This is a genomic window from Pseudomonas sp. GW821-FHT09H03 (genome assembly GCF_059415945.1).
Window position 1 is genome coordinate 1 of record NZ_JBWKOF010000006.1, and the last position, 57,671, is coordinate 57,671.

Annotated in this window: 47 protein-coding genes and 7 tRNA genes (1 of these 54 running past the window's edge); 16 read left to right on the plus strand and 38 right to left on the minus strand. The window is 60.5% G+C overall.

The genetic code is table 11. The annotated features are described in order from the left end of the window. The 18 genes from AC07OG_RS09880 to leuC all read right to left on the minus strand — a co-directional run bounded on the left by AC07OG_RS09880 (nucleotide 1) and on the right by leuC (nucleotide 18,967). Nucleotides 1-73 (minus strand) — tRNA-Asp (locus AC07OG_RS09880). A 53-nt stretch (nucleotides 74-126) separates the two neighbouring features. Further along, nucleotides 127-202: transfer RNA gene (locus tag AC07OG_RS09885), tRNA-Val, on the minus strand. Nucleotides 203-420: 218 nt separating this feature from the next. Next, nucleotides 421-1,197 carry an SDR family oxidoreductase gene (locus tag AC07OG_RS09890; protein WP_495066923.1) on the minus strand — a complete coding sequence of 259 codons (777 nt, stop codon included), beginning with the start codon at nucleotides 1,195-1,197 and terminating at the stop codon, nucleotides 421-423. Further along, nucleotides 1,194-2,405 (minus strand): O-succinylhomoserine sulfhydrylase, encoded by a 1,212-nt coding sequence (locus tag AC07OG_RS09895; RefSeq protein ID WP_060540046.1) that lies wholly within the window; start codon nucleotides 2,403-2,405, stop codon nucleotides 1,194-1,196. The genes AC07OG_RS09890 and AC07OG_RS09895 overlap by 4 nt, the downstream gene beginning before the upstream one ends. A gap of 79 nt (nucleotides 2,406-2,484) precedes the next feature. After that, nucleotides 2,485-3,990: an amidophosphoribosyltransferase gene (gene purF / locus AC07OG_RS09900; RefSeq protein WP_060540047.1), complete on the minus strand. Its 1,506-nt coding sequence runs from the start codon at nucleotides 3,988-3,990 to the stop codon at nucleotides 2,485-2,487. A 41-nt stretch (nucleotides 3,991-4,031) separates the two neighbouring features. Next, a complete protein-coding gene (locus AC07OG_RS09905; RefSeq protein WP_060540048.1) occupies nucleotides 4,032-4,592 on the minus strand; it encodes a CvpA family protein in 561 nt (186 codons plus the stop codon). Between the two features lie 98 nt (nucleotides 4,593-4,690). Next, the gene (locus AC07OG_RS09910) at nucleotides 4,691-5,353 is read right to left on the minus strand and encodes an SPOR domain-containing protein (protein ID WP_495066924.1); all 663 of its coding nucleotides are present in this window, start codon (nucleotides 5,351-5,353) and stop codon (nucleotides 4,691-4,693) included. Further along, the gene (gene folC / locus AC07OG_RS09915; RefSeq protein WP_495066925.1) at nucleotides 5,337-6,644 is read right to left on the minus strand and encodes a bifunctional tetrahydrofolate synthase/dihydrofolate synthase; all 1,308 of its coding nucleotides are present in this window, start codon (nucleotides 6,642-6,644) and stop codon (nucleotides 5,337-5,339) included. The genes AC07OG_RS09910 and folC overlap by 17 nt, the downstream gene beginning before the upstream one ends. After that, nucleotides 6,641-7,561 (minus strand): acetyl-CoA carboxylase, carboxyltransferase subunit beta, encoded by a 921-nt coding sequence (gene accD, locus AC07OG_RS09920; protein ID WP_060540051.1) that lies wholly within the window; start codon nucleotides 7,559-7,561, stop codon nucleotides 6,641-6,643. The genes folC and accD overlap by 4 nt, the downstream gene beginning before the upstream one ends. Nucleotides 7,562-7,751: 190 nt before the next feature. Continuing rightward, nucleotides 7,752-8,366, minus strand: a complete 615-nt coding sequence (locus AC07OG_RS09925; protein WP_218424425.1) for a phosphoribosylanthranilate isomerase — start codon at nucleotides 8,364-8,366, stop codon at nucleotides 7,752-7,754. A 63-nt stretch (nucleotides 8,367-8,429) separates the two neighbouring features. Then, nucleotides 8,430-9,254, minus strand: a complete 825-nt coding sequence (gene truA / locus AC07OG_RS09930) for a tRNA pseudouridine(38-40) synthase TruA (RefSeq protein ID WP_495067063.1) — start codon at nucleotides 9,252-9,254, stop codon at nucleotides 8,430-8,432. A gap of 307 nt (nucleotides 9,255-9,561) precedes the next feature. Further along, nucleotides 9,562-12,177 carry a FimV/HubP family polar landmark protein gene (locus tag AC07OG_RS09935; protein WP_495066926.1) on the minus strand — a complete coding sequence of 872 codons (2,616 nt, stop codon included), beginning with the start codon at nucleotides 12,175-12,177 and terminating at the stop codon, nucleotides 9,562-9,564. 205 nt (nucleotides 12,178-12,382) lie between these two features. Then, entirely contained in the window at nucleotides 12,383-13,393 is a 1,011-nt protein-coding gene (locus AC07OG_RS09940) for an aspartate-semialdehyde dehydrogenase (RefSeq protein ID WP_495066927.1), read from the minus strand. 247 nt (nucleotides 13,394-13,640) lie between these two features. Further along, nucleotides 13,641-14,753, minus strand: coding sequence for an aspartate-semialdehyde dehydrogenase (asd, locus tag AC07OG_RS09945; protein WP_046026895.1), 1,113 nt, complete (start codon nucleotides 14,751-14,753; stop codon nucleotides 13,641-13,643). A gap of 68 nt (nucleotides 14,754-14,821) precedes the next feature. Continuing rightward, nucleotides 14,822-15,904, minus strand: coding sequence for a 3-isopropylmalate dehydrogenase (leuB, locus tag AC07OG_RS09950; protein WP_060540056.1), 1,083 nt, complete (start codon nucleotides 15,902-15,904; stop codon nucleotides 14,822-14,824). 66 nt (nucleotides 15,905-15,970) lie between these two features. Then, the gene (locus AC07OG_RS09955) at nucleotides 15,971-16,738 is read right to left on the minus strand and encodes a class I SAM-dependent methyltransferase (protein WP_060540057.1); all 768 of its coding nucleotides are present in this window, start codon (nucleotides 16,736-16,738) and stop codon (nucleotides 15,971-15,973) included. A 155-nt stretch (nucleotides 16,739-16,893) separates the two neighbouring features. Then, nucleotides 16,894-17,538 (minus strand): 3-isopropylmalate dehydratase small subunit, encoded by a 645-nt coding sequence (gene leuD, locus AC07OG_RS09960; protein WP_060540058.1) that lies wholly within the window; start codon nucleotides 17,536-17,538, stop codon nucleotides 16,894-16,896. A 10-nt stretch (nucleotides 17,539-17,548) separates the two neighbouring features. Next, nucleotides 17,549-18,967, minus strand: coding sequence for a 3-isopropylmalate dehydratase large subunit (gene leuC / locus AC07OG_RS09965; protein ID WP_060540059.1), 1,419 nt, complete (start codon nucleotides 18,965-18,967; stop codon nucleotides 17,549-17,551). Between the two features lie 147 nt (nucleotides 18,968-19,114). Between leuC and AC07OG_RS09970 the strand changes: the two genes are divergently transcribed. The 5 genes from AC07OG_RS09970 (at nucleotide 19,115) to AC07OG_RS09990 (ending at nucleotide 26,208) form a co-directional block, all read left to right on the plus strand. After that, nucleotides 19,115-20,005, plus strand: a complete 891-nt coding sequence (locus tag AC07OG_RS09970; RefSeq protein ID WP_218424429.1) for a LysR family transcriptional regulator — start codon at nucleotides 19,115-19,117, stop codon at nucleotides 20,003-20,005. 65 nt (nucleotides 20,006-20,070) lie between these two features. Continuing rightward, complete coding sequence (locus tag AC07OG_RS09975; protein WP_495066928.1) at nucleotides 20,071-23,349, plus strand: sensor domain-containing protein; 3,279 nt, start codon at nucleotides 20,071-20,073, stop codon at nucleotides 23,347-23,349. A gap of 161 nt (nucleotides 23,350-23,510) precedes the next feature. Next, nucleotides 23,511-24,992 (plus strand): PAAR domain-containing protein, encoded by a 1,482-nt coding sequence (locus AC07OG_RS09980; protein ID WP_495066929.1) that lies wholly within the window; start codon nucleotides 23,511-23,513, stop codon nucleotides 24,990-24,992. After that, a complete protein-coding gene (locus AC07OG_RS09985) occupies nucleotides 24,989-25,600 on the plus strand; it encodes a hypothetical protein (protein ID WP_218424434.1) in 612 nt (203 codons plus the stop codon). The genes AC07OG_RS09980 and AC07OG_RS09985 overlap by 4 nt, the downstream gene beginning before the upstream one ends. Further along, nucleotides 25,597-26,208: a hypothetical protein gene (locus AC07OG_RS09990; RefSeq protein ID WP_495066930.1), complete on the plus strand. Its 612-nt coding sequence runs from the start codon at nucleotides 25,597-25,599 to the stop codon at nucleotides 26,206-26,208. Before AC07OG_RS09985 ends, AC07OG_RS09990 begins: the two co-directional genes overlap by 4 nt. A gap of 198 nt (nucleotides 26,209-26,406) precedes the next feature. Here AC07OG_RS09990 and AC07OG_RS09995 read toward each other — a convergent pair whose 3' ends face one another. From AC07OG_RS09995 to gltX, 10 genes are all read right to left on the minus strand, one after another. Beyond that, nucleotides 26,407-26,853 carry an Hsp20 family protein gene (locus AC07OG_RS09995; protein WP_218424436.1) on the minus strand — a complete coding sequence of 149 codons (447 nt, stop codon included), beginning with the start codon at nucleotides 26,851-26,853 and terminating at the stop codon, nucleotides 26,407-26,409. 121 nt (nucleotides 26,854-26,974) lie between these two features. Beyond that, on the minus strand, nucleotides 26,975-27,934 hold the full coding sequence (locus tag AC07OG_RS10000) for a tRNA dihydrouridine synthase (RefSeq protein ID WP_495066931.1): 960 nt from the start codon (nucleotides 27,932-27,934) through the stop codon (nucleotides 26,975-26,977). A gap of 173 nt (nucleotides 27,935-28,107) precedes the next feature. Continuing rightward, nucleotides 28,108-28,551 carry an acyl-CoA thioesterase gene (locus tag AC07OG_RS10005; RefSeq protein WP_060540079.1) on the minus strand — a complete coding sequence of 148 codons (444 nt, stop codon included), beginning with the start codon at nucleotides 28,549-28,551 and terminating at the stop codon, nucleotides 28,108-28,110. 48 nt (nucleotides 28,552-28,599) lie between these two features. Beyond that, nucleotides 28,600-29,433, minus strand: a complete 834-nt coding sequence (locus AC07OG_RS10010; protein WP_060540080.1) for an alpha/beta fold hydrolase — start codon at nucleotides 29,431-29,433, stop codon at nucleotides 28,600-28,602. 29 nt (nucleotides 29,434-29,462) lie between these two features. Beyond that, nucleotides 29,463-30,002 carry a TetR/AcrR family transcriptional regulator gene (locus tag AC07OG_RS10015; protein WP_060540081.1) on the minus strand — a complete coding sequence of 180 codons (540 nt, stop codon included), beginning with the start codon at nucleotides 30,000-30,002 and terminating at the stop codon, nucleotides 29,463-29,465. 184 nt (nucleotides 30,003-30,186) lie between these two features. Further along, nucleotides 30,187-30,262, minus strand: a tRNA-Glu gene (locus tag AC07OG_RS10020). 81 nt (nucleotides 30,263-30,343) lie between these two features. Continuing rightward, a tRNA-Ala gene (locus AC07OG_RS10025) sits at nucleotides 30,344-30,419 on the minus strand. Between the two features lie 53 nt (nucleotides 30,420-30,472). Beyond that, nucleotides 30,473-30,548, minus strand: a tRNA-Glu gene (locus AC07OG_RS10030). A 79-nt stretch (nucleotides 30,549-30,627) separates the two neighbouring features. Then, nucleotides 30,628-30,703, minus strand: a tRNA-Ala gene (locus AC07OG_RS10035). 203 nt (nucleotides 30,704-30,906) lie between these two features. Next, the gene (gene gltX, locus AC07OG_RS10040) at nucleotides 30,907-32,388 is read right to left on the minus strand and encodes a glutamate--tRNA ligase (protein ID WP_495066932.1); all 1,482 of its coding nucleotides are present in this window, start codon (nucleotides 32,386-32,388) and stop codon (nucleotides 30,907-30,909) included. A gap of 230 nt (nucleotides 32,389-32,618) precedes the next feature. Here gltX and AC07OG_RS10045 point away from each other — a divergent pair, with 230 nt between their 5' ends. Both AC07OG_RS10045 and AC07OG_RS10050 read left to right on the plus strand, forming a co-directional pair. Continuing rightward, on the plus strand, nucleotides 32,619-33,668 hold the full coding sequence (locus AC07OG_RS10045) for an HlyD family secretion protein (RefSeq protein WP_495066933.1): 1,050 nt from the start codon (nucleotides 32,619-32,621) through the stop codon (nucleotides 33,666-33,668). Continuing rightward, nucleotides 33,658-35,208, plus strand: a complete 1,551-nt coding sequence (locus AC07OG_RS10050) for an MDR family MFS transporter (protein WP_060540084.1) — start codon at nucleotides 33,658-33,660, stop codon at nucleotides 35,206-35,208. The genes AC07OG_RS10045 and AC07OG_RS10050 overlap by 11 nt, the downstream gene beginning before the upstream one ends. 133 nt (nucleotides 35,209-35,341) lie before the next feature. On the opposite strand, the gene uvrB is transcribed toward AC07OG_RS10050, so the two are convergent. Beyond that, nucleotides 35,342-37,357, minus strand: coding sequence for an excinuclease ABC subunit UvrB (gene uvrB, locus AC07OG_RS10055; RefSeq protein WP_060540085.1), 2,016 nt, complete (start codon nucleotides 37,355-37,357; stop codon nucleotides 35,342-35,344). On the opposite strand from uvrB, the gene AC07OG_RS10060 reads away from it, so the two are divergent. The 3 genes from AC07OG_RS10060 (at nucleotide 37,356) to AC07OG_RS10070 (ending at nucleotide 39,423) form a co-directional block, all read left to right on the plus strand. Further along, the gene (locus AC07OG_RS10060; protein ID WP_495066934.1) at nucleotides 37,356-37,505 is read left to right on the plus strand and encodes a hypothetical protein; all 150 of its coding nucleotides are present in this window, start codon (nucleotides 37,356-37,358) and stop codon (nucleotides 37,503-37,505) included. The two genes, uvrB and AC07OG_RS10060, sit on opposite strands and share 2 nt — an antisense overlap. A gap of 187 nt (nucleotides 37,506-37,692) precedes the next feature. Next, nucleotides 37,693-38,889 carry an amino acid aminotransferase gene (locus AC07OG_RS10065; protein ID WP_060540086.1) on the plus strand — a complete coding sequence of 399 codons (1,197 nt, stop codon included), beginning with the start codon at nucleotides 37,693-37,695 and terminating at the stop codon, nucleotides 38,887-38,889. Nucleotides 38,890-39,213: 324 nt separating this feature from the next. Then, a complete protein-coding gene (locus tag AC07OG_RS10070; protein WP_495066935.1) occupies nucleotides 39,214-39,423 on the plus strand; it encodes a hypothetical protein in 210 nt (69 codons plus the stop codon). Here the strand turns inward: AC07OG_RS10070 and AC07OG_RS10075 are convergent. After that, complete coding sequence (locus AC07OG_RS10075; RefSeq protein WP_218424439.1) at nucleotides 39,420-39,650, minus strand: hypothetical protein; 231 nt, start codon at nucleotides 39,648-39,650, stop codon at nucleotides 39,420-39,422. The genes AC07OG_RS10070 and AC07OG_RS10075 overlap by 4 nt on opposite strands. Nucleotides 39,651-39,876: 226 nt before the next feature. Here AC07OG_RS10075 and AC07OG_RS10080 point away from each other — a divergent pair. Then, nucleotides 39,877-39,952: transfer RNA gene (locus AC07OG_RS10080), tRNA-Asn, on the plus strand. 210 nt (nucleotides 39,953-40,162) lie between these two features. On the opposite strand, the gene sorB is transcribed toward AC07OG_RS10080, so the two are convergent. The 3 genes from sorB to AC07OG_RS10095 all read right to left on the minus strand — a co-directional run bounded on the left by sorB (nucleotide 40,163) and on the right by AC07OG_RS10095 (nucleotide 43,850). Next, complete coding sequence (gene sorB, locus AC07OG_RS10085) at nucleotides 40,163-40,810, minus strand: SorB family sulfite dehydrogenase c-type cytochrome subunit (protein WP_060540089.1); 648 nt, start codon at nucleotides 40,808-40,810, stop codon at nucleotides 40,163-40,165. A 10-nt stretch (nucleotides 40,811-40,820) separates the two neighbouring features. After that, nucleotides 40,821-42,080 carry a SorA family sulfite dehydrogenase catalytic subunit gene (gene sorA, locus AC07OG_RS10090; RefSeq protein WP_495066936.1) on the minus strand — a complete coding sequence of 420 codons (1,260 nt, stop codon included), beginning with the start codon at nucleotides 42,078-42,080 and terminating at the stop codon, nucleotides 40,821-40,823. Between the two features lie 252 nt (nucleotides 42,081-42,332). Then, entirely contained in the window at nucleotides 42,333-43,850 is a 1,518-nt protein-coding gene (locus AC07OG_RS10095) for a nucleobase:cation symporter-2 family protein (RefSeq protein ID WP_060540091.1), read from the minus strand. Between the two features lie 258 nt (nucleotides 43,851-44,108). On the opposite strand from AC07OG_RS10095, the gene AC07OG_RS10100 reads away from it, so the two are divergent. Together AC07OG_RS10100 and AC07OG_RS10105 are read left to right on the plus strand one after the other, a co-directional pair. Continuing rightward, complete coding sequence (locus AC07OG_RS10100; protein WP_060540092.1) at nucleotides 44,109-44,390, plus strand: BrnT family toxin; 282 nt, start codon at nucleotides 44,109-44,111, stop codon at nucleotides 44,388-44,390. 3 nt (nucleotides 44,391-44,393) lie between these two features. Continuing rightward, a complete protein-coding gene (locus tag AC07OG_RS10105; RefSeq protein WP_495066937.1) occupies nucleotides 44,394-44,699 on the plus strand; it encodes a BrnA antitoxin family protein in 306 nt (101 codons plus the stop codon). Between the two features lie 53 nt (nucleotides 44,700-44,752). On the opposite strand, the gene AC07OG_RS10110 is transcribed toward AC07OG_RS10105, so the two are convergent. The 4 genes from AC07OG_RS10110 to AC07OG_RS10125 all read right to left on the minus strand — a co-directional run bounded on the left by AC07OG_RS10110 (nucleotide 44,753) and on the right by AC07OG_RS10125 (nucleotide 48,683). Continuing rightward, entirely contained in the window at nucleotides 44,753-45,586 is an 834-nt protein-coding gene (locus AC07OG_RS10110; protein WP_495066938.1) for an arylamine N-acetyltransferase family protein, read from the minus strand. Nucleotides 45,587-45,698: 112 nt separating this feature from the next. Continuing rightward, entirely contained in the window at nucleotides 45,699-46,493 is a 795-nt protein-coding gene (locus AC07OG_RS10115) for an exodeoxyribonuclease III (protein WP_495066939.1), read from the minus strand. Between the two features lie 136 nt (nucleotides 46,494-46,629). Continuing rightward, a complete protein-coding gene (locus tag AC07OG_RS10120) occupies nucleotides 46,630-46,752 on the minus strand; it encodes a hypothetical protein (RefSeq protein ID WP_495067071.1) in 123 nt (40 codons plus the stop codon). Between the two features lie 176 nt (nucleotides 46,753-46,928). Next, the gene (locus AC07OG_RS10125) at nucleotides 46,929-48,683 is read right to left on the minus strand and encodes a L,D-transpeptidase family protein (RefSeq protein ID WP_495066940.1); all 1,755 of its coding nucleotides are present in this window, start codon (nucleotides 48,681-48,683) and stop codon (nucleotides 46,929-46,931) included. Nucleotides 48,684-48,764: 81 nt separating this feature from the next. On the opposite strand from AC07OG_RS10125, the gene AC07OG_RS10130 reads away from it, so the two are divergent. From AC07OG_RS10130 to AC07OG_RS10140, 3 genes are all read left to right on the plus strand, one after another. Beyond that, nucleotides 48,765-49,466, plus strand: coding sequence for a murein L,D-transpeptidase catalytic domain family protein (locus AC07OG_RS10130; protein ID WP_218424447.1), 702 nt, complete (start codon nucleotides 48,765-48,767; stop codon nucleotides 49,464-49,466). A gap of 237 nt (nucleotides 49,467-49,703) precedes the next feature. Further along, nucleotides 49,704-50,147 (plus strand): hypothetical protein, encoded by a 444-nt coding sequence (locus AC07OG_RS10135; RefSeq protein WP_495066941.1) that lies wholly within the window; start codon nucleotides 49,704-49,706, stop codon nucleotides 50,145-50,147. Nucleotides 50,148-50,184: 37 nt separating this feature from the next. Further along, entirely contained in the window at nucleotides 50,185-50,610 is a 426-nt protein-coding gene (locus AC07OG_RS10140) for a PaaI family thioesterase (protein ID WP_495066942.1), read from the plus strand. 133 nt (nucleotides 50,611-50,743) lie between these two features. Here the strand turns inward: AC07OG_RS10140 and AC07OG_RS10145 are convergent, their stop codons facing one another. After that, nucleotides 50,744-57,671, minus strand: partial view of an autotransporter-associated beta strand repeat-containing protein gene (locus AC07OG_RS10145; protein ID WP_495066943.1) — the 3' portion only. 4,127 nt of this gene lie beyond the right edge of the window; the window shows 6,928 of its 11,055 coding nt (coding positions 4,128-11,055); its start codon lies beyond the right edge, outside the window; its stop codon occupies nucleotides 50,744-50,746.

A 57,671-nucleotide genomic window follows, 5' to 3' on the forward strand; every position in this document is an offset into this window, starting at 1 on the left:
GCAGCGGACGGGACTCGAACCCGCGACCCCCGGCGTGACAGGCCGGTATTCTAACCGACTGAACTACCGCTGCGCGTCGGTGGAGGCATTTCAGCCTACCTCTTGCTTTCGCAAGTATCTCGGAAGTGGTGGGTGATGACGGGATCGAACCGCCGACATTCTGCTTGTAAGGCAGACGCTCTCCCAGCTGAGCTAATCACCCGTTTGCATCTCCGAGGCCGCGAAATTTACGCAGGTAGCGAACCTAAGTCAATAGCAGGATTGAAGTTTTTCTAAAAAAGACAAAATTATGTATGTGCAGTGAGACTGCTTTCGCGAGCAAGCCCGCTCCCACAGGGGAAATGCATTCCAAATGTGGGAGCGGGCTTGCTCGCGAAGAGGCCAGCCAATTCAACATCCATCTGAACTGATCGATGTGGTTTATTCGCTATAGATCATCTTCTTGGTCATCCCACCATCGACCACAAATTCCTGCCCCGTGACGAAACCGGCATTCCTCGACAACAGCCAGGCCACCATCGCCGCCACATCCTCGACCGTCCCCACCCTGCCCGCCGGATGCTGCGCATGGTCGGCCTCGGTCAACGGCTCGGCACGCCGCACCGAAGGATCCCGGGTATCGATCCAGCCAGGGCTGACGGCATTGACCCGGATCTCCGGTCCCAGACTGATGGCCAGGGCATGCGTCAGGGCCAACAGGCCGCCCTTGCTCGCCGCATAAGCCTCGGTGTCGGGTTCCGATTGCCCGGCGCGGGTCGAGGCCAGATTGACGATGGCCCCGCTGTGCGCGCGCAGATAAGGCGCACAATGCTTGGCCAGCAGCATCGGCCCACTGAGATTCACCGCCAGCACACGATTCCAGTACGCCAGATCGAGGCTTTCCAGAGTGATGTTGTGCGGGTCGGCCACCGCGGCGTTGCACACCAGTGCATCGAGGCGGCCGAACTGCCCCAGCACCTCGGCAACGCCCAGCGCGACCTGCCCTTCACTGGACACATCCATGGCAATGAACCAGGCATTGTCGCCCAGCACCTTCGCCACTTTCGAACCGCGCTCCCGATCCAGGTCCGTCAGCACCACTTGCCAGCCCTCGCTGATCAGCCAGGCGGCGATCCCCAGCCCGATGCCGCGCGCAGCACCGGTCACCAGCGCTACGCGGCCATGGGAGCCGGTGGACGGCGTGGACAACTCGATCACAGCGCAGCCAGGCCGCGCGCCAGATCGGCTTGCAGGTCTGCCACGTCTTCCAGGCCGACCGCAACGCGGATCAGACTGTCGCGAATACCTGCCGCTTCACGCTCCTGCGGCGCCAGACGGCCGTGGGAGGTGGTGCTCGGGTGCGTAATGGTGGTTTTGCTGTCGCCCAGGTTGGCAGTGATCGAAATCAGGCGCGTCGCATCGATAAAGCGCCAGGCGCCCTCTTTGCCGCCCTTGACCTCGAAACTGACAACCGCGCCGAAACCCTTCTGCTGACGCAGGGCCAGTTCATGCTGCGGATGGCTCTTGAGGCCGGCGTAATGGACTTTCTCGATGCCGTCCTGCTGCTCCAGCCATTCAGCCAGTTGCTGGGCGTTGGCGCAATGCGCCTTCATCCGCAGGTTCAGGGTTTCCAGGCCCTTGAGGAAGATCCAGGCGTTGAACGGGCTCAGGGTTGGCCCGGCGGTACGCAGGAAACCCACCACCTCTTTCATCTGCTCGCCGCGACCGGCCACGACACCACCCATGCAACGGCCCTGGCCGTCGATGAACTTGGTCGCCGAGTGCACGACGATGTCTGCGCCCATTTTCAGCGGCTGCTGCAAGGCCGGGGTACAGAAACAGTTGTCGACTACCAGCATCGCACCTTTGGCGTGAGCGATTTTCGCCAGCTCAGCGATGTCCACCAGCTCCGCCAGCGGGTTGGATGGCGACTCGACGAAAAGCAGCTTGGTGTTGGCCTTGATCGCTGCATCCCAACCGGACAAGTTGGCCAGGGGCACGTAATCGACTTCGATGCCAAAGCGCTTGAAGTACTTCTCGAACAGGCTGATGGTCGAACCAAATACGCTTTGCGACACCAGCACGTGATCGCCGGCGCTGCACAGGCTCATCACCACCGCCATGATCGCGGCCATGCCGGTCGCCGTGGCCACCGCCTGCTCGGCGCTTTCCAGTGCGGCGATGCGCTCCTCGAAGGCGCGAACGGTCGGGTTGGTGTAGCGCGAATAGACGTTGCCCGGCACTTCCCCGGCGAAGCGTGCAGCCGCATCGGCGGCGGTACGGAACACATAGCTGGAGGTGAAGAACATCGGGTCACCGTGTTCGCCTTCCGGCGTACGGTGCTGACCGGCGCGTACGGCCAGGGTATCGAACGCTACACCTTCGAGGTCGCTGTCCAGCCGACCGGCATCCCATTCCTGACTCATGCTGTCACTCCTTGCCCTGCTCTCGATAAATAAAATTTTTCAGTAGATACAGAACCGGCCCCTAGGGGCCGGTAGAAACTCAGTTGTTGTACAGATCGATGATCGCACTGACTGCCTGCGTCTTGACCTTGGAGGCATCGTTACGTGCCTGCTCGATCTTGTTCAGGTAAGCCTCGTCGACGTCACCGGTGACGTACTGGCCGTCGAACACCGCACAATCGAACTTGTCGATCTTGATCTTGCCGCCACCGACCGCTTCGATCAAGTCAGGCAGATCCTGATAGATCAGCCAGTCGGCGCCGATCAGCTCGGCCACGTCCTGGGTCGAACGGTTGTGGGCGATCAGTTCGTGGGCGCTCGGCATGTCGATACCGTAGACGTTCGGATAACGAACGGCCGGGGCCGCGGAGCAGAAGTAGACGTTCTTGGCGCCGGCTTCACGGGCCATCTGAATGATCTGCTTGCAGGTGGTACCGCGAACGATGGAGTCGTCCACCAGCATCACGTTCTTGCCGCGGAACTCCAGCTCGATGGCGTTGAGTTTCTGGCGTACGGATTTTTTCCGCGCGGCCTGGCCCGGCATGATGAAGGTCCGGCCGATGTAGCGGTTCTTCACGAAGCCTTCGCGGAATTTCACGCCCAGGTGGTTGGCCAGCTCCAGGGCGGCAGTGCGGCTGGTGTCCGGGATCGGGATGACCACGTCGATATCGTGCTCGGGACGCTCGCGCAGGATCTTCTCGGCGAGCTTCTCACCCATGCGCAGACGGGCCTTGTACACCGACACGCCGTCGATGATCGAGTCCGGACGCGCCAGGTACACGTGTTCGAAGATGCACGGGGTCAGGGACGGGTTGGTCGCGCACTGACGGGTGTGCAGCTTGCCCTCTTCGGTGATGTAGACCGCTTCGCCCGGCGCCAGATCGCGGATCAGGGTGAAGCCGAGCACGTCCAGGGACACGCTTTCGGAAGCGATCATGTACTCCACGCCCTCGTCGGTGTGACGCTGGCCGAAGACGATCGGGCGGATACCGTGCGGATCGCGGAAACCGACGATGCCGTAGCCGGTGATCATCGCCACCACCGCGTAACCACCGACGCAACGGTTGTGCACGTCGGTAACGGCGGCGAACACGTCTTCTTCGGTCGGCTGCAGCTTGCCGCGCTGGGCCAGCTCGTGAGCAAACACGTTGAGCAGCACTTCCGAATCGGAACTGGTGTTGACGTGGCGCAGGTCAGATTCGTAAATCTCCTTGGCCAGTTGTTCAACGTTGGTCAGGTTACCGTTATGCGCCAGGGTGATGCCGTAAGGCGAGTTGACGTAAAACGGCTGGGCCTCGGCCGAAGTCGAGCTGCCCGCGGTCGGATAACGGACGTGGCCGATACCCATGTGGCCGACCAGACGCTGCATGTGACGCTGCTGGAACACGTCACGCACCAGGCCATTGTCCTTGCGCAGGAACAACCGGCCATCATGGCTGGTCACGATACCGGCAGCGTCCTGGCCGCGGTGCTGGAGGACGGTTAGCGCGTCATACAGCGCCTGATTGACGTTCGACTTACCGACGATACCGACGATGCCACACATGCGACGCAACCCCTACTTAATGGATCTGAACTGAGCACTACTCACTGAGGCGTTTTGGCCGTCGGCAAGAGTTGCTCCTTGAACGGTATATCAGCGGGTACGCTGATTCCGCTGGCAAGCCACTGACTGCTCCACCCGAGAATCAGGTTTTTGGACCAGTCTGCGACCAATAGAAATCTTGGTACGAGCTGTGATTCTTTCCACCACCCGTCCTGCTGTACCGGCCCCAGGCTCAACAGCCCGACGGCAATGACCACCAGCAACCCGCCACGGGCGGCGCCGAAGGCCATGCCGAGGAATCGGTCGGTCCCGGACAACCCGGTGACACGAACCAACTCGCCGATAAGATAATTGATCATTGCGCCTACGATTAAAGTGGCGACAAACATGATGGCACAACCCGCGATCACGCGAGCCGATGGCGTTTCGATGTATCCGGCGAGGTACTCGGACAATGAACCACCGAACATCCAGGCAACGACTCCTGCGATGATCCAGGTCAGCAGCGACAGTGCTTCTTTGACGAAGCCGCGGCTCAGACTGATCAATGCGGAGATGGCGACGATTGCAACGATCGCCCAGTCAACCCAGGTAAATGGCACAGTGCAGCCTACAGACGGATAAGGCGGCGCATTTTAGCAGAGCCCGTGCCTGTCGGTAAGCTGCGATTGCCTGTGCATTTCAAATCGGGGCGATAGTTTTAACCGCGCTCTGGCTGAAAGCGCACGACAAAACCCTTGAGGTTCTGCTGGCGGCTGAGCAAGTCACGCAAGCGATCGGCTTCGGCGCGTTCGATCAACGGCCCGACAAACACGCGATTCTTGCCGTCGGCGGTACGGATATAGGCGTTGTAACCCTGGCTGCGCAGGGATTTCTGCAGTTTTTCGGCACTGTCACGACTCGCCAGACTGGCCAGTTGCACCGACCAGCTGACCGACAGCCCATTGGCGTCGACGCGGCTCTGAGTGGTATCGGGCTTGCCCGGCGCAGCGGTGATTGGCTGTACCGGCGCTGTTGCCGGCTTGGCCGCCAATGCCGGCGCAGGAGCAGGCGGCGGGGTCACTGCCTTGGCCGTCGGCGCTGGAGCGACAGGAGTAGCGGGAACCACCGGCGCTTCCTGCTGTGCAATTTCTTCATCGCTCGGCACCGGCTCCTGCGGCAAGGCTTGAGGTTCGGGAACCACCACCGGCTCGACCTGCACCTGAGGCATGGCCGGCGCCTGCGGTGCGGCCGGGGCCTCGACGATCACCTGGCGCTGCTCATCCTGACGGGAAAACAGCATCGGCAGAAAAATAACCGCCAGTGCGACCAGCACCAGGGCGCCGACCATGCGCTGTTTGTATGCCTTATCCAGCAATGCCATTTGCCGCTTCCTCCGTGGAGCGCCGGGCCAACCATTCCAGGGCCTCGGCAACACAATAAAATGATCCGAACAACAGGATTTCGTCGTTGCTCGAAGCGTTGGCGCACTGCCCTTCCAGGGCTGCAGCCACACTGTCATAAGACGCTACCGAAGCGCCAAGGTTCTGCAATGCCTGGTGCAAATCGGCAACCGGTCGTGCCCGTGGCGAATCCAGGGGGGCGACGGCCCAATGCTGGACACTAGCATTCAATTCGCCGACAACACCATCAAGATCCTTGTCCACGAGCAACCCGAACACCGCCAGGCGCTTGCCAGCCAGCGGTCGGCTCGCCAGGCGACGGGCCAGATACTCCGCCGCATGGGGGTTATGCCCCACATCCAGCAACAGATTCAAACGCTTGCCTTGCCAGTCGAACTGACGGCGATCCAGGCGGCCTACAACTCGCGTCGCCTGCAGCGCCTGAACAATCTGCGCCTCTACCCAGGGCAAGCCCAGCAGCAGGTACGCCTGCAAGGCCAGCGCGGCGTTTTCCATCGGCAGATCGAGCAACGGCAGGTCACGCAGTTCGACCGCTCGCCCTTGAGCGTCAAGGCCGCGCCATTGCCAGTTGTGATCAGTGACACCGAGGTCAAAATCGCGCCCGCGCAGGAAAAACGGGCAATCGAGCTCGCGCGCCTTGTCCAGCAGGGGTTGCGGAGGATTCAGGTCGCCGCACAGCGCGGGTGCGCCCGGGCGGAAGATGCCGGCCTTTTCGAAGGCCACGGACTCGCGGGTATCGCCCAGGTAATCCGCGTGATCGACGCCAATGCTGGTGACCAGCGCCATATCCGCGTCCACCACGTTGACCGTGTCCAGACGACCGCCCAGCCCTACTTCCAGCACCACGGCATCAAGAGCTGAACGCTGAAACAGCCAGAACGCTGCCAGCGTGCCCATTTCGAAATAGGTCAGGGACGTGTCACCACGCCCCGCCTCTACCGCAGCAAAGGCCTCACACAGCTCGGCATCACTGGCTTCGACGCCATTGACCTGCACCCGCTCGTTGTAACGCAGCAGGTGCGGAGAATTGTAGACGCCGACTTTCAAGCCCTGGGCGCGCAGCAACGAAGCCACGAACGCACAGGTGGAACCCTTGCCGTTGGTGCCGGTGACCGTGATCACCCGAGGCGCCGGCTTGCCCAGCCCCATGCGGGACGCTACCTGCTGCGAACGCTCCAGGCCCATGTCGATGGCCGAAGGGTGCAACTGTTCAAGGTAGGCGAGCCATTCGCCAAGGGTACGTTGGGTCATATGTTGGCAGGTGCCGGTGGAACCACGATCGGCTCGATTGGTGCAGCGACGAATTTAGGCGTCGGCAGGCCCATCATTTGTGCCAGCAGGTTACCCAGGCGCGGACGCAGTTCCTGACGGTGAACAATCATGTCGATGGCGCCGTGTTCCAGCAGGAATTCGCTGCGCTGGAAACCTTCCGGCAGCTTTTCGCGCACGGTCTGCTCGATAACGCGCGGACCGGCAAAACCGATCAGGGCTTTCGGCTCGCCGACGATCACGTCGCCCAGCATTGCCAGACTGGCGGAAACACCGCCGTAGACCGGGTCGGTCAGCACGGAGATGAACGGGATACCCTCTTCACGCAGACGCGCCAGCACCGCGGAGGTCTTGGCCATTTGCATCAGGGAGATCAGCGCTTCCTGCATCCGCGCACCGCCGGAAGCGGCGAAGCAGATCATAGGGCAGCGTTTTTCCAGGGCGTAGTTGGCGGCACGAACGAAACGCTCGCCGACGATGGCACCCATCGAACCACCCATGAAGGAAAACTCGAACGCCGAGACCACAACCGGCATACCCAGCAGGGTACCGCTCATGGACACCAGTGCGTCTTTTTCGCCGGTCTGCTTCTGTGCAGCGGTCAGGCGGTCTTTGTACTTCTTGCCGTCGCGGAATTTCAGACGGTCAACCGGCTCCAGGTCAGCGCCCAGCTCGGTACGCCCTTCAGCGTCGAGGAAAATGTCGATGCGCGCGCGCGCGCCAATACGCATGTGGTGATTGCACTTGGGGCAAACGTCCAGGGTCTTTTCCAGCTCCGGACGATACAGCACCGCCTCGCAAGACGGGCATTTGTGCCAAAGACCTTCAGGCACCGAGCTCTTCTTGACCTCGGAACGCATGATCGAAGGGATCAGTTTGTCTACTAACCAGTTGCTCATGCTTTCTTTCTCCAGTACCGGCGGCCCGAACGCTCTGGTTCGCAGCCCCGCGTATGCCCTTGAGCTAAATTCATGTGTGCGGCGATGTCTGGTGGGGGCCGGGTCAGTCAAGCGTGACCTGCGTACCACCCATCAATCCTCAGCCGTTTTGTACAGTGCAGTGGACGGCGGCAGTCTGCCAGCCGTCACATCAACGTAGAGCCTTGATGAACGCTTGAATCTTCGCGTGATCCTTGATGCCCTTGCTCGCTTCGACCCCGCCACTGACATCCACGGCATAGGGCCGGACCCGCGCCACCGCGCCGGCGACATTATCCGGGGTCAGGCCCCCGGCCAGGATGATCGGCTTGCTCAGGCCTTGCGGTATCAAAGACCAGTCGAATGCTTCGCCGGTTCCGCCGGGAATGCCTTCGACATAGGCGTCGAGCAGTATGCCGCTGGCGCTTGGGTAAGCATCGCAGGCGGCGGCGATGTCATCACCGGCCTTGACCCGCAGCGCCTTGATGTAGGGACGGTGCCAGCCTTCGCAATCGGCGACGCCTTCATCGCCATGGAACTGCAACAGGTCCAGCGGCACCGCATCGAGGATTTCCCCCAGCTCGCAACGACTGGCGTTGACAAACAGCCCCACGGTGGTCACGAACGGCGGCAGCGCCTGGATGATTGCGCGCGCCTGCTGGAACGTCACCGCCCGGGGGCTTTTAGCGTAGAACACGAACCCGATGGCATCAGCCCCGGCCTCGACCGCTGCCAACGCATCTTCTATGCGGGTAATCCCACAAATCTTGCTGCGAACGGCTGACATGTCGACACAACTCCAAGACAAATCCGGGAAAGTCCCGGATGGTAACAAAAGCGTTCGAGGGCGTCAGCCGTCAAGTTCCGAGAAGCCGGTGAGGAAGTGTGGGCCGATGTAACGCTCCGGTAATTGGAACTCGTCACGGTACTCGACCTGCACCAGGTACAGGCCGAACGGATGCGCGGTGACCCCGCCCGTACGGCGCACGCGACTCTCCAGCACTTCCTTCATCCATTCAACCGGACGCTCACCGGCACCGATGGTCATCAGCACGCCGGCGATGTTGCGCACCATATGGTGCAGGAAAGCACTGGCGCGAATATCCAGCACGATCATCTTGCCATGACGGGTGACGCGCAGGTGGTGCAGCTCCTTGATCGGCGATTTGGCCTGGCACTGTCCGGCGCGGAAAGCGCTGAAGTCGTGAGTGCCGAGCAGGTAGCGGGCAGCCTCGGCCATGCGATCGACGTCCAGCGGACGGTGATTCCAGGTGATTTCTTCGTTCAGGTGCGCCGGGCGGATCTGATCGTTGTAGATCACGTAGCGGTAGCGCCGGGCAATGGCCTTGAACCGCGCATGGAAATGCGCCGGCATGACCTTGGCCCAGCTGACACTGACGTCATGGGGCAAGTTGATGTTGGCGCCCATGACCCAGGCCTTCATCGAGCGCTCGACCTGGGTGTCGAAATGCACCACTTGGCCACATGCGTGCACCCCGGCGTCGGTGCGCCCGGCGCAGAGCAGCGACACGGGCGAGTCAGCCACTTTCGACAAGGCGTTTTCCAGGGTTTCCTGCACGGTGAGTACGCCCGATGCCTGGCGCTGCCAGCCGCGATAGCGCGAGCCTTTGTATTCAACGCCCAAGGCGATGCGGAAAAAGCCGTCGGCTGCCATTTCGGCGGCCGGGTTATCTATATTTGCCAAGGAGTGACAGCCTGCTGATGTGCGCAAAGGCGGGCATTATAAGGCCGACTGTAGGGGATGCCAGTACAACCGTCGCAGCTGCGGTGAATGTGCGGGCCCCTTCGCGGGCAAGCCCGCTCCCACAGGTTTCAGCTGTGTGCACAAAATTTATGCGCGATGCCGATCACTGTGGGAGCGGGTTTGCCCGCGATGGGGCCAGTATTGCCACATCATTTTCCGATAAAACAAAAACGGCAGCCTCACCAGGCTGCCGCTTCGTTTACACCCAAAACTCCACTCAAGCCAAACGCGACAGCATCTCCTTCGCTTCGCTCTTCTGCTCATCACTGCCTTCGGTCACCACCTCGTTGAGGATGTCACGAGCGCCGTCGCTGTCTCCCATGTCGATATAGGCCTGGGCCAGATCGAGCTTGGTGGCGGCTTCGTCGGTTCCTGAGAGGAAGTCGAAGTCCTCATCATCACCCAAGGCCGCATCGGCTTCGGTGAAGGTCGGCTCGCCGATGCTGTGGGACAGGTTTTCCAGCTCGGCGTTGACGTCCTCCAGTTCTGCCGCGAACGCATCCGGAGCCTCTTGCGCGTCCATTTCATCGGCCAGTGACAGGTCGAAATCCGCCGGCAACTCCAGGTCGTCCAGCGCAACCTCGGGAGCGGACGGCACTTCGACAGGCGGCAAGTCCTTCACGCCTTCATCCAGGTCCAGATCCAGCAGGAAGTCATCTTCGGCGAGCATCGCCGGTGATGGCTCGGCACCCAGATCCAGGTCCAGATCGAAATCCGACAGGTCGTCGAGGTTTTCCTTGATCTCGGTCTGCTGCTGCAACACCGAGCCAAAGCTCAGGTCGTCGTCCAGCGGGAAGTCGTCCAGATCAGCCAGGGTAGTGACTTCTCGTTCCGGCGCCGCTTGCGTAACAGGCGTAACAGTGTCCAGATCATCCAGGCTCAGGTCGAATGCACTGTCGAGATCGTCCTCGGCAACTTCAGGTAACTGCGGCTCATCCAGCAGCAGCTCCTTCACGTATTGTGCATCCAGCTCGGCAGCGACGGCCGCCGCGGCGATACCGCCGGCAGCCACCAGCGCCATGGCCGGGAAGCGGCTTTTCAGCTGCTCGACCTGGGCGAAGTTATCGCCGTTGGCCACCAGCTGACGCTCCTGGGCGACGAACGCATCACGATCGCCTTGCTGGGCGTAGACCTCCATCAGCTTCAGGCGCAAGGCGCTGCGTTGAGGCTCGCGTTTGACGCCGTCTTCGAGCAACGCCGCCGCCTGGTTCAGGCGCCCGGCATTGATATGGGACTGCGCCTGCCCCAATACATCATCGGAGCGATCGGCCGCCGGAGACACCAGCGGTGCGGCGATTGGCGTGGTCATTACGGCAGAAGCGACCACCGGAGCCGGGGTTGGTACCGGAGCAGGTTGTGGCGTCGGCGTCGGCGTGGCTGCCAGCTTCACACTCGGAGGTGGAACATCGAGCTCCTCGAAGCTGCTGTGCGGCAAGTCGAGATCGGCCGGGAACTGCTGTTCTTCGGCGAGCGCCCGGGCCATGCGCATATGCTTTTCGGCTTCCTGCTGGGCTTTGCGGCGACGGGCCAGCAACAGCAACAGGAGCAGCAGCACCACTGCGCCACCACCCACCAGCCCGAGCAGCGCAGGATTGGTCAGCAGCTCATTGAACTTCTGATCGCCGGTCGCCACTGGCGCTGGCTCAACAGGCTTCTCGGCCGGCGCTGGAGTCGCCTCGGTTGCCGCCGGCGCAGTTGCAGCCGCACCAGGCGCCGGATTGGCCACCAGTTCGGCAGGCATTGTCTTCGAAGGCTGAGCAGCAGCCCCCGCTACCCCTTCAACCTGCAACTTGGCCAGTTGATTATTCTTCAGTTCGATCAGCCGCTGTAGCTTGTCCATCTGGCTTTGCAGATCGGCCATTCGGCTTTTCAGTTCGGCGTTGTCCCGACGACTGGTGTCGAGGCTTTCCTGCGTCAGCGCCAGCTTGTCGTTCAGCGCCTTGGCATCGCCAGCGGCGCCTTTGCCCCGACTGCTGCCGGATTCGGCAGACACCAGGCTCAACTTGTCCGCCGCGCTTTGTGCGGGCGCAGGCTGGGTGCCAGGACGATTGGTCGCGTCGAGCTGCTGCTGCCCTGCCGCCGGCCTGGCCACGTAACGTCGACCCTGGCGCCACGCGTTGTTTTGCGCGGCCACTTCAGCGATAGCCTTGGGTTGCGCCAGGTTGGTGCTTTGTACCTGATCAGGCAAACGCAGTACCTGACCGGTTTTCAAGCGGTTGATGTTGCCATCGATGAAGGCATCCGGGTTCAGCGCCTGAATAGCCAGCATGGTTTGCTGGATCGACCCGCCGTTACGCGCCTTGGCGGCGATTTCCCAGAGGGTATCGCGCGGCGTGGTGATGTGCTGGGGCGGCTTGCTTGCACCGGTAACCGGCGCGGCGACGGCTGGCGTCGTTGCAGGCTGCGCAGCCGCCTCGGCGGTTTGCGGCGAAAACTTGGAGGGATCGAGCAGCAGGCTGTAATCGCGCAACAAACGGCCGTTCGGCCACATCACCTGAACGAGGAATTTAATCATTGGTTCGGAAAGTGGCTTGCTGGAGGTCACACGCAGGATGCTTTTGCCGCCGGCATTGAGAACCGGGGTGAAGGTCAAGTCGTTGAGAAACGCCTGGCGGTCGACACCGGCCTTGGCGAAATCTTCAGGTGAAGCCAGGCTCGGCACCACTTCCGCAGCGGTGAGTTCCTTGACATCGAGCAGCTCGATTTCCGCAACCAATGGCTGGTTGAGCGTCGATTTCAGGGTCAGCTCCCCGAGCCCGAGGGCATGCGCCATACCGGAGGACAGCGCCGAGGCGGCCGCTATTGCTAACACCAGTTTGCGAACTTGAACCATGGTTCATCCTTAGTTTGAACATTCCTCGGCCAGCGAGAAGGTATTGATAGCCGCTGCCGCAAGGCATTGCGCACGACGGCGAGGGGGCGTCGCGCGCGATCGTTTCATTGATGCCACGCAAAGCCCCGAAGAGCGGCTCGCCTTCGGCATTCCGGCAAGCATAGGCCTGCCCGGAATCATTAGACAAATAGTTGCCAAGTATCTTTTACAGCAGGTCTTTTATCAACAATTCAGCCAGTTGCACAGCATTGAGCGCGGCGCCTTTGCGTACGTTATCTGACGTCATCCACAGATTAAGTTCCGCCGGGTCATCTATACCGCCGCGCACCCGACCAACGTAGACCACATCCTGCCCTACCGCATCACCCACCGGGGTCGGATAATCGCCGGCTTCCACCAGTTCGATACCGGGCGCATCGTCCAGGGCCGCGTTGACTTTTGTCAGGTCAATATCGCTCGCCGACTGAAGGGTCACGTTAAAGCTATCGCCAAAAAACACCGGGGCTTGAATGCAAGTGACGGAAATTTTCAACAAAGGCATCGCGATGACCTGCCGCAGTTCGCGTACCAGGCGTTTTTCCAGCAGTGTATGACCGTGCTCATCCGGCTTGCCAACCTGTGCCAGCAGGTTAAACGCCATCTGCCGGTCGAAGAAGCTTGGCTCCAGCGGGCGGACATTCAACAACTCGGCGGTCTGTCGCGCCAGTTCGGTCACGGCTTCGCGGCCTTGCGCCGAAACGGCCAGGCTGGCGGTCAGGCTGACGCGCTGCAAGTCGAGCAAACCGAGCAATGGCGCCAACACCACGGCCAATGTCGTGGCCGAAGGGCTCGGGCTGCTGACCTGGAAAGGTTTTTTCAAACCGGCCAACCGTTCTGCGTTGGCTTCCGGCACGACCTGCGGCGCCTGATCGGCTGGCAAGGCGCCAGACAAATCGATCAGCGAGCAGCCGGCCGCCGTGGCGCGCGAGGCGAAACTCAGGGTCACTGCCGGGCCGGCGGCGAAGAACACCAGTTGCACTTTGCTGAAGTCGAACTCGTCGACTTCACGCACCCGCACGTTCTTGCCACGAAACGGCACCGAATGCCCGGCCGATTCGCTACTGGCCAGCAGGTGCAGGTTGCCGACCGGAAAATCGCGTTCCTCGAGGATCTGCACGAGGGTTTCGCCGACAGTACCGGTGGCGCCGATCACGGCGATATCTATGGGCTGGCTCATGGTTTGACCTCTGGCGAAACGGGGGGAGCGGCACTTTACCGGGTGACTGGCATGCAGGCAATTTCTGACGGGGATTTGTAGTGCCTGTAACGGCCCCTTCGCGAGCAAGCCCGCAAACAGGGGTACATATTCCATTGTGGGAGCGGGCTTGCTCGCGAAGGCGGCTTATCAGGCAACCGCCCCTCTGCCAGGTATTAAAAAACCCGCGCCTCTTGCAAGGCGCGGGTTCTTTCATAACGTCAGTCGATCAACGCTCGAGCAGGATCCGCAGCATGCGACGCAGCGGCTCGGCCGCGCCCCACAGCAGCTGGTCGCCGACGGTGAATGCGCCAACGAACTGAGAACCCATGTTCAGCTTGCGCAGACGGCCAACCGGAACATTCAGGGTGCCAGTGACCTTCGTCGGGCTCAGCTCCTGCATGCTGATATCGCGGTTGTTCGGTACCAGCTTGACCCACGGGTTGTGCTGGCTGATCAGCCCTTCGATATCGGCGATCGGCACGTCTTTGTTCAGCTTGATGGTCAGCGCCTGGCTGTGGCAACGCATGGCACCGATGCGCACACAGATGCCATCGACCGGGATCGGGCTCTTGAAACGACCGAGGATCTTGTTGGTCTCGGCCTGGGCCTTCCACTCTTCGCGGCTCTGACCGTTCGGCAGTTCCTTGTCGATCCACGGGATCAGGCTGCCGGCCAGCGGCACGCCGAAGTTTTCGGTCGGGTACGCGTCACTGCGCATGGCTTCGGCCACACGACGGTCGATGTCGAGGATCGCGCTGGCCGGATCGGCCAGTTGATCGGCGACAGCGGCGTGGGTCGCACCCATCTGCTTGATCAGTTCACGCATGTTCTGCGCGCCGGCGCCGCTAGCCGCCTGATAGGTCATGGCGCTCATCCACTCCACGAGGCCGGCTTCAAACAGACCACCCAGGCCCATCAGCATAAGGCTGACGGTGCAGTTGCCGCCGATGTAGTTCTTGGTGCCCGCGTCCAGTTGCTGGTCGATGACCTTGCGGTTCACCGGGTCCAGGACGATGACCGCGTCATCCTGCATGCGCAGGCTGGAAGCGGCGTCGATCCAGTAACCCTGCCAGCCGGCTTCGCGCAGTTTCGGGAAGACTTCACTGGTGTAGTCGCCACCCTGGCAGGTCAGAATCACGTCGAGGGTTTTCAGCTCTTCAATGCTGTAAGCGTCCTTGAGCGGAGCAATATCCTTGCCCACGGACGGGCCTTGGCCACCGACATTCGAAGTGGTGAAAAACACCGGCTCGATGAGATCGAAATCCTGCTCTTCCAGCATCCGCTGCATGAGCACGGAACCGACCATACCGCGCCAACCGATCAGACCTACACGTTTCATCGCAACTACACCTTCTTAAAAAGTGGGCCGCTGCTTTCGAAGTTGAAAGTGGCAGCGGGCCCGAGAGATTACAGATTCCGGAGCGCGGCGACTACTGCGTCGCCCATTTCCTGGGTACCGACTTTAGTGCAACCTGCCGACCAGATGTCGCCTGTGCGCAAGCCCTGATCCAGCACCAGGCTGACGGCTTGTTCGATGGCATCGGCCGCGGCCTGCTGGTTGAAGCTGTAACGCAGCATCATCGATACCGACAAAATGGTCGCCAACGGGTTGGCGATGCCCTTGCCCGCGATGTCCGGCGCGGAACCGTGGCAAGGCTCATACATGCCCTTGTTGTTGGTATCCAGGGACGCCGATGGCAGCATGCCGATGGAGCCGGTGAGCATCGACGCCTGGTCGGACAGGATGTCACCGAACATGTTGTCGGTAACGATCACGTCAAACTGCTTAGGCGCACGCACCAGTTGCATGGCAGCGTTGTCGACGTACATGTGGCTCAGCTCGACTTGCGGGTAATCCTTGGCCACTTCCTCGACGATTTCACGCCACAGCTGGCTGGATGCCAATACGTTGGCCTTGTCCACCGAGCACAGCTTCTTGCCGCGGACCATGGCCATGTCGAAGCCGACACGGGCGATGCGGCGGATTTCGCTTTCGCTGTACGGCAGGGTGTCGTAGGACTGACGCTCGCCATTTTCCAGGGTACGGGTGCCGCGTGGCGCGCCGAAGTAGATGCCGCCGGTCAGTTCGCGAACGATGAGGATGTCCAGGCCGGCGACGATTTCCGGCTTCAGGCTCGAAGCTTCGGCCAGTTGCGGGTACAGGATCGCCGGACGCAGGTTGCCGAACAGGCCCAGTTGCGCACGGATTTTCAGCAGGCCGCGCTCAGGGCGGATGTCACGCTCGATGGTGTCCCATTTCGGGCCGCCAACCGCGCCCAGCAGCACGGCATCGGCAGCGCGGGCACGTTCCAGGGTCTCGTCGGCCAGGGGCACGCCGTGCTTGTCGATGGCTGCGCCGCCGATCACGTCGTGGCTCAGCTCGAAGCCGAGGCCGAACCTGTCGCTCGCCAGCTCCAGCACCTTGACCGCTTCGGCCATGATTTCCGGGCCAATACCGTCACCTGGGAGAATCAGAATCTGCTTGCTCATGCTTTCCTCATGTCATCAGTCGGTGCGCCCCTGGGGCACACCCGGAAAAATTCTATCGATCGGTGGCTATCTTTCTACAAACAGCACCAGCACATCGGTACTGAACGAACCATCAGCCTCAATCTCGAAATATTCGCGCACTTCATTGCCCATCGACTGCTGCAACTGGCGGATCGCGGCGCGCATCACCTCGGGTGTGCGCATGCGCTCGACCCAGGAGGTGTATTCCAGACGCAGACGTTGCCGTGTGGTGCTGCGGGTGTGCAACCCCGCTTCGCTCACCTGGCGCAACCACTCGCCCGCAGAGTAATCGCGCACATGGCTGGTGTCGCGCAGCACTTCGACGCTTTGCAGGTAAGTGTCGAACAATGGGCTACCCGGTGACAACACGTCGATGAACGCTGCCACGCCACCAGGCTTGAGCACCCGACGCACTTCCCGCAGGGCCAGGCCGAGATCGCTCCAGTGGTGCGCAGAGTAACGGCTGAAGACGAAATCGAACTCGCCATCGGCGAACGGCAGGCGCTCGGCGGCACCGTTGACCGTGGACACGTTGCTCAAGCCACGGTCTTTAGCAGCGGCAGCGACCACATCGAGCATCTGTTGCGACAGGTCGTAGGCCACCACTTCTTTCGCCAATGAGGCTACGTGAAAACTCACATGACCGGCACCGCAACCCAGATCCAGAACCCTGGCATCGCCCTGCCCCGCCAGCTCGGCCTGCAGCAGCGCGAATTCAGTGCCTTGAGCGTGTACGGCGCTGCTCAGGTAGGCCGAGGCCTGTTCACCGAATTGCTTCTGGACTACCTGACTGTGCTGGGCGGTGCTGGTCATGGGGACTTCCTTTTGGCGTGAATCTTGTGTCGTCTGAGCTGCCGTCTTCGCGAGCAAGCCCGCTCCCACAGAGGTTTTGTTTACGCCGCAAATCCAATGTGGGAGCGGGCTTGCTCGCGAAGGGGCCGGCCCTGCTTACATCAATTTCAAATCAATCAAGCATCGCGAAACAACCAAGGCTGGCTCGCCCGATGCTTGCCTTCAAACGCCGCAATCGCCTCATGGTCCTGCAACGTCAAGCCGATATCGTCCAGGCCATTCAACAGGCAATGCTTGCGGAAGGCGTCGATTTCAAAGTTCAACACCTTGCCATCCGGACGGGTCACCGTCTGGGCTTGCAGGTCAACCTGCAACTGGTAACCAGGGTTCGCTTCAACCTGCTGGAACAGTTCGTCGACTTCGGCATCGCTCAAGATGATCGGCAGCAAGCCATTCTTGAAGCTGTTGTTGAAGAAGATGTCGGCATAGCTCGGCGCGATGATGCTGCGAAAACCGTATTCTTCCAGTGCCCATGGCGCGTGCTCACGACTGGAGCCACAACCGAAGTTTTCGCGGGCCAGCAACACGCTGGCGCCCTGATAACGCTCGGCATTGAGGACGAAGTCCTTGTTCAGCGGGCGCTTGGAGTTGTCCTGATACGGCTGCCCCACATCCAGGTAGCGCCATTCATCGAACAGGTTCGGGCCAAAGCCGGTGCGCTTGATCGATTTCAAGAATTGCTTGGGGATGATCTGGTCGGTGTCGACGTTGGCACGGTCCAAAGGCGCGACAAGTCCAGTGTGCTGGGTAAAAGCTTTCATGCTGCGCTCCTTAGATCAATTCACGGACGTCGACGAAACGACCGTTTACAGCGGCGGCCGCGGCCATGGCCGGGCTGACGAGGTGGGTGCGGCCACCGGCGCCCTGACGGCCTTCGAAGTTGCGGTTGGAGGTCGAGGCGCAATGCTCGCCGGACTCCAAACGGTCCGGATTCATCGCCAGGCACATCGAGCACCCCGGCTCACGCCATTCGAAACCGGCTTCGAGGAAGATCTTGTCCAGGCCTTCCGATTCGGCCTGGGCTTTCACCAGGCCCGAGCCCGGCACCACGATGGCCTGCTTGATGGTCGAAGCCACTTTACGACCCTTGGCGATCACGGCCGCAGCGCGCAAATCTTCGATCCGCGAGTTGGTGCAGGAGCCGATGAACACGCGGTCCAGTTGAATGTCAGTGATCGCCTGATTGGCGGTCAAACCCATGTACTTCAAGGCACGCACGATCGAATCGCGTTTGACCAGGTCCATTTCCTTCGCAGGGTCCGGCACGTTCTGATCCACGGCCAACACCATCTCGGGCGAAGTGCCCCAGCTGACTTGCGGCTTGATCTGGGTCGCGTCGAGTTCGACGACAGTGTCGAATACCGCATCGGCGTCGGACACCAGGTCCTTCCAGGCTTCGACGGCCAAGTCCCACTCAGCGCCTTTCGGGGCGAATGGACGGCCCTTGACGTAAGCCACGGTCTTCTCGTCCGCCGCCACCAGGCCTACGCGAGCGCCGGCCTCGATGGACATGTTGCAGATGGTCATGCGGCCTTCGACGGACAGATCACGAATCGCGCTGCCGGCGAACTCGATGGCGTGACCGTTACCGCCGGCGGTGCCGATCTTGCCGATCACGGCCAGAACGATGTCCTTGGCAGTCACACCGAACGGCAACTTGCCTTCGACAGACACCAGCATGTTCTTCATTTTCTTGGCGACCAGGCACTGGGTGGCGAGCACGTGCTCGACCTCGGAAGTGCCGATACCGTGAGCCAGGGCACCAAACGCGCCGTGGGTCGAGGTATGGGAGTCGCCGCAGACCACGGTCATGCCCGGCAAGGTCGCACCCTGCTCCGGGCCGATGACGTGGACGATGCCTTGGCGAACGTCGTTCATCTTGAATTCGACGATGCCGTATTCGTCGCAGTTGTCGTCGAGGGTCTGGACCTGCAGACGCGAGACCTGGTCAACGATGGCCTCGACGCCGCCCTTGCGCTCAGGCGTGGTCGGTACGTTGTGGTCCGGGGTCGCAATGTTGGCATCGATGCGCCAAGGCTTGCGCCCGGCCAGACGCAGGCCTTCGAAGGCTTGCGGCGAGGTCACTTCGTGAATGATGTGACGATCGATGTAGATCAACGCAGAGCCATCGTCGCGCTGCTTGACCAAATGCGAATCCCAGAGCTTGTCGTAGAGCGTTTTGCCGGCCATCAGACGGTTTCCTCATCAGCTTGTTTCTATGCCTTGGGTCTGAGCGATTCAATAACCCCTTGGCTTGTGAGGCTGATCCTATGGCGTTACATTAAATAACTCAAATTCATATTTTTTATGCTTTGGATAACCATCTGGAATACAACCATGGACCTGGCCAACCTCAATGCTTTTATTGCCATCGCCGAGACCGGCAGCTTCTCCGGCGCCGGTGAACGCCTGCACCTGACCCAACCGGCCATCAGCAAGCGCATCGCCGGGCTGGAGCAGCAATTGAAGGTGCGCCTGTTCGATCGCCTGGGTCGCGAAGTCAGCCTGACCGAAGCCGGGCGCGCCCTGCTGCCGCGGGCCTATCAGATTCTGAACGTGCTCGATGATACCCGCCGCGCCCTGACCAACCTCACCGGCGAAGTGAGCGGCCGCCTGACCCTCGCCACCAGCCACCACATCGGCCTGCATCGGCTGCCGCCTTTGTTAAGGGAGTTCACCCGACGCTATCCCCAAGTAGCACTGGATATTCAGTTCCTCGACTCGGAAGTGGCCTATGAAGAGATCCTCCACGGCCGCGCCGAGCTGGCGGTCATCACCCTGGCCCCGGAACCCCACACACTGGTCAAAGCCACACCGGTGTGGGACGACCCGCTGGACTTCGTGGTCGCCCCCGAGCACTCGCTGATCAACAACGGCAAGGTCAGCCTGGCCGACATTGCCCGGCATCCGGCGGTATTCCCCGGCGGCAACACCTTTACCCACCACATCGTCCAGCACCTCTTTGAAGCCCAGGGCCTGACGCCGAACATCGCCATGAGCACCAACTACCTGGAAACCATCAAGATGATGGTCTCGATCGGTCTGGCCTGGAGCGTGTTGCCGCGCACGATGCTCGATGAACAGGTCGCGCGCATACCTTTGCCGGGCATACAGCTCACTCGCCAGCTAGGCTATATCCTGCACACGGAAAGGACGCTGTCGAATGCTGCGCGGGCCTTCATGGCCTTGCTGGATGCTCAAATCGAACTGCCAGGGACTCAAGGCTGACTTGTGCTACTCCTATAGGGCCGCGAATTCCTGCAACAAACGCCTATTCAGCTCAAGGCCTGCCAATGCCGAAATCTGTTGACCGTATTCCACCGATGCCACGTATTCAGGCGCTTGATCCCAAAAACTCCGAACAGAGCTGGGAAAGCGCCTCTCAATTGCTGGCCGCACTCAATGGCGCGCGCCTGGGTGCCTGGTATTGGGACATCGAACGCGGGCAGATCAGTTGGTCCCGGGGCACTCAGGCGCTGTTCGGCTTCGACCCCCGGCAACCGCTGCCGGCCGATCTGGAATACCTCGACTTGCTGGCCCCGGAGGATCGGGCGAAAACCGTGCGTGCCTTCCACGCAGTCGTTGCCGGCGCGCCGCTGGAACAGGTGATGCGCCACCGCATCCGCTGGCCCGACGGCAGCCTGCACTGGCTGGAAATCAGCGGCAGCCTGGTACCAGATAAAAAAGGCCGCCCGCGAATGATTGGCGTGATCCGCGAAATCACCCAGCAGCGCCAGCGCGAGCAGGCGTTGAGCAGCTCGGAAAAGCGCTTTGCCACATTGTTTCACCTGTGCCCGAACATGGTCCTGCTGACCCGCCAGGAAGACGGCCTGATCACCGAAGCCAACCAGCATTTCGAAAGCCTGTTCGGCTGGCCGGTGCAACACGCGATCGGTCGTACCACCCTGGAGCTTGGGCTGTGGGTGCATCCGCAACAGCGAGCGGAACTGGTCGCGGCCACCAAGGCCAAGGGTGACCTGGTGAGCATGGAGGTGCAATTTCGCGCCAGTAACGGGCGGATCCTCGACGGCATTCTCAGCGCTCAGAAAGTCGAACTCGAAGGCCAACCCTATCTGCTGAGCACCTTCCTCGACACCACCGAACGCAAAGTCGCCGAACAGGCCCTCAAGGACAGTCAGGAACGCCTCGACCTGGCCCTGGACTCGGCGCAGCTCGGCACCTGGGACTGGCACATTCCCAGCGGCATGCTGTATGGCTCGGCGCGCGCCGCCCAACTGCACGGGCTGGAGCCCAAACCCTTCCACGAAGCCTTCGAAGCGTTTTTTGAAGGAGTGCCCGGCGATGAACGCGACACCATGCGCGACGCCTATCGCAGCTTGCGCGAAGGTCCGGCCGGCAATTATCAGCTGACCTATCGCGTACAGTTGCCCGACGGCAGCTCACGCTACCTGGAAAGCCGCGCCCGCCTCTACCGGGATGAAAACGGTGTGCCCCTGCGCATGGCCGGCACCCTGCTCGACATCACCGATCAGGTCGAGCGCGAACAACGGCTGGTGGCCTCCGAAGAGAAATTCGCCACCCTGTTCCAGGTCAGCCCGGACCCGATCTGCGTGACTCGCCAGGACACCGGTCAGTTCATCGAGATCAACTCCAGCTTCAGCCAGATCTTCGGCTGGAGCGCCACCGATGTGATAGGCCGCAGCGCCGACGAAATCGGCCTGTGGGACGCTTCGGCAAAAAGCCTGCAACGGATCGAACGAGTCATCCGCGAACAAGGCCTGGACAATGTGGCCATCCTCGTCCGGCACAAGGACGGACAATCCCTGACCTGTGTGATATCCAGCCGCCAGATCAGTGTCGGGGAGCAGCCGTGCATCGTCACCACCTTGCGCGACATCAGCCAGCAGCAGCGCTCGGAAGCCGCTCTCAAGTCCAGCGAAGAGAAGTTCGCCAAGGCGTTCCACTCCAGCCCCGACGCCATCACCATCACCGAGCGCGACACCGGCCGTTATCTGGAGGTCAACGATGGTTTTTGCCGCCTGACCGGCTACCGGGCCGACGAAGTGATCGGCCGCACGGTGTATCAGGTCGGAATCTGGGCTGAAGACAAGCAGCGCTCAGCGCTGCTGGCCGAGCTGCAACTCAAGGGCCGGGTTCACCACCAGGAGATGCTCGGGCGTAACAAGCGCGGCGAGCTGCTGACCGTCGAAGTCTCGGTGGAACCCATCACCCTCAATGAAACCGCGTGCCTGCTGCTCACCGCGCGGGACGTCAGCCTGCTGAAAAATGCCGAAGCGCAGATCCGCCACCTGGCCTATCACGATCCGCTGACCAACCTGCCCAACCGCGCCCTGCTGATGGACCGCCTGAGCCAGCAGATCGCCCTGCTCAAGCGCCACAACCTGCGCGGTGCGCTGATGTTCCTCGACCTCGATCACTTCAAGCACATCAACGACTCTCTCGGCCACCCGGTCGGCGATACCGTGCTGAAGATCATCACCGCCCGCCTTGAAGCCAGCGTCCGTATGGAAGACACCGTGGCCCGCCTCGGTGGTGACGAATTCGTGGTGCTGCTCAGCGGCCTCGAAGGTTCGCGCAACGAGGTCAACGATCAGGTACTGGAGCTGGCCGACACCATTCGCGAACTGCTGTCGGAGCCGATGTTCCTCGATGGCCAGCGCCTGCAAGTGACACCGAGCATCGGCATCGCCCTGATTCCCGACCACGGCTCGACGCCCACCGACCTGCTCAAGCGCGCCGACATCGCGCTTTATCGCGCCAAGGATTCGGGGCGCAATACCGCGCAGATGTATCACAACACCATGCAGAAGGCCGCGAGCGAGCGCCTGCGCATGGAAACCGACCTGCGCCAGGCCTTGTCCCGGGGCGAATTTCACGTGCACTACCAACCCCAGGTCGACGCCCGCGGCGACCGCATCGTCGGCGCCGAAGCGCTGGTACGCTGGAACCACCCGGCGCTCGGCGCGCAATCGCCCAGCGAGTTCATCAAGGTCCTGGAAGACAGCGGACTGATTCTGGAGGTCGGCAACTGGATCCTCGACGAAGCCTGTAAAGCCTTTAAGCACCTGGTCGCAAATGGCCTGGTGGACCCGCACAGGTTCAGCCTGTGCGTGAACATAAGCCCACGCCAGTTCCGCCAGAACGACTTTGTCGAGCGCGTCGAAAACAGCCTGACCAGCTGCGGCCTGCCCTGCTCGCTACTGAAACTGGAAATCACCGAAGGCATCGTGATCCAGAACCTGGAAGACACCATCAACAAAATGCGCCGCCTGAAGAAGCTCGGCGTCAGTTTTGCCATGGACGACTTCGGCACCGGTTACTCCTCACTGACTCACCTCAAGCGCCTGCCCGTCGACACCCTGAAAATCGACCAGTCGTTCATCCGCGACGCCACCAGCGACCCGAACGACGCCGAGATCATCCGCGCCATCGTCGCCATGGCCCACAGCCTGGATCTTAAGGTGATTGCCGAAGGCGTGGAGACAGCGGAACAGCTGGAGTTTCTGCAGGGACTGGAGTGCCATTTTTATCAGGGGTATCTGTACAGCCCGCCACTGCCGATCGCAGAGTTCCAGAAACTCCTGAAATAACACAACCCCTGCAGGAACTGCCGAACGCGGCCTGAGCCTTCGGCAGATCCTACAGAACATCAAGAACCGTCCTACACCAAACAACGCAACCTCTGATTTATCTCCCTGCACCGCCTCACTAGCGTGTTCGTCCCTGCCAATAGACCAAGGACAACCCTGCCATGAGGCGTTATCACATCACCGTCGGCGCCACCACCACGGTCGACGGCACCGTGAAAACCGGCTACCCGTACCGCGACATCAACGGCCAGCTCATGGCCCGCGAGGGCGATGACGTCTATTGCCCGGAGTGCGACAGCACCGGCACCATCGCCTGCGACGGCCCGCGCCTTTCGGATTATCTGGACGATCGCCGGGCCGCCCTGGAAGGCGACCTGTGCCACTGCAAATGCGACCCGTCGCCCCGGTTGATTGCCGTCCAGACCCTGGTGTGCCAGGAGATCGAGACGCCAAAAGTCGCCCCGCCTCAACGCACCGCCGCACCACCCGCACCACCCGCTACGCCGGCTGCACAGCACCCGCCCGCCGCCGAAGCGCGTCCTGCCAATTTCACCCCAACGCCGAGCCGACCGGTGTCGTCCTACAGCGAACTGCCCGGGCACGCCTGCGAGAACCTCTGGCGTGGTTATCAACAACGGGTGGAAAACGTCGTGGCACCGGGCGGCAAGCTGATTACCGATCCCAAGGCGCGCAACAAGGCGATCAATGCCGCCTACGCCCAGCTTTGGCGACACGATCAACGTTTCCAGTGGGCGGGCCTTGCAGCCTTTGCTTCGAAACAGGTTGGCTGCGGATTGCTGCATGCGGCGGAGTCGGTCGAGAAAATGCAGGCTGAATCAGAGGCTATGCAGCAGTTGCGGGACAGCTCCCGAAAAGGGCTGGCCGGTTTGATCAGCCCCAGTGAACGCGAAAAGCGCGCAGCAATAAGAGAGTTCGAACAGCGCCAACGGGACTACGAACAGGCCAACCGTGACAACCCGGTGTGGGGGTTTACCCATTGGGGTGTCGACAGTGCGTTGCCCTTGGCGCAACGGCTGTACCAGTTCACCTACGAGATGCTGGCGTTGGGCAATACAACGCTGTTTCTTGATGTGTACCCATTGCATGTTTTTTATGCAGAGCGTGGTATGGAAGCATTAGTGACTTGTCTGCCTTCACGCAAAAATATTTATGGGAATACGCAGTATCCAGTGCTATGGCCGGTCGAACAGGAGACGCTCAAGTTCGGTGTGGACCATGAGGAAATCCTGAGCGCATTTCAGGCCATCGAGTCTGGAAACATTAATGAAAGCGTTAAATTTCTTGCAACTCACGAGCAGGTCAATATTCTGCAACCAGCCATGTACAAGCATATCGGCCTTCAATGGTTGTTGTGGGGTAATCATGCTTCCTACGTCACCGATTTTCCCTCCGGTGTCGCTCAAGCCATTGAACTGACTTTAGCCAGTCAATGTCGACCAGTAGATGACAAGCGGACAGTTGGCTTTAGCAAGAGCGCATTTGCCGACCTTTCCGATATCAGACAGCGCATGCCTTTCGTGCTCAGGGCTGCGGAGCAGTTTGACCAACTGTTGCAGAGCGGCCAACGCGATCAGATTGAACGATCGATTCGGGATATCGCTTTGGGCGGCGGAGTCAGATGAACTTGCGTTCCGTTGGATTGCGCCGTCGCACACTGACGTTAGCCGTAGCGATTCTCTTGACGCTGGCGGCGATACGGGCACTTTCGGATGATCCGGAAATCGCTTTGGTCATTGGAGAGCCGTACGAAGCTATGCGTCAACGCTCCACTGCATCAATCGCACCCACCATTGCGGGGGAGGTATCGTTCAACATCCCAACGTCAGATGCCCGGCTACGTTTCGTAGATCCTCAATACGGTTTTGTGACTCCATTAGCCCGTTTCTTCGCTGTCATTTATCGAAATGAGCATATCAACAGTGTCCGCATGTCCCCACAAACCGAGCCGTTACTACTCGACGATACGCTCAAGATAGTTCTGGATTTGCAGGAGCAATGGCGCAAAGGCGGTTGGACGCCAAATCGGGTCAAGGACTTTCCTTCATTCGCCGACTCTCCTGAATGGCGGGATCGGTTGAAGGATGTAAACAGAGGCGGGACCGCCTACTGGCTTGCGGGTGAGAAGTACCAAACGATGTTGGTGGTGAGCCGATTCAGAGACGAGAAGCGCCCAACCGAAGAACGTTACTTGATAACACTGGGAATCAGCAAGTCCAGAGGTCCTCGATGAGTCAAATGGCGCCCCTCGCCTGGCGACGCTGCGGGTTAGCACTAGCAATCGCCACACTGGTTGCATACGTGGGAATTGAGGCGAAATCTGAAAAAGAAATTGCGCTTATGATTGGCGAACCTTGGGAGGATATGCGTCAGCGCTCCAGCGCAAGTATTGGCTCAGCTATAGCTGATCGCTCATGGTTCAGAATTCCAGAATCCGACGCGCGCCTGCGCTTTATTGATCCTCAGTACGGTTTTGTAACCCCACTTGCCCGTTTTCTGACGGTGATGTTCGATGATGAACGGATCCATGGTGTCCGTATGTCCCCACAAATCGAGCCACTACTGCTCGATGAGACCCTCAAGGTCGTGCTGGATCTGCAGGAGCAATTGCGCTCAGCCGGCTGGACTCCGATCCGGGTTGAGGAAGACCCACCATTCGCCGATACGCCGCAATGGCGGTCCCAATTGCGCGACGTGAACAAGGGCGGCACCTCCTATTGGCATGCCGGTAACCGCTATCAAGTGATGCTGGTAGTCGGCCGTTTCAAGGATAAAAAGCGTCCCACAGAAGAACGCTACCTGATCACGCTGTCACTGGCCACGCCTTGGACCAATCCTTGACTTGGCCCGCTGACGATAGACGCATCGGTACCAGAGTTGCGATGCTCAACTGTAAATCAGCCTGCACCGACGTCACGATAGCGCCGAAAATCTTTTCAGCACGCAGAAAAGCAAATGCCCCGACACGTCGGGGCATTTGCTTTTTCCGTAACAGGACGGGTTTTCACACAGCCTGTAACGGCATTTTTCTACATCGACTCAATGCTGCAAAGCCGGCTTCTGCGCCCCATTGATCGGAATGCGCTTGGCCTTCGCCTCTTCCGGAATCACCCGCAGCAGGTCGATGCTCAGCAGACCGTTGCTCAAACCGGCAGCCTTGATTTCGATGTGGTCCGCCAGACGGAAGGACAGTTTGAATGCACGCTGGGCGATGCCCTGGTGCAGGAAGGTCACGTCTTCGTTGGCGTCGCGCTTGCCACCACTGATGGTCAACACGCCCTTCTCGACTTGCAGCTCCAGGTCTTCTTCCTGGAAGCCGGCCGCCGCTACGACGATGCGGTATTGGTCGTCGCCGTGTTTTTCCACGTTGTAAGGCGGGTAGGTGCTGCCTGGTTCATTGCGCAGGGCGGTTTCGAACAGGTCGTTGAAACGGTCGAAACCAACCGAGGAACGGAACAGTGGTGCCAGGGAAAATGCAGTAGTCATGAATCAAATCTCCTGAAAACAATCAGCAAGGTTTTTTGTCTCCGCGACCCGAATTCGGCATCGCGTAACCCTTAGATAGGGACCGCTGATTGCATTTCAAGAGTTTTTTTGCAGATTTTTTTCAGGCTGCTTCAGCGACCGCCAGACCCAATAAACGTGAGACCTGATCGAGTTCAGTCTCGCGACGCAGGAGGGAAAACAGCTCCACCGCCTCAGGGTAATTGCGGGTGAGCATGGCCAGCCACTGCTTCAGGCGACCCGGCGATTGCCGAGCGGTCATCTGCGCCTTGGCTTGCAGCCAGAAATCCTGGATCAGCGGCAGCAGCTCGGCCCAGGTCATCTCGACCACTTCTTCGCCGGCCCGTGCCGCGGCGATTTGCCGGGCCAGGTCGGGACGAGAAACCAGGCCGCGACCGAGCATGATGTCCTCCACGCCACTGATCTCGCGGCAACGGCGCCAGTCATCGACGCTCCAGATGTCACCGTTGGCGAACACCGGCACCTTGACCACATCCTGCACCCGCGGAATCCATTCCCAGTGGGCCGGCGGCTTGTAGCCGTCCACCTTGGTCCGCGCATGCACTACGATGTGCTCCGCCCCGCCCTCGGCCAAAGCCGTGGCGCACACCAGCGAACCGTCCGGGCTGTCGAAACCCAGGCGCATCTTGGCGGTGACCGGAATGTGCGCAGGCACGGCGCGACGGACGTGCTCGACGATCTGGTTCAGAAGTTCCGGCTCTTTGAGCAGTACTGCGCCACCACGGGATTTGTTCACGGTCTTGGCCGGACAGCCGAAGTTCAGGTCAATCACCTCGGAACCCAGCTCGCAGGCTAGCGCGGCGTTTTCCGCCAGGCACACAGGATCCGAACCCAATAGCTGCACGCGCAGCGGCACGCCGGACGCGGTGCGGGCGCCGTTGAGCAGTTCGGGGCCGAACTTGTGGAAATAGGCCGGCGTAAGCAACTGATCGTTGACCCGGATGAACTCGGTCACACACCAGTCAATGCCGCCCACCCGGGTCAGCACGTCGCGCAGGATGTCGTCGACCAACCCCTCCATGGGCGCCAAAGCAATTTGCATGAAAAACACACTCAACGAAAAACGTGCGGCAGTTTACTGGATTACGCGAAAAATCTGCAGAACATCGCAGATTCATCAATGTGGGAGCGGGCTTGCTCGCGAAGGCGGTGTGTCATTGAGCAGTGATACAGGCTGACCCACCGCTTTGGCGAGCAAGCCCGCTCCCACATTAGTTACACCAACGCCTGCTGCTGAACCGCCGGGCCGTAGCCTTCAATGAACTCAGCCGGCATACGCTTGGGCTTGCCGCTGGACAGCTCGATGCAGACGAAAGTGGTCTGCGCACGCAGCAACGTCGAATTGTCGCTGGGGCGAATCAACTGGAAGTGCCGGGTCATTTTCAGGCGCTGATCCCAATCGACGATCCAGGTCGCCAACTGCAACTCATCGCCTTCATAGGCGGCCGCCAGGTAATCGATCTCGTGCCGCACCACTGCCATCGCCCGATCCAGGCGCCGATATTCGACCAGATCCAGGCCCAGACGCTGAGAGTGACGCCAGGCGCAGCGTTCGAGCCAGGTCACGTACACCGCGTTGTTTGCGTGGCCAAGCCCGTCGATGTCCTCGGCGCCCACCTGCAGATCAATGACAAATGGTGTTTCCCGATCCCAGCCCATGCCCCACTCCCGGTCAGATAATTTCCACCGGCGCAGTGTAACGGATGCTCAGGCCGATTGGCGTGATTGCAGGCTGCGGCCGGCCAGCAGTGATAACACGCCATCAATTACCCGAGGGTCGGCCAGTACGCGCTGATGACCACCCTCTTGCAGGCGCAGTAAACGGCTGTCGAACCAGGCTTCGTGGATTAGTTGCGACTCCTTGACCGGTACAAGGCAGTCATCTTCGGCATGGACGATCAGGCCGGGCATGTCGAGTTGATAGTGCGCGACATCCAGCATCGCAGCGCGCATGCCGACGTCTTGCTCGACCTGGCGAATAAACGCCGAACGGGCCTTGGGCGGCAGCCGCACGTAGCGTGCAAAGCCGCGCAATACGCCAAGGATGCGTGCCGGGGCGGCAATGGTCACCAGGGTTTCGGTACGCAAGCCCAACTGCACCGCGAGCATTGCACTGGCACCACCCATGGAATGGCCGATGACCGCTTGCAGCGGTGGCAATTCGGCGGCGGCCTCGAGCATGGCGCGGGCGAACAGCATGACATTGGCTTCACTACCGGGTGAACGACCGTGTGCGGGGCCGTCCAGGGCCACCACCGAGTAACCGGCATCGACCAGCGCCGTGATCAGGCTGGCGAACTGGGTTGGCCGCCCTTCCCAGCCATGCATCAGCAGTACTGCCGGGCCTTGCCCCCAGCGCAACACCGAGAGGCCGAAACGCAAGGTGATGCGCTCGGACTTCGCCAGCAGCGGCAGCTCCCAGTCCCGGGGTGGCAGGTCCCGCGGGGTCATGAAGGCCAGGCGCATTTTTCTTGCAACCAGCTTCGGTGCGAACCAGCCCAAGGTGCCATTAACGCCACGAACCCACTTCAACGTGCTCATCGCATTCTCCCCAGGCCGCAGCCTTCAGGTCAACGCACAGCCGACTTGGCGGCGCGCAGTAAACGATCGGACAACTCACCCGGCCCCAGCGCGCGCGCCAGGGACAGGCCGCCGACCATCAAGGCCATATCGGCCAGAGCTTTGTCGGTTTCTTCGGGGCTGGCCGCCAACTGCGCGATCATCAGCTCCAGGTGTTCATTCAGGGCCGCCCGAAATTCGTCCGGCAGGCGCCCCAGTTCGCCGACCGAAGCCGGGATCGGGCACGCCGATTCGGAGGAGTCACGGTGCTTGCGTGACAGGTAGAACGCAGCCACCAGTGCCCGGCGCTCTTCGCCGGTCAATTGGGCGTCCATGTCGGCAATCAGGTCGCGACGGTGACCGAGCAGCTGCTTGAACGCTTCCAGCATCATCGCGTCCTTGCTTTCGAAGTGCGCGTAGAAGCCGCCGACCGTCAGGCCCGCCGCGCCCATCACTTCACCCACGCTTGGCTCAGCCGGCCCACGCTGGATTAGCGCCGAGCTGGCCGCCTTGAGGATACGTTCGCGGGTTTGAGCTTTTTTATCGTTCATCGATGCCTCCGAATATTACGACTAGAATATTATTCTCATAATAATTTTCTGCAAGCCGTAGATGTGACCGCTGGTCTGAAGAACAGTTTGATAAGAAATGGGGGATTTGGCCAAACGCCAGACAAACAAAAGGGCCATTCAATAATTGAATGACCCTTATAAAATCCCGCAGAGCGGGTAATCGTGGCGTCCCCTAGGGGACTCGAACCCCTGTTACCGCCGTGAAAGGGCGGTGTCCTAGGCCACTAGACGAAGGGGACACAAACCCTTCTATACAACTGATCAGTGCTGAGAGCTGATCGATTCAAGGCCGGTGTGGCCAGACCTTGAACTTGTAAAATTGGTGGAGCTAAGCGGGATCGAACCGCTGACCTCCTGCATGCCATGCAGGCGCTCTCCCAGCTGAGCTATAGCCCCGGATTTTTCGCCTCGCGGCGGAGTGACATCTTGCAACATCACTTCTGTAAAACTGGCGTCCCCTAGGGGACTCGAACCCCTGTTACCGCCGTGAAAGGGCGGTGTCCTAGGCCACTAGACGAAGGGGACGCAAACCCTTCTATACAACTGATCAACGCTTAGTGTTGATCGCTTCAAGGCCGGTGTGGCCAGACCTTGAAGTGTAAATTGGTGGAGCTAGACGGGATCGAACCGTCGACCTCTTGCATGCCATGCAAGCGCTCTCCCAGCTGAGCTATAGCCCCTCATCGTTGATGTCATCGCTGAGGACGGGGCGAATCTTAAGGGCGTATCGAAGGCCTGTCAAACTTATTTTGCAAAAAATTTAAAATTTTTTGCCGACATAACAATCACTTACCGCCCTCCCCCCGAAAATTCGGGGGTCTGAGGGCCACCGCGCGCACCACGACGGGGGCACACAATGGCCATCAGCCCTTCACCAAGCGTGTCAGGCAATAGCACCCAACAGCTTTTCCCACTCTTTGTTTTCTTTCTTCGAAACACCGCCCAGCAGGTCGAGCGCCTGACGCAAGCGGAAACGGGTCAGGTCCGGACCGAGGATCTCCATCGCGTCCAGCACCGATACCGAGCTGGCCTGCCCCGTGATCGCGGCGAACATCAGCGGCATGGCATCACGCAGCTTCAGCTCCAGGGATTCGACCACCGCCTGGATGGTTGCGGTAATGCTGTCCTTCTCCCACTGGCGCAGGCTTTCCAGCTTCCACAGGATCAACTGCATCAACTGACGGACCTGATCGCCCGAGAGCTTCTTCGACTCGAACAGCTTCGCATCCGGATGCACGCCACCGGCAAAAAAGAACCCCGCCAGCGGTGCAACCTGGCTGAAGGTTTCAACCCGGCCTTGCACGTGCGGCGCGATCTTCATCATGTACTCGGAGTTGAGCGCCCACTTCTGCACACGCGCGGCGAATTCTTCCACCGGCAGGTCACGCAGCCATTGGCCATTGAGCCACGACAGCTTTTCGATGTCGAAAATCGGCCCGCCGAGGGACACGCGCTTGAGGTCGAAGTTGTCGACCATTTCCTGCAGGGAGAACTTTTCGCGCTCGTCCGGCATCGACCAGCCCATGCGCCCCAGGTAGTTGAGCATCGCTTCCGGCATGAAGCCCATGCGCTCGTAGAAGGTCACCGAGGTCGGGTTCTTGCGCTTGGACAGCTTGCTCTTGTCCGGGTTACGCAGCAGCGGCATGTAGCATAGCTCCGGTTGTTCCCAGCCGAAGTACTCGTAAAGCAGGATCAATTTAGGCGCCGACGGCAGCCATTCCTCGCCACGCAACACGTGAGTGATGCCCATCAGGTGGTCATCGACCACGTTGGCCAGGAAGTAGGTCGGCAGGCCGTCGGTCTTCATCAGGACCTGCATGTCCATGCGATCCCACGGGATTTCAACGTCGCCACGCAACATGTCCGGCACCACGCAGACACCTTCGCTCGGCACTTTCATGCGGATCACGTGGGGCTCGCCGGCCGCCAGGCGACGGGCCACTTCCTCCTTGGACAACAGCAGCGCGCGGCCGTCGTATCGCGGAGTTTCGCCGCGTGCCTGCTGCTCGGCACGCATCTGGTCCAGCTCTTCAGCGGTGCAGAAGCACGGGAAAGCGTGGCCCATGTCGACCAGTTGCTGGCAGTACTTCTGGTAGATATCGCCGCGTTCGCTCTGGCGATAGGGACCGTGCGGGCCACCCACATCCGGGCCTTCGCTCCAGTCGATGCCCAGCCAGCGCAAGGCGTCGAAAATCTGCTGCTCGGACTCGCGAGTCGAACGCACTTGGTCGGTGTCTTCGATCCGCAGGATGAACTCACCGCCATGCTGCTTGGCAAAGCAGTAGTTGAACAATGCGATGTAAGCGGTACCTACGTGGGGATCCCCGGTAGGCGATGGCGCGATGCGAGTGCGGACGGTGGTCATGGCATGTCTCAAAAAGAATAAAAGCGAATATCCAACAAGAGGCGAATGGTAACAGGCGACACCCGCCCGGCTCCAGTGAACAGGGCATTTAAGCCAAGGTTGCGGGTGTTACATGCGTATTACGCAGTGAATGAGCAAATATCAGCCACCGGCATTTACCGCTGATCGGCTGTATGCCAGATTGGCCTGCTGATATATTCCCTTACATTTTAATGACTACAGTTTGCCCCATGCCTGCCCAACTCAAGCGTCGCCTGTACACCTTCCTCCTGATTGTCCTGCTGATTGCCGGCGGTCTGTTCGCCCACTGGTTCTTGAAGGGGCGCTTTTACGAAAGCACCGACAACGCCTATGTCCAGGGCGAAATCACCCGCGTATCGAGCCAGTTGTCCGCCCGCATCGACCAGGTGCTGGTGCACGACAACCAGCACGTCGAGAAAGGCCAGTTGTTGATCAAACTCGAAGGCGATGACTTCCGTCTCGCCGTCGATCGCGCCAACGCGGCCCTCGCCACCCGTCAGGCCGAGCGCCTGCAAGCCCAGAGCAAACTGACCCAACAGGCCAGCCTGATTGCCGCCAGCGAAGCACAGGTCGCCTCCAGCCAGGCGAGCCTGGGCCGTTCGCAGATCGATCTGATTCGCGCCGAGACCCTGCGCAAACCCGGTTACGTCTCCGAAGAGCGGGTGACCACCCTCTCCGCCGACAACCACATCGCCCGCTCGCAAGTGGCCAAGGCCCAGGCCGATGCGCAGAGTCAGCGCCAGCAGATCAACGCTTTAAGCGCCGAAATTAAACGCCTCGATGCGCAGATCGCCAACGCCAGTACCGATCTGGCCCAGGCCGAACTGAACCTGACCCGCAGTGAAATCCACGCGCCTATCAGCGGCCTGATCGGCCAGCGCGCCGCGCGCAACGGTCAAGTGGTGCAAGCCGGCGCCTACCTGATGTCGATCGTCCCGGATGAAGACATCTGGATTCAGGCCAACTTCAAGGAAACCCAGATCGGGCACATGCAGCCCGGGCAGAAGGCCGAACTGACCTTCGATGCCTACAGCGACACGCCAATCGAGGCGCGGGTCGACAGCCTGTTCGCCGCCTCGGGCGCGCAGTTCAGCCTGTTACCGCCGGACAATGCCACCGGCAACTTCACCAAGGTCGTACAACGGATCCCGGTCAAACTGACCTTCGCCGCGGACAACCCGCTGCGCGGCAAGATTCGTCCGGGCATGTCGGTCACCGCTACTGTGAATATCAAAGACGCCCCAGAAGATGGCCGGTGATCAACTGATCCGCCCGGTCGGCGAACCGACCCGGCGGGACTGGATCGCGGTGATGAGCGTGATGCTCGGCGCCTTCATGGCGGTGCTGGACATCCAGATCACCAACTCATCGCTCAAGGATATCCAGGGTGCACTGTCGGCCACCCTGGAAGAAGGTTCGTGGATTTCCACCTCGTACCTGGTGGCGGAAATCATCATGATCCCGCTCACCGCCTGGCTGGTCCAGCTGCTGTCGGCCCGCCGCCTGGCGGTATGGGTGTCCCTCGGGTTTCTGGTCGCCTCGCTGCTGTGTTCCATGGCCTGGAGCCTGGAGAGCATGATCGTGTTCCGCGCCTTGCAGGGTTTTACCGGCGGCGCGCTGATCCCGCTGGCCTTCACCCTGACCCTGATCAAACTGCCGGAACACCACCGGGCCAAGGGCATGGCGATGTTCGCCATGACTGCGACCTTCGCCCCTTCCATCGGCCCGACGCTCGGCGGCTGGCTGACGGAAAACTGGGGCTGGGAATACATCTTCTACATCAACATTCCGCCCGGACTGATCATGATCGCCGGCCTGATGTATGGCCTGGAGAAGAAAGAAGCCCACTGGGAACTGCTCAAAAGCACCGATTACGCCGGCATCGTCACCCTCGGCGTCGGGCTCGGCTGCCTGCAGGTGTTCCTGGAAGAAGGCCACCGCAAGGACTGGCTGGAATCGAATCTGATCGTGGCGCTGGGCAGCATTGCGCTGATCAGCCTGATTACCTTTGTGATCGTGCAGTTTTCCAGACCCAACCCGCTGATCAACCTCGGCATCCTCGGCAATCGCAACTTCGGTTTATCGAGCATCTCCAGTATCGGCATGGGGGTCGGCTTGTACGGTTCGATCTATCTGCTGCCACTGTACCTGGCGCAGATCCAGAACTACAACGCCCTGCAGATCGGCGAAGTGATCATGTGGATGGGTGTACCGCAGCTGTTTCTGATTCCGCTGGTGCCCAAGCTGATGAAGATCATTTCACCGAAATGGCTGTGCACCCTGGGTTTCGGGCTGTTCGGCATGGCGAGCTTCTACTCCGGGGTGCTGAACCCGGACTTCGCCGGACCGCAGTTCAATCAGATCCAGCTCCTGCGCGCACTCGGCCAGCCGCTGATCATGGTCACCATCTCGTTGATCGCCACGGCGTACATCCTGCCTCAGGATGCGGGTTCGGCATCGAGTCTGTTCAACATTCTGCGCAATCTTGGCGGCGCCATCGGCATCGCCCTCCTCGCCACGTTGCTGGATGCGCGCACCAAGACCTACTTTGATTATTTGCGCGAGTCCATCGTGCCGAGCAATCCGCAGGTGGCCGAGCGGATAGCGTCGTTGGCGGACCGGTTGGGCAGTGAAACGGCGGCGCTGGGCAAGCTCAGCGAGATCGCCCATCAGCAGGCAGCAATCATGGCCTACAACGATGCGTTTCATTTTCTCGGGATAGCGCTGGGGATCAGCATGCTGGCGGTGTTGCTGACCAGGAAGTTGCCGGTCGGTATCAAGGTTGGTGAGGCGCACTGACCAACTGCTGCACTGAGACTACTGATCCCATCGCGAGCAGGCTCGCTCCCACATTGGGCCGCGTCCGTCGAGACGACCCAATCAACTGTGGGAGCGAGCCTACTCGCGATGAGGCCAGTTCAGACGCTACCAATCAAACGGCAATCAGCCGCTCACGCAACTTGGCAATCTCGTCGCGCATCTGCGCCGCCGCTTCGAATTCCAGGTCGCGTGCCAGTTGGTACATCTTCTCTTCCAGCGCCTTGATGCGCTTGGCGATCTCGCCCGGTGAACGCAGTTCGGCTTCGTAACGGGCGTTTTCCTCGGCGGCCTTGGCCATGCCTTTGCGCTTCTTGCTGCGCGAGCCCGGCACGGTGGCGCCTTCCATGATGTCGGCCACGTCCTTGAATACACCTTTGGGCGTGATGCCGTTGGCCAGGTTGAACGCGATCTGCTTGTCGCGACGGCGCTCGGTTTCGCCGATCGCGCGCTCCATGGAACCGGTGATGCGGTCCGCATACAGAATCGCCCGGCCGTTGAGGTTGCGGGCCGCCCGGCCGATGGTCTGGATCAACGAGCGCTCGGAACGCAGGAAGCCTTCCTTGTCGGCATCGAGGATCGCCACCAGAGACACTTCCGGCATGTCCAGGCCTTCACGCAGCAGGTTGATCCCCACCAGCACATCGAAGGTACCGAGGCGCAAATCGCGGATGATTTCTACACGTTCCACAGTGTCGATATCCGAGTGCAGGTAGCGCACCCGCACGCCGTGGTCGGCCAGGTAGTCGGTCAAGTCCTCGGCCATGCGCTTGGTCAGCGTAGTGACCAGTACTCGCTCTTCCAGAGCGACGCGCTTGGTGATTTCCGACAGCAAGTCGTCGACCTGGGTCAGTGCCGGGCGGATTTCGATTTGCGGGTCCACCAGCCCGGTCGGACGCACCACCATGTCAATGACGCGCCCGGCGTGTTCGGCTTCGTAGTTGCCCGGCGTCGCCGAGACAAAAATCGTCTGCGGGCTGATGCTTTCCCACTCGTCGAACCGCATCGGCCGGTTGTCCAGCGCCGACGGCAGGCGGAAGCCATATTCCACCAGCGTTTCTTTACGGGAGCGGTCGCCTTTGTACATCGCGCCGACCTGCGGCACGCTGACGTGGGACTCGTCGATCACCAGCAAGGCGTCAGCCGGCAAATAGTCGAAGAGCGTCGGCGGCGGCGCACCGGCTTCGCGGCCGGACAGGTAGCGCGAGTAGTTTTCGATGCCGTTGCAGTAACCCAGCTCAAGGATCATCTCCAGGTCGAAACGGGTGCGCTGCTCCAGGCGTTGGGCCTCCACCAGTTTGTTGTTGGAACGCAAGTATTCCAGGCGCTCCTGCAACTCGACCTTGATCCCCTCGACGGCGCCCATCAGGGTTTCCCGGGGCGTCACGTAGTGGCTTTTCGGGTAGAAGGTAAAGCGCGGTAATTTGCGGATGACTTCGCCGGTCAGCGGATCGAACGCCGACAGGCTCTCCACTTCATCGTCGAACAGTTCGATGCGGATCGCTTCGAAATCCGATTCCGCCGGGTGGATATCAATCACATCGCCACGCACGCGGAAAGTCGCACGGGCGAAATCCATGTCGTTGCGGGTGTATTGCAGGTCGGCGAGACGGCGCAGCAATTCACGCTGATCGAGTTTGTCGCCGCGATCCACGTGCAGCACCATCTTCAGATAGGTTTCCGGGCTGCCCAGGCCGTAGATGCACGACACCGTGGTGACGATGATCGCGTCCTTGCGCTCCAGCAGCGCCTTGGTCGCCGACAACCGCATCTGCTCGATGTGATCGTTGATCGAGGCGTCCTTCTCGATGAAGGTGTCCGAGGACGGCACATAGGCTTCGGGCTGGTAGTAGTCGTAGTAGGAGACGAAGTATTCCACCGCATTGTTCGGGAAGAACGCCTTGAACTCACCGTACAGCTGCGCCGCCAGGGTCTTGTTCGGCGCCAGCACCAGGGTCGGGCGCTGCACCTGGGCGATCACGTTGGCGATACTGAAGGTCTTGCCCGACCCGGTCACCCCAAGCAGCGTCTGGTGCGACAGCCCGGCATCGATCCCCTCGACCATCAGGCGGATGGCCTCCGGTTGATCGCCGGCGGGCTCGAAACGGGTGACAAGCTGGAATTCAGACATGAAGTACCTCTGGATCACTCTTGCCGGTGACGCCGACACGAACGAGAAAGACCGCAAACGACCGCTGTCGCCCGAGGAAAAAACTGGATTGCGCTCAATGTGGAGCCGATTGCCGGCGCTTTCAAGGCAAACGTCTTACATCCCGTGAAGCCTTGGCCTCGACCAAGCGACTGGCGGTCGAAAAATAATGGAAAAAACATACCGGAAAACCTGATTCGCCTGTCGCCATTGAACACTGATGGCCTCTATACTAGCTCCCCGTTTGTGCACCGCTCTAGTGCATTCGGCTGGAGCGCGACACGTCCCTCCACTCTCCATTCAGAGCCGCCGCAATAATGAGCCTGTTCTCCGCTGTCGAAATGGCACCACGCGATCCAATCCTGGGCCTCAACGAAGCATTCAACGCCGATACCCGTACCAACAAGGTCAATCTGGGAGTCGGTGTTTATTGCAACGAGGAGGGGAAAATTCCACTCCTGCGCGCCGTTGTCGAAGCCGAAACGATTCGCGTCGCTCAACACGCTTCCCGCGGCTACCTGCCCATCGACGGTATTGCCGCCTATGACCAGGCCGTGCAAAAACTGCTGTTCGGCAATGATTCGCCGCTGATCGCAGCAGGCCGTGTGATCACCACCCAAGCCGTTGGTGGCACTGGCGCGCTGAAAATCGGTGCCGACTTCCTCAAGCAGCTGCTGCCGAACGCCGTCGTGGCAATCAGCGACCCAAGCTGGGAAAACCACCGCGCACTGTTCGAAACCGCCGGCTTCCCGGTGCAGAACTACCGCTACTACGACGCCGCGACCCACGACGTGAACCGTGCCGGCCTGCTGGAAGACCTGAACGCATTGCCAAACGGCTCGATCGTTGTGCTGCACGCTTGCTGCCACAACCCGACCGGCGTGGACTTGAGCCCGGCGGACTGGAACAACGTGCTGGACGTGGTTAAAGCCAAAGGTCACGTGCCGTTCCTCGACATGGCCTACCAGGGCTTTGGCGATGGCATCGACGAAGACGCCGCCGCTGTACGCCTGTTCGCTGAATCGGGCCTGACCTTCTTCGTCTCCAGCTCGTTCTCCAAGTCGTTCTCGTTGTACGGCGAGCGCGTTGGCGCCCTGTCGATCGTCAGCGAATCGAAAGAAGAAAGCGCGCGCGTGCTGTCGCAAGTCAAGCGCGTGATCCGCACCAACTACTCCAACCCGCCGACCCACGGTGCAAGCATCGTCGCCGCTGTGTTGAACAGCCCGCAACTGCGCGCCCAGTGGGAAGCCGAACTGGCCGAAATGCGCCTGCGCATTCGCGGCATGCGCACGCAGATGGTCGATCTGCTGGCGCAAAATGCTCCGCAGCGCGACTTCAGCTTCGTGGGTCGCCAGCGCGGCATGTTCTCCTACTCCGGCCTGACGGTTGAGCAAGTGACCCGGCTGCGCAGTGAGTTCGGCATCTACGCCCTGGACACCGGCCGCATCTGCGTGGCCGCGCTGAACCAGAGCAACATCAAGGTTGTGACGGATGCGATTGTTCAGGTGATCTGATTTCGCCCTGAAACGAAAAACGGGAAGCGAAGGTGCTTCCCGTTTTTATTTGGCTCAGATAATTCTCAATGGCGAGCCCGAGAACTCTAAACTGCACCTATCGAATGTGTCAGAGAACCCTGTGGCGAGGGGGCTTGGCCCCGTTTGAGTGCGCAGCACTCACAATATCTTTGGTGCTAACAGATATTTGGGGGGGCTGCTTCGCAGCCCAACGGGGGCAAGCCCCCTCGCCACAGGCAAGCCCCCTCGCCACAGGCAAGTCCCCTCGCCACAGGGCTCTCTCCCACAGATTTTTATACACCGAGATATTTCACGAGAACCCACATGAAAAACGATGACCTGCGCGCTGACCGCGATGACCTGGATGATCTGGACCATTTCGTCCCTCGCACCCCGGCCAGACGCGGCAACAATCTGGTGATACAAGTAGCCACCGGGGTGTTCCTCGGTGGCCTGGCCCTGTGGCTGGTGCAACTGGGCGCTACGATGCTGTATGCCAAACTGATGGTCGGCACCCTCACCTTCGGCGGTTAGGCCAACTCGGTGGCACGCTGACTGGCGGCATCGTCATAGGCGACATAGAGCGATTCGGCGATCTGACTCTTGATCGCCTTGGTGCTTTCCAGCCCCAGGACAAAACCTTCGGCCTTGCCACCGGCGCGATTCAATTCCTCAGCCGAGCCGGCCTGGGTGATTGCGTCGAACAATTTCTCGGCGTGAGGGCCGACGCCTTTGGGCAGGCTGATCTGAGCGATGCTCATAAGCACACCTCGTTGTGTTGAGGCGTGAGAACGGATTGATTCATGGCGCGTACCTTTTCGGCGAATGGCCGGCAGCGCGTGTCACCACTTCCGGGCGGTCATGGTAGACCCCTGAGCCGATTCTGGTAACCGCCATCGCTGCAAATCCACCGTCCGTCCCGACGAATCCGTCAATTTGCTATCCGATGCTTGACTTCTCTTTTTGAATCAGTAACATAGGCGCCATTCCGCGATAGCTCAGTTGGTAGAGCAAGTGACTGTTAATCACTGGGTCCCTGGTTCGAGTCCAGGTCGTGGAGCCAGACACAGTTCAGAGATGATTCTCTGAAATAAAAAAACCCGCCTTCTGGCGGGTTTTTTCGTTTCAGGCGTACCGCCTGGCTCCTGCCAATTCAACGGCCTTCGAAGTGAAGGTCGATTCAATAAAAGGGAGCCCGCTGAAACGCAGCTCCCCTCCATGTCACAACGCTACCGCACTCCCCGACTCGGCCCGCAGGCCATGCCCGGACGGCTTACCGGCTGAGAATGAATGTTGTCAGGGTTTGCAGATCCTCCGCGCTCAGCTGTGCAAAAGGCGGCATCGGGATGTCCCCCCATTTGCCGCTACCCCCGTGCTGAATGCTCGACGTAACCTTGGTCAACGCCTGCGGATCATTGGCATACCTGGCCGCCACATCGTGATAGGCCGGGCCTACAACCTTGTGATCGATCGCATGACAGGACAAACAGGCATTGTTCTGCAGCAGGGCCATGGGATCGGCTTTCGCGGCAGGCACCGCCGGGGGCTGGGCCGCCACCGGGTTCGAAGCCGCCTGCACCTCGGCATCGCTCGCCTTGGCACTACCGTAGGTCACCGCGAGGTAGGCGCCAATCATGCTCACGTCCTGATCGCTGATCGGAGCGCCATAAACGTGCTGCATCTTGCCAGCCTCTGCCGTCCACTGCGCCAGGCTCAAGCCGGGAGGCTGGAAGGCGATGTAATCGGCAGAATGGCAGATGGAACATTTTTGCTGCGCCAATTGATAACCAGGCAGTGCGCTGGGCTTGAACGCTGCGGTTTCCGGCGGCAAGGTGATCGACAATGGCGCTGCGCTCGCCATGGTAGCCAGACAAAACTGCGCCGCGCACAGCAAGGTCATCATGGGTTTCATGCTTTTCATGCTGGCCCCCTCAGGCAACGGTCACGTGGCTGGTTTCTACGACATGGCGACGGTAGCCACTGGGGTTCCAGTCAGCTTTCACAGGTTGCATCTCGCCCGCACTGTTAGCGGCTCGCACCATCAGCTGTGTGGCGCCCTTGCTGGTGAAGGTGACCGGTAATGTCCACTCGCGGAAGGAGAAACGGCCAAGGTCCTGCCCCAGCGTGGCTTCGCGCCAGCTTTTGCCCCCGTCGATCGAAACCTCCACCTTGTTGACGCCAGCACCACCATCGAACGCAATGCCCTTGAGCAGCACGCTTTTTTTCAGCGGCAACACGTCGCCATGTTTAACGCTGGTGATGAAACTGCGCACCGGCAATTTGGAAATCGGCCGGGTTTGCGCCGCCGTAGTACCGGGGGCGATGCAGAAACACTCGTTGTCTGGAAGGCGGTAACCTTTAGCCATGAAGAAACCGTCGAAGGTATGGTCGACGACTTCGATCTCACTCAAGTGCTTGACCCAGTAAGTACCGAAATAACCGGGTACCACCAGACGGATCGGGTAACCGTTGAGGAATGGCAGATCAGTTCCGTTCATGGACCAGGCGATCATCGGCTCACCGTCCATGGCATGGCTGATGTCCAGCGCTTTGATGAACTCAGGCGTGCTGGGCAGCACTGGCTTGTCGAGGCCACGGAAGGTCACTTGTCTGGCGTCGGCTTTCACGCCGGCCTTTTCCAGGACTGCCTTGAGCGGCACGCCCACCCAGCGGGCATTGCCCATTGAGCCATTACCCAACTGAGCGCCGAATACCCGCGGCATCGAGAAACCCCGGCTGTTGCCTGAACACTGATTGACGGCCACGACTTCCACCGGCTCGGCGAGGGCCTTGAGCTCTGCAAGGGAAAGCGACAGCGGCGTGTCGACCGAGCCCTTGATTGTCAGACGGTAGCTGTCCGGATCAATGCTGGTGGGGAAATCGGCAAGGTGATAACGCACGAAAAACGCATCATTGGGCGTGATTGGCCCTTCGTTGAAAACAGCGAATGGCGTCTCAAGGTGGGGCGGACGCGTGGTCACCAGCGTCAAAGGACGTTTTTGCGGGTATTGCACCAGCGGCCGCGGGCCAGCCGCGAAGGTCACGTCTTCGGCGGTGTCATCAGCAGTGCGGGGTGTGTCGGCGGCTTTGACAAGGCTTGCCAATGGCGAGGCCGCCAAAGCCAGGGTAAAGGCATCACGCAGCACACGCCGGCGGCTGCGTTTGCTGTCATCTATAAAACTGAACTTCATTCTGCGCTCTCTATAATTTTTTTACTGAGATGCAACAAAGCCCTTCCGCAAGGCACGGAGACATCGGCCAACTGGCGAAACAGGTTCGTTTCAAGGCTCGCCTTCGACGAGCAAACCAGTATCGCCACGCACCGGGAGAGCGCTTTTCATATGGCGTCAATGAGTTCACATTTGATGACAGCGACTGGCAACAAAAAAGGCGCCCCGAAGGACGCCTTTTCAACTCGCTAGAAACCTGGCCGCAACCTCTTTTCAGACATGCTCGCTACTTTTTGCATGTAACGAACGAGGCTCCACAGACCCATGCTCCAGTTCCACCACCGGAATCTCCTTGCCGTCGCAGTCATGCAGTTTGCCGTCGCTGAAGTAATCACCTTCACGCAACGCCGCCAGGTCCTGATAACGCAGAACCCGCTCGGTACCTGCCGCGAACACCGACTGCTGATCCGAATTGCCGGCGGTAAGGTGGTTGAAGGTCAGGTTCAGCACAATGGCCATGATCGCCGACGAGCTGATGCCCGAATGGAAAATCGTCGAGAACCAGCTTGGGAAGTGGTCATAGAAGCTCGGCGCGGCGATCGGGATCATGCCAAAACCGATAGAAGTCGCAACGATGATCAGGTTGACGTTGTTGCGGTAGTCGACCTTGGACAGCGTACGAATGCCACTGGCCGCCACGGTACCAAACAGCACGATGCCAGCACCCCCCAGCACCGACGTCGGCACGGCGGCAATGACCCGACCCATGAAGGGCAGCAGGCCGAGGATCACCAGGAACAGACCGCCAGTGGCTACTACATAACGACTTTTGATGCCGGTGACCGCCACCAGTCCGACGTTCTGGGCAAAGGCGCTCTGGGTGAAGGAGCCGAAAATCGGCGCGATCATGCTCGACAGCATGTCGGCGCGCAGGCCATTACCCAGGCGTTTGGAGTCGACCTTGGTGTCGATGATCTCACCAACCGCCAGGATGTCTGCGGACGTTTCCACCAGCGTCACCATCACCACGATGCACATCGACAGGATCGCCGCAAAGTGGAAGGTCGGCATGCCGAAGTGGAACGGTGTCGGAAAGCCAAACATCGGACCTTCGCTGACCGACGAGAAATCGGCCATGCCCAGGAACACCGCAATGATCGTACCGATGACCATGGCCAGCAGGATCGACAGACGCGAGATAGTCGCACTGCCGATTTTGCTGAGAAACAGCACCAGCACCAGGGTGACTGCTGCCAGGCCGATGTTCGCCACGCTGCCGAACTCCGGGGAATGACTGTTGCCGCCCATGGCCCAGCGTGCCGCCACCGGCATCAGCGTCAAGCCGATGGTGGTGATGACAATACCGGTGACCAGGGGCGGAAAGAACTTGGTGATACGCGAGAATACCGGCGTGATCAGCAACCCGATCAGGGACGCCGCAATCACCGCCCCCAGAATCGACTGAAATCCGCCCTCCCCGCCACTGCTGACAATCGCCACCATGGTCGCGACGCCAGAGAAGGAAACGCCCTGTACCAGCGGCAATTGACAGCCAAAAAACGGTAAACCAAGGGTTTGCAACAGCGTCGCCAACCCCCCTGCAAACAGTGAAGCAGCAATCAACAAGCCGATGTCCGCCGGCGACAGCCCGGCTGCCTGACCAATGATCAACGGCACCGCAACGATGCCACCGTACATGGTCAGAACATGTTGCAGGCCGTAAGCCATATTCGCGCCGATCCCAAGATTTTCGTCTTCGGGCCGTTGGTGTGAAACATGGGGCGTTTTCATGGTAGGGGGTTCCCTGGTTTTTGTTATGCGCACACTGTATGCAAGACATAGGACAAATGTCTATAGAGTTGTATACAACTTACCAGTCACGAAATGGATGATCGGCCATTTCGCTCCTTTGCAACGGCTTAGGCCCCTTCCAAAAACCTTGAAATATATCCCCGCGCGCTCGTTCGTCCATGCCCACTAGTCTTTTCAGTTCCTGGCGACCATCGGTTGCGTCGCCCCCCCTTTTCTTATACATATAAAGTATGCATAATGAAGCCATTCGAAATTCAGTATCACAAGGCAAAGAACGCGGCCAACAAACTTAAGCATCAGGGCATCAGCCTCGCCGAAACCGAACCAGTGTTCCATGACGAACGCGCCCTGACGGTTCAAGACAATCACCACGAAGAACAGCGGTGGATCACCATGGGACTGGATGCAAAAGGTCGGTTGCTGGTTGTCGCGTACACCTACAGGGATCCGAATTTCGTTCGAATTATTTCCGCGCGCATCGCCACCAAAAGCGAGCGCCGTCAGTATCTGGAGGCATGACCGATGAAAGACCAATACGACTTCAACAATGCAAAGCGCGGGCCAGTGGCCTCAAGCAAAGGCAAGACCCGAATTACCATCATGCTCGATGACGTCGTTATTGAGGCGGCCCGGGCGCTGGCGGAAAGCGAGGGCCATGGCTATCAGACTGTGATCAACCACACGCTGCGCCGGGCGCTGCTCGGTGACGGCAAGGCCGGGCAGCTGAAAAAAGGCATCACCACGGCAGAATTGAAGGGCCTGGAGCAGAAACTGTCCGAGGCCTTGCGCGAAATTCAGCGGGTGATGGAGCCAGAAGTTCGCCCTTGATTGGCAGAACCCTTAGCGTGCTGAAAAGCCGATGAGGGGTGGCGCACGCACTATTAACCGTCTGTTAAGTCGATCAACCGCTCTAGCGTGCACTTCAACTGCGCATGCTCCGGCACGCGAATGCCGAATTCGCGCTCCAGCAGTTCAATTAACTCCGATACATCCGCCACCTGCCGGCGCTCACTGTCCTCGCCGATACGATGAATCGCGAAGCTGCCGTTATTGAGCGTGCGCCGCCAACCCTCCCCTGTGCGCGCCACCATCAGCCGTTGGGCGAATGATGACCCCGGGTGCGTCGAGACGTACCAGTTGCCGACCGTGAAATCGATGTCTTCCTGGCGTTGCAGGTCGAAGATGTACATCGCTCGCCACTCGCCGTCGACATTGGCGCTCAGGGTATAGCCGTCGACGTGCTGTTCAATGCGATAGGGCTCGTGCGGGGTCAGTTGTTCGCCACGAGAATCCAGCAACAATGGAGCGGTAGGCACCATGCCACCGAAACCGACGTCGGTGATGTAGCGCACATCATCGATGGTGAGCAGACTCAGGCGATGGGTGCGAGCTGTCCACGCCCCTTCCGGCTGGCCCATGACCACCCGGCCGCTGATGGCACGGGCGTCGAAACCCAGCTCCTGGAGCAAGGCCAAAAACAGCTTGTTGAGTTCATAGCAATAACCACCGCGGCCGTCGTGCAGGACCTTTTGCTCAATGGACGGCAGGTCGATCAGTACCGGTTCGCCGGACAGTGTGGAGAGGTTTTCAAAGGGGAACGCGCCGGTGTGGCGCAGTTGCAGACGGCTCAGGTTTTCCAGGGTCGGTGCCGGCGGGGCATCGAAGCCCAGACGTTGCAGATACAAAGCGGTGTTTGTCAGGCGTGGCTCGCTCATTGCTCAATCCTTTTGCACGGCAGCTGCGGATCACTGCGCCAATGGGCGCTATGTATAAAGGATGAGCCGGCATTGCCGACAATTGATTTAGCCAATCGCCCGCCCGCAAACTTCAACGCCGCTTGCGTGAAGCCAGTTGAATCCAGGTCGGCGCATGATCGCTCGCGTGGGGTTCGTTGCGCACCCAGGCATCCACGCCGGCATCTTGCAGATACGGACTCAAGGCCGGATTGAGCAGCAGATGATCGATGCGCAAGCCGGAATTTTTCTGCCAGTGCTGGCGGAAATAATCCCAGAACGTGTACAGCCGGTCCTCGGGGTACAGATGACGCAGGGAATCGGTCCAGCCCTGGTCCAGCAGACGCTGATAACACGCGCGACTCTGCGGTTGCAGTAACGCATCCTTGAGCCAGGAGCGCGGGTTGTAGATGTCAAGGTCGGTGGGCACCACGTTGTAGTCACCGGCTAGCACCACCGGATGCTCGCTGCCCTGAAGGGTTTGCGCATAACTGATCAGGCGCTCGAACCAAGCCAGCTTGTAATCGAACTTCGGCCCCGGTTGCGGATTACCGTTGGGCAAGTACAGGCAGCCCACCAGGATGCCGTGCACGGCAGCCTCCAGATAGCGGCTGTGGGTATCGTCGGCACCGCCCGGCAGACCGCGGCGACTCTCCAGCGGTTGCGCATCCCGCGCCAGAATTGCCACACCATTCCACGACGCTTGACCGTGCCAGATGGCGCCGTAGCCGGCAGCTTCAAGTTCGGTGGCGGGAAATGCACTGTCGACCGACTTGAGCTCCTGCAGACAGGCGATGTCCGGTTTCTCGCGTTCAAGCCAGGCCAACAGGTTTGGCAATCGGGCGCGCATGCCGTTGACGTTGAACGTCGCGATTCGCAGATTCTTCATGGGCGGGCGCTCCAGAGGGCCGAATGTCTTCTGGTGTGACACCTGCGCCTTTGGGTGGTTGCGTTGGTGCCCCAGGGACGACGGACGACTGGCGACACACGCTGTACACCGATGAAACACGCGGTGCTCGAAGCTTTCAACGATCGGAACGCATCAGCGTCTCGACGCCACCGTCCATCAACAAGGTTGCCGCACGGTTTCGCCCCAAGTGCTTGGCCTGATACAGAGCCGCATCCGCCCGTTCGATGAACAAATCCATGCTGTCGCGCCCGGTCGGCACAAAGGCATTTTTCCTGTGAGGACAAGGCCCGGGCAACGACCCAAACCCACAAATTCGGTGGGCGCAGTTTATGGGGTTATCCGGGATGATTGGCGAGCGCTTGCCGGGTGGTCGCCCCTCCTCGATCGTCGCAATCACCTCCGCACCGATTGACCTTACTGCGGGTTCTGCCCCGTCACCGCCATGGCGGCTTGCGCCTGACGCAGATCCAGTGGGGGCAACTTCACAGGCACATTCAACCCTTTGAGCACGCGGGCGTCGTAGTCGTAGATATCCGGCTTGAATGTCACTCGCCCCTCGTTGCTCAAATCCACTGTCCAATAGGCCAACAGCACCGGCACTTTCACCGGCAGTCGAATGTTCTCGGTCCGGCCGTTGGCCAATTGCTTTTGAATGCCTTCACTGTTCCAGCGCACCGGATCGTTGAACAACAGCTCCACCAATTGCAACGGGTTTTCGACCCGGATGCAGCCCGAACTGGTTGCCCGGACTGTTTTGGAAAACAACTCGCGATGGGGTGTGTCGTGCAAGTAAATCGCATAATCATTAGGGAAGCGGATCACCACCTGGCCCAGCGAACTGTCGGGACCGGCGTCCTGGCGCAGGCTGATGCCCCGGGGATTGCTCCAGTCGACGCTCGACGGATTGAGCACATTGCCTTCGCGGTCAATGACGCGAATCCGGTTGGCGGCCAGGTAGCCCGGATCATTCTGGATCTTGGGTATCACGTCCTGCTTGAGGATCGTCGGCGGCACGGTCCAGGTCGGGTTGAAGGTGATGTAAGTGATCTCGGCCTGGAATACCGGCGTGCTGCGCACCGGTTTGCCTACCTGCACCCGCGAACGCCAGATTGGCAGTCCATCCCGGTACATCGCGACCTTGTAGCCGGCGATATCAACGATGACGAAGGTGCCCTGGAGCTTGTATAGCAACCAGCGAGCGCGCTCCATATTGACCCGCACCTGATCGATCCGCGCCTCGACAGGCACGTTCAGCGCCGCCAATGTCGTCGCGCCGGCCACGCCATCGGCCCCCAGGTATTGTTCGGTCTGATACCTCTTCACCGCCGCGATGACCTTGTCGTCGTAGCCGGCTTTTTTCACCTGGTTCGGGGCCAGGTAGCCGCCCGCCACCAGGCGCGCGCGCAGTTGCGCGACCGCCACCCCGTCCATACCAGGCTTGAGCGACTGCCCTTCACTGACCTTCGGCCAACCACCAGCGTCACGAACCTTGCGCAGTTGCGCCAGGCCATCGCGCAAATTTTTGTAGATCGCCTGTTGCGGCGACGCATCCGCGAACGCCCGCGCCACGTCATGGGCATCGAGGGCGGCGAACAGGTTGTTCATGTCCTCGCGCGGATCAATACCGGCAGGGTCGTAGTTCCAGTGAATGTCCAGACGCGACGGATCGACTTTGCCCCGGCGCAGTTGCAGCAACGCGGTGATGAACGTCCGGGTCGCCGCCATATCGAACATTGCCCGCTGCGCCGTCGATGGCATTGCAGCCACCAGTGACTCGTGGGCCTGGGCCAATTCGGTCACGCGAAAGTCCGCCGGGCTCAGGCCATCGATGCGGGTGTCATCAAGACTTCGCAGTAATTGCGCCACGTCACCATCGTCTGTCCAGGCTGCGCGATAATTGCGGTGCATGTAAAAATCCAGCACCACGCGACTGACATCCAGGCGCTGATGACGCCGGGACGTGAGCACCGGAGGAAATGCCGAGCGCAGCGGCTCCAGCGTCGCCTGAATCGCTTGGCCGACCGCATCATCGGGCGCTGCGACGTAGATTGGGCTGTTCGCTGCAGATACCGGCTCTATCGGCGAATCTTGCCCAAACGCTGTACCGCTGATCAGAAAGCCCATAAAAAATATGCGGCTTATGACGAATAACCTTGTTAATTGCACCATGGATAATCCTTAATCCCCCGTTTTAAACGGCTAGCATTGCGCTCGCTGCTAGACTCGAAATTATCATGATGAGACCCGACTATGGCGCTAATCCGCTCTGGCCTTCTATTTGCCCTGATACTGACGTGGCTGTCAGTACCGTCAGCCTACGCCGATTCACTGGAAGCTGCTCTAGCCAAAGCAGCCCCAGGCGCCAATTCCCGAGTGATCGCCCTTGCCGTTCGTGCAACCCAATGCAGTCGCGCTCAAGGTGCGGCCCCGGCACAAAGACTGGCAGTCATCGATTATTCCATGCCGTCGACCGAACAACGCCTGTGGGTGTTCGATCTTAAAAAGCGCAAGTTACTGTTTCACGAACTGGTTGCCCATGGTCGCAACAGCGGCGAAAACATGGCGACCCAGTTCTCCAACCAGAATGAAAGTTTCGCCACCAGCCTCGGCCTGTTCCGCACACAACAAAGCTATCGCGGGCAGAACGGCTACTCGCTGCGCATGGAAGGCCTGGAGCCAGGCTTCAACGATAACGCCTTCGACCGTGCCATCGTCATACATGGCGCCCCCTATGTCAGCCCCGTGCTGGCCCGCGCCAACGGCAGAATCGGCAGAAGCCTGGGCTGCCCGGCAGTGCGCCCCGCGATCGCGCACAAGCTGATCGACTCGATGAAAGACGGACAGTTGCTGTTTTCCTATTACCCGGATCAGCGCTGGTTGAAGTCTTCTTCATACATCAACTGTGGCAGCGATACAGTAGCCTCAAGAGAAAAGTCCACTTCGCGCCAGTAAGGCACCCATTCTGGCAAACCGGCTCAAGCCATTAAAGCGCTGTATGGATAGCCACTCTGTTAGTTCTGACAGTAGACAGCCGCCAACTTAAACAACTAGTTTAAATCCCATGCATACCCGACAGTCTTTTCAAAGAGTGAACGGTATGCGTGCTGCCTGCTTTGTTGACATTCATTAACCTTGGCCAGGACGGTTCAAGCCACGCAGTGCCCTGCCATACAGAATGGAATCCTGGAGATGAACATCTTCTCTTGGCTTGCACTCGCAAGCTATGCCGTGGCTTTTCTGATTGTCGCCGCCTTTTCACTCGCTTACTTGCGGCGTTCCGATTTCATGCCCTACCACAGTATCGCCGTGGCCCGCCCCTGGAGTGAGGTAGAGCCGCGCATGCAGTTACTGCTTCTGGCATTGATCAAAGTCACTGGATGGGCATGGCTGGCCTTGACCATTGCCGGTTTTCTACTGCTGTATTTGATGTTTTCCCATAACGGCCAACTTGAACGACTGGAACTTGAACAGCTATTCGTGTTTCAGCTGTTCTGCCTGGTCGCGGCCATTCCACCGATAGCCGTTGCTATTGATGTACGAAGAAAAACCCGGGCCCCTACTCCGATTCGCAGCGGTTCCCTGGTTGTGCTTCTCATGCTACTGGGCTTCTCCTTTGCACTGTTGTCCCTTTAGTACGCATAACCGCCCGCACACAGAGAGGTAAGTCAACATGAGCCCCGATTCCGTCTTCTGGAAAGTCGTCAATGGTGAACTTCCGCTACCCAATGCCTCAAATCTGCTGGGTTGGACATTCATTTCCTACGATAAACAGGAACGCAAAGCCTACATCGAGTTCCAGGCCGGCCTCGAGTTGACTAACCTGATGGGCAACATTTCCGGTGGCATGCTCAAGGCAATGCTGGATGACACTATGGGGCCAGCGGTCTACGCCGACTTGTCCACCAATCAGGTGGCTGTGACGATTGAAGCAAAGACCCAATTTTTCCGCCCGGCATTACCGGGGCGCATTTTCGGTTGGGGGCGAGTGGATCATGCGACAAAAGACCTGTTCTTCACGACAGGCCAACTCACCAATGGCGACAATGAGGTGCTTGCACGAGCGACCGCCATTTTCAAGATTCAGAACCTGAAATAGCGCACATGGCTTTTGGTACATCAAAAGAAAAGGCACTCCACGAGGAGTGCCTTCTCTTTTGGCCCACTACCAACCCTGCACATGGCCCATGCCATCGACGCCGCTGCGCAGTTCGTGCGCAGCGGCGTTGGCGTCAGAAACTGACGTTCAGGCCCAGGCGGACTCCACTGTCCTTGTAGCCATCGCCAAACTGCCCGGAGTAGCCCAGGCTTACCGTGGTACTTGGGGCGACCAGCGCCTGCAGCCCGAGTTGGGCGACGCCAGTGTCCTGTGCCAACGGCGCACCCTGGACGGTAAAGCCTTGGCCACCGGCAAATGCCATCTGGCGCGAGGGATCGAGATCGTCGAATGCATGCTGCCAGCCAAGGGTGCCTTGCAGGGCCAGCGGCACCCCGGCAACCGTCGCCAAAGGTGTCGAGGCATGCATGCCCAGGGTGCTGTAGGTCACGCTGTCGTCCTGACTGGCGCCCTGCAGCGCACTGACTCCGCCATGCTCGCCGAAGCTGTCGCTGTCGACGTTCACACGGGCCAACCCGACGAAGGGTTCCAGGATGAAGTCAGAAACCTTGACGTCGTACCCCAGTTCACCGAAGACCTGCGTGGTCTTGGCCTCATAGCTGGCCTTATCGTAATCGGCCACCCCGTCAAAGTTGACATGTCGGCGGCTGTCGATATCGTTCCACGCGTGCGAGGCTCCAACGCGCAGATTGATAGCGTCCCACTGGCCGGCGGCGTACAGCGTCAGCGAGGTGCTGTCGATGTCGCTTGAGGCGTTGCGCGCATTAACATCCAGATCGTTGGAGCCGTAGCCTGCAGCCACACCGACCCGCCAGGCATCGCCTACTGGCATATCGACGCCGAGCAAAGTCCCAGTGCTGTTGTGGTCAATGCTGGCGGCATTGCTGTTGCCACTGTTGTCGCCCCAGCCACCGTAACCCTGAACCCAGAACGTGATGTCCGACTCGGCATCGCGGTGCAGCACGCCCTCGGCGGACGACTTGTCCTGCGCCGCTCGCAGACGCTGGCTGATAGTTTCACGCACGTAACGGCTATCGTCGAACATCGCGCCGTGGGTGCTGGCATGTATTTCGCCCGACAGACTGTCGTAGGCGGCCCTGGCCTGTGCTGCACTCAAACCCGCAACAGCATTGCCCAGAGTGCCCCCGGTGGCTTCGACCGCCGCGGCGGCGGCGCGTTGGTTACCGGTTTCGCCCAAGGAAGCGAAGCTGACGTCGTTACGCTGCAATACCAGCTCCGCCCCGGTGGTGGAATACGCCACTTGCGGCGTCAGGAACGCCAGGTTGCTGGTGACATCGGCAAAGGTGCCATTGAGCGCGGCGGCCTGAATGATCCCGTAGCGGCTGCTTGGCGCCCAGGTGCCCGCACCGGCGAGCACGCTGAGGTGGGCGCCGTTGAGGCTGACGGTCCCGGTAGAGAGCACTTTGTCGGAACTGCCGTCAGGGTTGGCTTCGATCACCAGAGTCGAGCCGGCATTCAGACTCAGGTCGCCGTTGACACGCAGCGTACCGATCGAGTTACCCGGATTGAGTATCGCGCCATTGGCAAGGTTGACGTTGCCGAAGATGTTGCCATGCCCACCGAGCATGCCGCCGCTGTCGACCTGGACATTACTGGCCAGGCTTGCAGTACTGCCGGCAGCACCGCCGATGATCAGGCTGCCGGCTTCGACGAAGGTGCCACCGCCGACAATTGAACGACCATTGAGTACCAGTTTTCCAAGCCCGGTCTTGATCAGGCTGCCCGGGCCGGACAAGTTGCCGTCATAGGTGCTGGGGGCGTTATCGCTACCGACAGTGAGTTGACTGCCAGCGGCGAGGCTCAAATCACCCGTGCCGCTCAAGGCACTGAGGGTGGTTTGCCCGCCCAGGCTGACCGAGGCCGCGTCAGCAATGTTCAGGGTCGCCCTGCCCAACGCGTTGGCGCCCTCCAGTGCCAGGTTGCCGCCGAGAATATTCAACGCGCCACTGAACACGTTATCAGCGCTCAGGACCAGGTCGCTGCTGCCCTGCTTGATCAGGTCACCGTCGCCGCTGATGACACCAGCAAGCGCGAGATCATGACTACCGGCGAGGGTCAGGCTGCCGTTCAGTTCCACGGCGTTGTTCAAGGCGATCTCGGTGCTGTTGTCCAGGGTAGTGCCATCGGCCGCGGTCAGAGTGCCCGTGCCCAAGGCGCTGCCATTGCCCAGCACCAGGGTACCGCCGTGCAGTTGAGTGCCCCCGGTGTAGCTGTTCGCAGCATTGAGTACCAGCGTGCCCTGGTCATATTTGCCCAGCGCGCCGCTACCGTTGATGGCGACGCCGATGGTTGCAGTGGCATTCGGATCGACCCGAACCGCCATGTTGCCCGTGGCACCGTTGACGGCCGTGAGCGATCCTGCGGTGCCATTGACCAGGCTGTAGCCATCGGTGACAAACTGCATGCCAGTGGCGCTTTGTGCACCATTGACCGTGACGGTGCCCGCCGCCCCCTGGAACACAGCGAAGCTGTCAGCCCAGGCGTTATTGGCGATACCGTCGACATCGGTCCAGTTGCTCGTGCCACGGCTCCAGGAGCCGTCGCCGCCATTGATGGTACCGTTGCCGGCCAGGTGGCTGCCGTTCCAGAACTGCACATGGGTGTCCGCAGCGCTGACCAGCAGATTGATCTGATGGCCGACGGCAGTCTGTACACGCAATTGCTGCGTCAACCCGATCGGCGTGCTGCCGATCTGCAGGCCGTTATCGGTCAGGCTGCCACCGTAGTTGAAGAGGCGATATACGCCGCTACCGAAGCCGCCGGCATCAGTGATGTTCAGTTTGCCATCCAGGGTCAGGTCAGTGCCGACACTGAACAGCGGGTTCGCGCCAGCAGACCCCAGGTTACCAAGGCCGGCGTCGACGCTGGAGTTACCCGACATCACCAGTGAGTCCATCGTCAAGGTGTTGCCCGTGGTGCCGACCAGGTGACCACCATCGGCGACTGCGACCGCACCGGTGAGGCTGCCGCTACCTGTGAGCGTGCCGCCATTATTGACCGCGACATTGGCGCTATCGAGCGAGCCGATGACCTTCAGTGTGCCGCCATTGATGCTGCTGTCGCCGCGCAGGGAATTGGCGCCGCTGAGGGTTAAAGTACCCGAGCCCTGTTTATTCAGATGACCCAAGCCATCGAAGACACCGGCGAATGTGCTGGTCTGGTTACTGCCGCCGACGCTCAGGGTGTTTCCGGCCCCGATCAGCGCCGTGCCGTTGCCTGTGAGGCTGGCGACACTGATGGACGCGCCGAGGTTGAGTCGGGTGCCGCCGCCAATGTTCACCGCGGCGCTGTTGCCCAGCGCCGTGGAACTTGTCGCGCTCAGGCTACCGCCCCGCACCTCGATGTCACCCGTCAAGGTATTGGTACCGCCGAGCGTCAGGTCCGCCGCGCCGGTTTTGATCAAGCCGCCGCTGCCGCCAATCGCACCGTTGAGGGTCAGCGCATGGCTGCCACCCACGGTCAGGTCGCCATCAAGGCTGATTGCGTTGCCCAGGGCGATCGCGCTGTTGCTGTCCAGTTGCGTACCGGCACTGGCTGTCAGCACACCGTTGCCCAGCGCCGTATTGCTGCCGACGACGATCTGGCCGCCATGCAGTTGCGTGCCGCCGCTGTAGGTGTTGGCACCGGTGAGCACCAGGGTGCCGCTGTCGAGTTTGTCGAGAGTGCCGCTGCCATTGATATCCACACCGACCGTGGCGGTTACGCCCGGATCGACCCGCACTGCCGTGGTGCCACTGCTGCCGTTGACGGCCGTCAGTTGCCCCGCCGCGCCATCGATCAGGTTGTAGCCGTCGGTGACGAATTGCAGACCGCTGAACAGCTGCGTGCCGTCCACCGTCACCGTGCCGGCGCTGCCCTGGAACACAGCGAAATCACCGGCCCAGGTGCGATTGATCGTGCCATTGAGGCTGGTCCAGTTGGTGCCCGCGGCCGTCCAGGTGCCTGTGCCGCCATCCACCGAACCGTTGCCCGCGGTCTGGCTGCCGTCCCAGAAACGAATGCTGTCGTTCGGCGCCGACACCAGGTTGATCTGATTGGCAACCCCGGTCTGCACCGCCAGGTCGCCGAGGCTGGAACCGAGCGGCGCACTAGCGACGTCGAGCCCCTGATCCGTCAAATTGCCGGTGTAATTGATCAAACGGTACACGCCGGTACCGAAACCGCCGGCGTCACTGATATTGAGCTTGCCGTCGAGGGTCAGGTTGCCGCCGACGTTGAGCAACGAGGTGTTCGATGGCGCGGCCAGCGCGACATCCAGCTGACTGTCGGCGCCCAACGCCAATGAGCCTGCCGACAACGTGTTGCCCGTGGCCAGGGCGAGATGCCCGCCGTCTGCCACCGTTACTGCACCACCGAGACTGCCGTTACCGCTCAGGGTAGCGCCGCTGTTCACCTGCAAATGGCTGCTGCCAAGCGATCCGTTGACCCGCAACGTGCCTGCCTCGACGGTGGTGTCACCGGTCAGGCTGTTGCTACCGTTCAGCGTCAGCGTACCTGTACCGAGCTTGTTCAGTTCGCCGGCCCCACTCATCACGCCAGCCAGCGTCAGGTCGTGAGTACCAGCGAGGTTCAGGTTGGCGTCGACGCTGACGTTATTGGCCACCACCAGCGGCGCAACGGAATCGAGCGTTGCGTTACCCGCGACAGTCAATGCACCTGAGCCCAGTGCACCGTCAGAACCCAGGGTCAGGGTGCCGGCATTCAGGGCCGTGCCGCCTTGATAGGTGTTGAGGCCATCGAGGGTCAGATTGGCCGCGCCGTTTTTCGTCAGGCTGCCGGCACCGTTGACTACACCGTTCAAGGTCAGGTCGGCCGTGCCGCCCACGCCGAGGTTGCCAGCCAGGTTGACCGCGTTGTTCACGGTCACTGCCGTACTGGCGTCGAGACGGGTGCCGCCCGCCGCGTTCAGTGTGCCGGCGCCCAACGCCGGGTTCGACGCCAGAATCAGCCCACCGGCATTCAGCGCCACATCCCCGAGGAAGGCGTTGTTGCCGCCAAGGGTCAGGTCCGCCGCGCCGGTTTTGATCAAGCCGCCGGTACCGCCAATCGCACCGTTGAGGGTCAGCGCATGGCTGCCACCCACGGTCAGGTCGCCATCGAGACTGATCCCGTTGCCCAGGGCAAGCGCGCTGTTGCTGTCCAGTTGCGTACTGGCACTGGCCGTCAGCACACCGCTGCCCAGCGCCGTGTTGCTGCCGACGACAATCTTGCCGCCATGCAGTTGCGTGCCGCCGCTGTAGGTGTTGGCACCGGTGAGCACCAGGGTGCCGCTGTCGAGTTTGTCGAGGGTGCCGCTGCCATTGATATCCACACCGACCGTGGCGGTTACGCCCGGATCGACCCGCACTGCCGTGGTGCCACTGCTGCCGTTGACGGCCGTCAGTTGCCCCGCCGCGCCATCGATCAGATTGTAGCCGTCGGTGACAAATTGCAGACCGCTGAACAGCTGCGTGCCGTCCACCGTCACCGTGCCGGCGCTGCCCTGGAACACCGCGAAGTCACCGGCCCAGGTGCGATTAATCGTGCCATTGAGGCTGGTCCAGTTGGTGCCCGCGGCCGTCCAGGTGCCTGTGCCGCCATCCACCGAACCGTTGCCCGCGGTCTGGCTGCCGTCCCAGAAACGAATGCTGTCGTTCGGCGCCGACACCAGGTTGATCTGATTGGCAACCCCGGTCTGCACCGCCAGGTCGCCGAGGCTGGAACCGAGCGGCGCACTGGCGACGTCGAGCCCCTGATCCGTCAAATTGCCGGTGTAATTGATCAAACGGTACACGCCGGTACCGAAACCGCCGGCGTCACTGATATTGAGCTTGCCGTCGAGGGTCAGGTTGCCGCCGACGTTGAGCAACGAGGTGTTCGATGGCGCGGCCAGAGCGACATCCAGCTGACTGTCGGCGCCCAACGCCAATGAGCCTGCCGACAACGTGTTGCCCGTTGCCAGGGCGAGATGCCCGCCGTCTGCCACCGTCACTGCACCACCGAGACTGCCGTTACCGCTCAGGGTAGCGCCGCTGTTGACCTGCAAATGGCTGCTGCCAAGCGATCCGTTGACCCGCAACGTGCCTGCCTCGACGGTGGTGTCACCGGTCAGGCTGTTGAGACCGGACAGCGTCAGCGTACCTGTACCGAGTTTGTTCAGTTCGCCAGTGCCGACAATGGCGCCATCAAACGTACTGCCCAGGTTGCTGCCACCGATGCTCAGCGAGTCGCCGGTACCAATGATTGCTGCGCCGCTGCCGGTCATGCTGGCCAGACTTGTCGAGGCGCCGAGATTCAGCACCGCGCCGCTGGCAAGCTGGACGCTGGCATTGTTGCCCAGTGCGGTGCTGCCAAGGGTGATGAGACTGCCGCTCAACACATCGACGGTGCCGCTGAACGTATTGTTGCCAGCCAGTGTCAGGTCGGCCAGACCGTTTTTGCTCAACGTACCAGCCCCATCAATAACGCCGCCCAGCGTCAGGTCGTGAGCACCGGCGAGATTCAGGTTGGCGTCGATGCTGATGTTATTGGCCAGCACCATAGGCGCAACGGTATCGAGCGTTGCATTACCAGCGGCGGTCAATGTTCCTGAGCCCAGCGCGGCACCAGAACCCAGGGTCAGGGTACCGGCATTCAAGGCAGTGCCGCCTTGATAGGTGTTGATACCATTGAGGGTCAGATTGGCCCCGCCGTCTTTGACCAGCGCGCCGGCGCCACTGAGCACCCCGCCCAGGGTCAGGTCATTGCTGCCACCGTTGCTGAGGCTGGCATTGAGCAACAGGTTGTTGCCCAGATTCAGCGCACTGTTGCTGTCCAGCGTCGACGCGCCGGCCACAGTGAGGTTGCCCAGACCGATGGCGCTGTTGCTGCCGACGGTCAGGGTGCCCGCATTCAGGGCAACGCCGCCGAGGAAATTGTTGCTACCGTTCATGGCCAGGTCGCCCGCACCGTTTTTCGTCAGGCTGCCGGCACCGTTGACTGCACCGTTCAAGGTCAGGTCGGCCGTGCCGCCCACGCTCAGGTTGCCGGCCAGATTGACCGCG

Bases quoted from the DNA above. Each gene is read 5' to 3' on its own strand.
- AC07OG_RS09895 (WP_060540046.1), bottom strand. From the start codon at position 2,405: ATGAGTCAGGAATGGGATGCCGGTCGGCTGGACAGCGACCTCGAAGGT.
- purF (WP_060540047.1), bottom strand. From the start codon at position 3,990: ATGTGTGGCATCGTCGGTATCGTCGGTAAGTCGAACGTCAATCAGGCG.
- AC07OG_RS09910 (WP_495066924.1), bottom strand. From the start codon at position 5,353: ATGGCATTGCTGGATAAGGCATACAAACAGCGCATGGTCGGCGCCCTG.
- folC (WP_495066925.1), bottom strand. From the start codon at position 6,644: ATGACCCAACGTACCCTTGGCGAATGGCTCGCCTACCTTGAACAGTTG.
- accD (WP_060540051.1), bottom strand. From the start codon at position 7,561: ATGAGCAACTGGTTAGTAGACAAACTGATCCCTTCGATCATGCGTTCC.
- AC07OG_RS09925 (WP_218424425.1), bottom strand. From the start codon at position 8,366: ATGTCAGCCGTTCGCAGCAAGATTTGTGGGATTACCCGCATAGAAGAT.
- truA (WP_495067063.1), bottom strand. From the start codon at position 9,254: ATGGCAGCCGACGGCTTTTTCCGCATCGCCTTGGGCGTTGAATACAAA.
- AC07OG_RS09935 (WP_495066926.1), bottom strand. From the start codon at position 12,177: ATGGTTCAAGTTCGCAAACTGGTGTTAGCAATAGCGGCCGCCTCGGCG.
- AC07OG_RS09940 (WP_495066927.1), bottom strand. From the start codon at position 13,393: ATGAGCCAGCCCATAGATATCGCCGTGATCGGCGCCACCGGTACTGTC.
- asd (WP_046026895.1), bottom strand. From the start codon at position 14,753: ATGAAACGTGTAGGTCTGATCGGTTGGCGCGGTATGGTCGGTTCCGTG.
- leuB (WP_060540056.1), bottom strand. From the start codon at position 15,904: ATGAGCAAGCAGATTCTGATTCTCCCAGGTGACGGTATTGGCCCGGAA.
- AC07OG_RS09955 (WP_060540057.1), bottom strand. From the start codon at position 16,738: ATGACCAGCACCGCCCAGCACAGTCAGGTAGTCCAGAAGCAATTCGGT.
- leuD (WP_060540058.1), bottom strand. From the start codon at position 17,538: ATGAAAGCTTTTACCCAGCACACTGGACTTGTCGCGCCTTTGGACCGT.
- leuC (WP_060540059.1), bottom strand. From the start codon at position 18,967: ATGGCCGGCAAAACGCTCTACGACAAGCTCTGGGATTCGCATTTGGTC.
- AC07OG_RS09970 (WP_218424429.1), top strand. From the start codon at position 19,115: ATGGACCTGGCCAACCTCAATGCTTTTATTGCCATCGCCGAGACCGGC.
- AC07OG_RS09975 (WP_495066928.1), top strand. From the start codon at position 20,071: ATGCCGAAATCTGTTGACCGTATTCCACCGATGCCACGTATTCAGGCG.
- AC07OG_RS09980 (WP_495066929.1), top strand. From the start codon at position 23,511: ATGAGGCGTTATCACATCACCGTCGGCGCCACCACCACGGTCGACGGC.
- AC07OG_RS09985 (WP_218424434.1), top strand. From the start codon at position 24,989: ATGAACTTGCGTTCCGTTGGATTGCGCCGTCGCACACTGACGTTAGCC.
- AC07OG_RS09990 (WP_495066930.1), top strand. From the start codon at position 25,597: ATGAGTCAAATGGCGCCCCTCGCCTGGCGACGCTGCGGGTTAGCACTA.
- AC07OG_RS09995 (WP_218424436.1), bottom strand. From the start codon at position 26,853: ATGACTACTGCATTTTCCCTGGCACCACTGTTCCGTTCCTCGGTTGGT.
- AC07OG_RS10000 (WP_495066931.1), bottom strand. From the start codon at position 27,934: ATGCAAATTGCTTTGGCGCCCATGGAGGGGTTGGTCGACGACATCCTG.
- AC07OG_RS10005 (WP_060540079.1), bottom strand. From the start codon at position 28,551: ATGGGCTGGGATCGGGAAACACCATTTGTCATTGATCTGCAGGTGGGC.
- AC07OG_RS10010 (WP_060540080.1), bottom strand. From the start codon at position 29,433: ATGAGCACGTTGAAGTGGGTTCGTGGCGTTAATGGCACCTTGGGCTGG.
- AC07OG_RS10015 (WP_060540081.1), bottom strand. From the start codon at position 30,002: ATGAACGATAAAAAAGCTCAAACCCGCGAACGTATCCTCAAGGCGGCC.
- gltX (WP_495066932.1), bottom strand. From the start codon at position 32,388: ATGACCACCGTCCGCACTCGCATCGCGCCATCGCCTACCGGGGATCCC.
- AC07OG_RS10045 (WP_495066933.1), top strand. From the start codon at position 32,619: ATGCCTGCCCAACTCAAGCGTCGCCTGTACACCTTCCTCCTGATTGTC.
- AC07OG_RS10050 (WP_060540084.1), top strand. From the start codon at position 33,658: ATGGCCGGTGATCAACTGATCCGCCCGGTCGGCGAACCGACCCGGCGG.
- AC07OG_RS10060 (WP_495066934.1), top strand. From the start codon at position 37,356: ATGAAGTACCTCTGGATCACTCTTGCCGGTGACGCCGACACGAACGAG.
- uvrB (WP_060540085.1), bottom strand. From the start codon at position 37,357: ATGTCTGAATTCCAGCTTGTCACCCGTTTCGAGCCCGCCGGCGATCAA.
- AC07OG_RS10065 (WP_060540086.1), top strand. From the start codon at position 37,693: ATGAGCCTGTTCTCCGCTGTCGAAATGGCACCACGCGATCCAATCCTG.
- AC07OG_RS10070 (WP_495066935.1), top strand. From the start codon at position 39,214: ATGAAAAACGATGACCTGCGCGCTGACCGCGATGACCTGGATGATCTG.
- AC07OG_RS10075 (WP_218424439.1), bottom strand. From the start codon at position 39,650: ATGAGCATCGCTCAGATCAGCCTGCCCAAAGGCGTCGGCCCTCACGCC.
- sorB (WP_060540089.1), bottom strand. From the start codon at position 40,810: ATGAAAAGCATGAAACCCATGATGACCTTGCTGTGCGCGGCGCAGTTT.
- sorA (WP_495066936.1), bottom strand. From the start codon at position 42,080: ATGAAGTTCAGTTTTATAGATGACAGCAAACGCAGCCGCCGGCGTGTG.
- AC07OG_RS10095 (WP_060540091.1), bottom strand. From the start codon at position 43,850: ATGAAAACGCCCCATGTTTCACACCAACGGCCCGAAGACGAAAATCTT.
- AC07OG_RS10100 (WP_060540092.1), top strand. From the start codon at position 44,109: ATGAAGCCATTCGAAATTCAGTATCACAAGGCAAAGAACGCGGCCAAC.
- AC07OG_RS10105 (WP_495066937.1), top strand. From the start codon at position 44,394: ATGAAAGACCAATACGACTTCAACAATGCAAAGCGCGGGCCAGTGGCC.
- AC07OG_RS10110 (WP_495066938.1), bottom strand. From the start codon at position 45,586: ATGAGCGAGCCACGCCTGACAAACACCGCTTTGTATCTGCAACGTCTG.
- AC07OG_RS10115 (WP_495066939.1), bottom strand. From the start codon at position 46,493: ATGAAGAATCTGCGAATCGCGACGTTCAACGTCAACGGCATGCGCGCC.
- AC07OG_RS10120 (WP_495067071.1), bottom strand. From the start codon at position 46,752: ATGGATTTGTTCATCGAACGGGCGGATGCGGCTCTGTATCAGGCCAAG.
- AC07OG_RS10125 (WP_495066940.1), bottom strand. From the start codon at position 48,683: ATGGTGCAATTAACAAGGTTATTCGTCATAAGCCGCATATTTTTTATG.
- AC07OG_RS10130 (WP_218424447.1), top strand. From the start codon at position 48,765: ATGGCGCTAATCCGCTCTGGCCTTCTATTTGCCCTGATACTGACGTGG.
- AC07OG_RS10135 (WP_495066941.1), top strand. From the start codon at position 49,704: ATGAACATCTTCTCTTGGCTTGCACTCGCAAGCTATGCCGTGGCTTTT.
- AC07OG_RS10140 (WP_495066942.1), top strand. From the start codon at position 50,185: ATGAGCCCCGATTCCGTCTTCTGGAAAGTCGTCAATGGTGAACTTCCG.